The organism is Aeromonas sp. SG16, from assembly GCF_024436135.1.
GTDB classification, from domain to species: Bacteria; Pseudomonadota; Gammaproteobacteria; order Enterobacterales; family Aeromonadaceae; genus Aeromonas; species Aeromonas jandaei.
Genome location: NZ_JANFNW010000001.1, coordinates 444556 through 502226 on the forward strand (window position 1 = coordinate 444556; position 57671 = coordinate 502226).

At 59.6% G+C, this 57671-nt stretch carries 51 protein-coding genes (1 of these 51 running past the window's edge); 26 read left to right on the forward strand and 25 right to left on the reverse strand.

The annotated features are described in order from the left end of the window. Positions 1-159: 159 nt before the first annotated feature. Both NOM67_RS02065 and NOM67_RS02070 read right to left on the reverse strand, forming a co-directional pair. Positions 160-594 (reverse strand): YcgN family cysteine cluster protein, encoded by a 435-nt coding sequence (locus tag NOM67_RS02065; RefSeq protein WP_042032055.1) that lies wholly within the window; start codon positions 592-594, stop codon positions 160-162. A 255-nt stretch (positions 595-849) separates the two neighbouring features. After that, positions 850-1335, reverse strand: coding sequence for a cell division inhibitor (locus NOM67_RS02070; protein ID WP_255933513.1), 486 nt, complete (start codon positions 1333-1335; stop codon positions 850-852). A 230-nt stretch (positions 1336-1565) separates the two neighbouring features. Between NOM67_RS02070 and NOM67_RS02075 the strand changes: the two genes are divergently transcribed. Next, entirely contained in the window at positions 1566-1763 is a 198-nt protein-coding gene (locus NOM67_RS02075; protein ID WP_236764842.1) for a DUF4250 domain-containing protein, read from the forward strand. A gap of 377 nt (positions 1764-2140) precedes the next feature. Further along, positions 2141-4615 (forward strand): glycogen/starch/alpha-glucan phosphorylase, encoded by a 2475-nt coding sequence (locus NOM67_RS02080; protein ID WP_255933517.1) that lies wholly within the window; start codon positions 2141-2143, stop codon positions 4613-4615. Positions 4616-4679: 64 nt separating this feature from the next. On the opposite strand, the gene NOM67_RS02085 is transcribed toward NOM67_RS02080, so the two are convergent. Next, the gene (locus NOM67_RS02085; RefSeq protein WP_139394327.1) at positions 4680-6062 is read right to left on the reverse strand and encodes a DASS family sodium-coupled anion symporter; all 1383 of its coding nucleotides are present in this window, start codon (positions 6060-6062) and stop codon (positions 4680-4682) included. 150 nt (positions 6063-6212) lie between these two features. Further along, positions 6213-6647 (reverse strand): thioredoxin TrxC, encoded by a 435-nt coding sequence (trxC, locus tag NOM67_RS02090; RefSeq protein ID WP_201910495.1) that lies wholly within the window; start codon positions 6645-6647, stop codon positions 6213-6215. A gap of 153 nt (positions 6648-6800) precedes the next feature. Between trxC and NOM67_RS02095 the strand changes: the two genes are divergently transcribed. From NOM67_RS02095 to NOM67_RS02110, 4 genes are all read left to right on the forward strand, one after another. After that, positions 6801-9605, forward strand: coding sequence for a response regulator (locus NOM67_RS02095; protein WP_255933522.1), 2805 nt, complete (start codon positions 6801-6803; stop codon positions 9603-9605). Positions 9606-9768: 163 nt separating this feature from the next. Beyond that, entirely contained in the window at positions 9769-11505 is a 1737-nt protein-coding gene (locus NOM67_RS02100) for an ABC transporter transmembrane domain-containing protein (protein WP_255933524.1), read from the forward strand. Further along, complete coding sequence (locus NOM67_RS02105; RefSeq protein ID WP_255933525.1) at positions 11502-13253, forward strand: ABC transporter transmembrane domain-containing protein; 1752 nt, start codon at positions 11502-11504, stop codon at positions 13251-13253. The genes NOM67_RS02100 and NOM67_RS02105 overlap by 4 nt, the downstream gene beginning before the upstream one ends. A 146-nt stretch (positions 13254-13399) precedes the next feature. Further along, positions 13400-13873, forward strand: coding sequence for a DUF4442 domain-containing protein (locus tag NOM67_RS02110; protein ID WP_041210317.1), 474 nt, complete (start codon positions 13400-13402; stop codon positions 13871-13873). 84 nt (positions 13874-13957) lie between these two features. Here NOM67_RS02110 and ybcJ read toward each other — a convergent pair whose 3' ends face one another. Then, positions 13958-14191, reverse strand: coding sequence for a ribosome-associated protein YbcJ (gene ybcJ, locus NOM67_RS02115; RefSeq protein ID WP_033116144.1), 234 nt, complete (start codon positions 14189-14191; stop codon positions 13958-13960). Positions 14192-14447: 256 nt separating this feature from the next. On the opposite strand from ybcJ, the gene NOM67_RS02120 reads away from it, so the two are divergent. The 3 genes from NOM67_RS02120 (at position 14448) to pdxY (ending at position 16871) form a co-directional block, all read left to right on the forward strand. Further along, on the forward strand, positions 14448-15011 hold the full coding sequence (locus NOM67_RS02120) for a VC2662 family protein (RefSeq protein ID WP_156852950.1): 564 nt from the start codon (positions 14448-14450) through the stop codon (positions 15009-15011). A 76-nt stretch (positions 15012-15087) separates the two neighbouring features. Next, positions 15088-15843: a DUF429 domain-containing protein gene (locus NOM67_RS02125; RefSeq protein ID WP_156852949.1), complete on the forward strand. Its 756-nt coding sequence runs from the start codon at positions 15088-15090 to the stop codon at positions 15841-15843. 164 nt (positions 15844-16007) lie between these two features. Continuing rightward, complete coding sequence (pdxY, locus tag NOM67_RS02130; protein ID WP_156852948.1) at positions 16008-16871, forward strand: pyridoxal kinase PdxY; 864 nt, start codon at positions 16008-16010, stop codon at positions 16869-16871. Positions 16872-16979: 108 nt separating this feature from the next. Here pdxY and NOM67_RS02135 read toward each other — a convergent pair whose 3' ends face one another. The 4 genes from NOM67_RS02135 to NOM67_RS02150 all read right to left on the reverse strand — a co-directional run bounded on the left by NOM67_RS02135 (position 16980) and on the right by NOM67_RS02150 (position 19968). After that, positions 16980-18098, reverse strand: a complete 1119-nt coding sequence (locus NOM67_RS02135; protein ID WP_156852947.1) for a glycerol dehydrogenase — start codon at positions 18096-18098, stop codon at positions 16980-16982. 298 nt (positions 18099-18396) lie between these two features. Continuing rightward, positions 18397-18903 (reverse strand): GNAT family N-acetyltransferase, encoded by a 507-nt coding sequence (locus NOM67_RS02140; protein WP_156852946.1) that lies wholly within the window; start codon positions 18901-18903, stop codon positions 18397-18399. Positions 18904-18991: 88 nt separating this feature from the next. Then, positions 18992-19384, reverse strand: coding sequence for an NUDIX domain-containing protein (locus NOM67_RS02145; protein WP_042032071.1), 393 nt, complete (start codon positions 19382-19384; stop codon positions 18992-18994). After that, entirely contained in the window at positions 19381-19968 is a 588-nt protein-coding gene (locus NOM67_RS02150; protein WP_156852945.1) for a class IV adenylate cyclase, read from the reverse strand. Before NOM67_RS02150 ends, NOM67_RS02145 begins: the two co-directional genes overlap by 4 nt. Positions 19969-20482: 514 nt before the next feature. Here NOM67_RS02150 and NOM67_RS02155 point away from each other — a divergent pair. Together NOM67_RS02155 and NOM67_RS02160 are read left to right on the forward strand one after the other, a co-directional pair. Further along, complete coding sequence (locus tag NOM67_RS02155) at positions 20483-21328, forward strand: DUF5718 family protein (RefSeq protein WP_255933531.1); 846 nt, start codon at positions 20483-20485, stop codon at positions 21326-21328. A gap of 59 nt (positions 21329-21387) precedes the next feature. Further along, the gene (locus NOM67_RS02160; protein ID WP_043852114.1) at positions 21388-21828 is read left to right on the forward strand and encodes an acetyltransferase; all 441 of its coding nucleotides are present in this window, start codon (positions 21388-21390) and stop codon (positions 21826-21828) included. 62 nt (positions 21829-21890) lie between these two features. On the opposite strand, the gene NOM67_RS02165 is transcribed toward NOM67_RS02160, so the two are convergent. From NOM67_RS02165 to NOM67_RS02175, 3 genes are all read right to left on the reverse strand, one after another. After that, positions 21891-22208 (reverse strand): DUF4377 domain-containing protein, encoded by a 318-nt coding sequence (locus NOM67_RS02165; protein WP_182925581.1) that lies wholly within the window; start codon positions 22206-22208, stop codon positions 21891-21893. Positions 22209-22301: 93 nt separating this feature from the next. Further along, entirely contained in the window at positions 22302-23588 is a 1287-nt protein-coding gene (locus NOM67_RS02170) for a citrate synthase (protein WP_033116137.1), read from the reverse strand. A 180-nt stretch (positions 23589-23768) separates the two neighbouring features. Next, entirely contained in the window at positions 23769-23957 is a 189-nt protein-coding gene (locus NOM67_RS02175; RefSeq protein WP_124242845.1) for a hypothetical protein, read from the reverse strand. 64 nt (positions 23958-24021) lie between these two features. Here NOM67_RS02175 and sdhC point away from each other — a divergent pair, with 64 nt between their 5' ends. The 10 genes from sdhC to NOM67_RS02225 all read left to right on the forward strand — a co-directional run bounded on the left by sdhC (position 24022) and on the right by NOM67_RS02225 (position 35112). Then, positions 24022-24399, forward strand: coding sequence for a succinate dehydrogenase cytochrome b556 subunit (gene sdhC, locus NOM67_RS02180; RefSeq protein WP_041210307.1), 378 nt, complete (start codon positions 24022-24024; stop codon positions 24397-24399). Next, positions 24393-24737, forward strand: a complete 345-nt coding sequence (gene sdhD / locus NOM67_RS02185) for a succinate dehydrogenase, hydrophobic membrane anchor protein (protein ID WP_041210306.1) — start codon at positions 24393-24395, stop codon at positions 24735-24737. Before sdhC ends, sdhD begins: the two co-directional genes overlap by 7 nt. A 1-nt stretch (position 24738) precedes the next feature. Beyond that, the gene (gene sdhA / locus NOM67_RS02190; RefSeq protein ID WP_124242847.1) at positions 24739-26505 is read left to right on the forward strand and encodes a succinate dehydrogenase flavoprotein subunit; all 1767 of its coding nucleotides are present in this window, start codon (positions 24739-24741) and stop codon (positions 26503-26505) included. Positions 26506-26521: 16 nt separating this feature from the next. Next, positions 26522-27238 carry a succinate dehydrogenase iron-sulfur subunit gene (locus NOM67_RS02195; RefSeq protein ID WP_041210304.1) on the forward strand — a complete coding sequence of 239 codons (717 nt, stop codon included), beginning with the start codon at positions 26522-26524 and terminating at the stop codon, positions 27236-27238. Between the two features lie 114 nt (positions 27239-27352). Then, positions 27353-30163: a 2-oxoglutarate dehydrogenase E1 component gene (sucA, locus tag NOM67_RS02200; protein ID WP_033116132.1), complete on the forward strand. Its 2811-nt coding sequence runs from the start codon at positions 27353-27355 to the stop codon at positions 30161-30163. Between the two features lie 33 nt (positions 30164-30196). Then, on the forward strand, positions 30197-31384 hold the full coding sequence (gene odhB, locus NOM67_RS02205) for a 2-oxoglutarate dehydrogenase complex dihydrolipoyllysine-residue succinyltransferase (RefSeq protein ID WP_255933536.1): 1188 nt from the start codon (positions 30197-30199) through the stop codon (positions 31382-31384). A gap of 104 nt (positions 31385-31488) precedes the next feature. Beyond that, on the forward strand, positions 31489-32655 hold the full coding sequence (gene sucC, locus NOM67_RS02210; RefSeq protein WP_005346090.1) for an ADP-forming succinate--CoA ligase subunit beta: 1167 nt from the start codon (positions 31489-31491) through the stop codon (positions 32653-32655). Next, a complete protein-coding gene (gene sucD, locus NOM67_RS02215; RefSeq protein ID WP_005346088.1) occupies positions 32655-33527 on the forward strand; it encodes a succinate--CoA ligase subunit alpha in 873 nt (290 codons plus the stop codon). Before sucC ends, sucD begins: the two co-directional genes overlap by 1 nt. Positions 33528-33694: 167 nt before the next feature. Beyond that, positions 33695-34759: a hypothetical protein gene (locus tag NOM67_RS02220; protein ID WP_255933545.1), complete on the forward strand. Its 1065-nt coding sequence runs from the start codon at positions 33695-33697 to the stop codon at positions 34757-34759. 53 nt (positions 34760-34812) lie between these two features. Next, positions 34813-35112, forward strand: coding sequence for a hypothetical protein (locus NOM67_RS02225; RefSeq protein ID WP_156852941.1), 300 nt, complete (start codon positions 34813-34815; stop codon positions 35110-35112). Between the two features lie 634 nt (positions 35113-35746). Here NOM67_RS02225 and NOM67_RS02230 read toward each other — a convergent pair. Beyond that, positions 35747-37687, reverse strand: coding sequence for an amidohydrolase (locus NOM67_RS02230; RefSeq protein WP_255933546.1), 1941 nt, complete (start codon positions 37685-37687; stop codon positions 35747-35749). A 226-nt stretch (positions 37688-37913) separates the two neighbouring features. Between NOM67_RS02230 and NOM67_RS02235 the strand changes: the two genes are divergently transcribed. Next, positions 37914-38633, forward strand: a complete 720-nt coding sequence (locus tag NOM67_RS02235) for a TetR/AcrR family transcriptional regulator (RefSeq protein ID WP_255933547.1) — start codon at positions 37914-37916, stop codon at positions 38631-38633. Between the two features lie 341 nt (positions 38634-38974). On the opposite strand, the gene NOM67_RS02240 is transcribed toward NOM67_RS02235, so the two are convergent. The 5 genes from NOM67_RS02240 to phnR all read right to left on the reverse strand — a co-directional run bounded on the left by NOM67_RS02240 (position 38975) and on the right by phnR (position 45359). Beyond that, the gene (locus NOM67_RS02240) at positions 38975-40381 is read right to left on the reverse strand and encodes an FAD-dependent oxidoreductase (RefSeq protein ID WP_255933548.1); all 1407 of its coding nucleotides are present in this window, start codon (positions 40379-40381) and stop codon (positions 38975-38977) included. Between the two features lie 18 nt (positions 40382-40399). Next, positions 40400-42136, reverse strand: coding sequence for a putative 2-aminoethylphosphonate ABC transporter permease subunit (locus NOM67_RS02245; protein ID WP_255933551.1), 1737 nt, complete (start codon positions 42134-42136; stop codon positions 40400-40402). Beyond that, positions 42133-43227 (reverse strand): putative 2-aminoethylphosphonate ABC transporter ATP-binding protein, encoded by a 1095-nt coding sequence (locus tag NOM67_RS02250; protein WP_255933552.1) that lies wholly within the window; start codon positions 43225-43227, stop codon positions 42133-42135. The genes NOM67_RS02245 and NOM67_RS02250 overlap by 4 nt, the downstream gene beginning before the upstream one ends. Before the next feature lie 284 nt (positions 43228-43511). After that, the gene (locus tag NOM67_RS02255) at positions 43512-44531 is read right to left on the reverse strand and encodes a putative 2-aminoethylphosphonate ABC transporter substrate-binding protein (RefSeq protein ID WP_127006551.1); all 1020 of its coding nucleotides are present in this window, start codon (positions 44529-44531) and stop codon (positions 43512-43514) included. Between the two features lie 120 nt (positions 44532-44651). Beyond that, complete coding sequence (phnR, locus tag NOM67_RS02260; protein ID WP_255933554.1) at positions 44652-45359, reverse strand: phosphonate utilization transcriptional regulator PhnR; 708 nt, start codon at positions 45357-45359, stop codon at positions 44652-44654. 266 nt (positions 45360-45625) lie between these two features. On the opposite strand from phnR, the gene phnW reads away from it, so the two are divergent. Genes phnW through phnX form a run of 3 tightly spaced genes read left to right on the forward strand, consistent with a single transcriptional unit; the run spans position 45626 to position 49036 of the window. Next, on the forward strand, positions 45626-46768 hold the full coding sequence (phnW, locus tag NOM67_RS02265) for a 2-aminoethylphosphonate--pyruvate transaminase (RefSeq protein WP_255933555.1): 1143 nt from the start codon (positions 45626-45628) through the stop codon (positions 46766-46768). Further along, on the forward strand, positions 46765-48204 hold the full coding sequence (locus NOM67_RS02270) for an aspartate aminotransferase family protein (RefSeq protein WP_255933556.1): 1440 nt from the start codon (positions 46765-46767) through the stop codon (positions 48202-48204). Before phnW ends, NOM67_RS02270 begins: the two co-directional genes overlap by 4 nt. After that, positions 48197-49036, forward strand: coding sequence for a phosphonoacetaldehyde hydrolase (phnX, locus tag NOM67_RS02275; RefSeq protein WP_255933557.1), 840 nt, complete (start codon positions 48197-48199; stop codon positions 49034-49036). Before NOM67_RS02270 ends, phnX begins: the two co-directional genes overlap by 8 nt. Before the next feature lie 141 nt (positions 49037-49177). Here the strand turns inward: phnX and nrfF are convergent, their stop codons facing one another. From nrfF to nrfA, 7 genes are all read right to left on the reverse strand, one after another. Beyond that, on the reverse strand, positions 49178-50362 hold the full coding sequence (nrfF, locus tag NOM67_RS02280) for a heme lyase NrfEFG subunit NrfF (protein WP_255933559.1): 1185 nt from the start codon (positions 50360-50362) through the stop codon (positions 49178-49180). Next, a complete protein-coding gene (locus NOM67_RS02285) occupies positions 50359-50934 on the reverse strand; it encodes a DsbE family thiol:disulfide interchange protein (RefSeq protein ID WP_255933561.1) in 576 nt (191 codons plus the stop codon). The genes nrfF and NOM67_RS02285 overlap by 4 nt, the downstream gene beginning before the upstream one ends. Continuing rightward, positions 50931-52898, reverse strand: a complete 1968-nt coding sequence (nrfE, locus tag NOM67_RS02290; protein WP_255933563.1) for a heme lyase NrfEFG subunit NrfE — start codon at positions 52896-52898, stop codon at positions 50931-50933. The genes NOM67_RS02285 and nrfE overlap by 4 nt, the downstream gene beginning before the upstream one ends. A gap of 173 nt (positions 52899-53071) precedes the next feature. Continuing rightward, positions 53072-54028: a cytochrome c nitrite reductase subunit NrfD gene (gene nrfD / locus NOM67_RS02295; RefSeq protein ID WP_255933564.1), complete on the reverse strand. Its 957-nt coding sequence runs from the start codon at positions 54026-54028 to the stop codon at positions 53072-53074. Further along, the gene (nrfC, locus tag NOM67_RS02300) at positions 54025-54717 is read right to left on the reverse strand and encodes a cytochrome c nitrite reductase Fe-S protein (protein WP_255933565.1); all 693 of its coding nucleotides are present in this window, start codon (positions 54715-54717) and stop codon (positions 54025-54027) included. Before nrfC ends, nrfD begins: the two co-directional genes overlap by 4 nt. Next, entirely contained in the window at positions 54714-55313 is a 600-nt protein-coding gene (gene nrfB / locus NOM67_RS02305; protein WP_255933566.1) for a cytochrome c nitrite reductase pentaheme subunit, read from the reverse strand. Before nrfB ends, nrfC begins: the two co-directional genes overlap by 4 nt. 51 nt (positions 55314-55364) lie before the next feature. Continuing rightward, a complete protein-coding gene (gene nrfA, locus NOM67_RS02310; RefSeq protein WP_255933567.1) occupies positions 55365-56810 on the reverse strand; it encodes an ammonia-forming nitrite reductase cytochrome c552 subunit in 1446 nt (481 codons plus the stop codon). A gap of 749 nt (positions 56811-57559) precedes the next feature. Here nrfA and NOM67_RS02315 point away from each other — a divergent pair. Further along, positions 57560-57671, forward strand: the beginning of a protein-coding gene (locus NOM67_RS02315; protein ID WP_255933568.1) for a retention module-containing protein. The gene runs 10643 nt beyond the window's last position; only the first 112 of its 10755 coding nucleotides appear in the window; the start codon lies at positions 57560-57562; the stop codon falls past the right edge of the window.

Consider the following 57671-nt stretch of genomic DNA (forward strand, 5'->3'; position numbering starts at 1 on the left):
TCTGCTTGGCATGAGTCTGATTGTGAGGGGCGGGCATGTGCATCATGCCCGTCAAATCAACGTGAATACTCTACCCGGATGGGCAGCATGTCTGGCAGAAACAACAAGGGCCGCACCATGTGCAGCCCTTGTTGTGTCAGATATTGCAGATTGAGCGCGTTAGCTGGCCCAGGTGATGATGTGGTCAATCCATTCACCCGCCTCATCTTCGTGGATCACCTTGCCACGTACGGATTGTCCCGCTTGATGCATGGCTGAACGGCTACCGGTCAGCAGGGGATGCCACTCTGGCAAGGGGTGCCCTTCGGCAAGCAGGCGGTAAGCGCAAGTGGAGGGGAGCCAGTCATACTCGGCAATCTTGTCGTGGGTGATCTGCAGGCAATCCGGTTCTTTCTTGAAGCGGTTCATATAGTCGGAGCACTGGCAGGTTTTGGTGTTGAGCAGGTTGCAGGCTACGTTGGTGAACACCAGCTCTTCGGTATCTTCATCGATCAGCTTGTTGAGGCAGCATTTGCCGCAACCATCGCAGAGGGATTCCCATTCGGATTCAGTCATCTGCTGCAGACTCTTGGTCTGCCAAAAGGGGGCTTGCATCATACCGCTCACTTAATACACCTGATAAAACGCGTGGTTATACCCCTTGTCCCCCGGCATTTCAAGATGAGCGTACCAATGGCGAGAAAATATGAGTGAACTCGATATATTGCCTGGAGCCATAAGATACCTGCGTCTGAGACTGGTTCATTGTACCGTCTGTTTTAACCATCTCTTTCCAGACTCTTTGAGTGCCCATCATCTTCACTCAAGTGGGGGTGAAGAAGGTGCTATCAAGAGGAGCTCGACCCTGGCTCAGTGATTGAGATAGATATCCTGTTCGCCATAACTCAATCGTTTACCGTTCACAGCAATACGTTTGGCGCCAAAGAAGCAGGCCAATATGCCTGACTGCTGGCCAAGACGCTGCAATTTTGCGTGATCCAGCTCGATCTGTTCGGGCAGCCAGGTAAAGACCGCTGCACAATGCCCCTGACAAAGGCTGCGCTCCAGTGTCTGTTGCCAGTTCTTGATCTTCGGGCTGTGTACGATCAGCACCCGTTTCGGGTCTATACCACGCTCTTGCAAGCGGTTGGCTGCAGGGCGGCCGGGTGGGGCGATCAACAGGATCCATCCGGTATGGTTGTTACCGATGCGGGTCAATTCATCCAGAAACTGTTCGTCAGAGTGAATACGCACGTTGGCTGTGGCCGATCCCGCTTTACAAAGGATCCTTGTTGGCCATGGACGGCTGATGGTGCAGCTCATTGCGACAGAGGGAGAGTGCAGAGTCTGGTTCATATCCTTTATCCTGTATGAAAATACAAGCTGTATGTGCATACAGTAGTTCTGTTCTGAGTACCTGACAAGCTGTTTTTAAAGAAATATGTGATCTCTACGATATAATGCCACTGTAAGTGATTGATTTTAAATGTATTGATGATCCATTGAATGGTGGTGTTTTTTTGTTCTATGGACAAACGCTGGTGTACCACCCATGGTTATACAGGTCGTCAAGAGGAGGAGCAGAGATGGATATCAGCACTTTGCAGCGTCTGGATGCCAACATTTTGCTGGGCATCATCAATGAGAAATTGCGGCTTGAATGTGATGGGCTGGGGGAGTTGCTGGCCTATTACGACATGAGTGAGGAGCAGCTGGCGGTGCGGTTGGGCCAGATTGGATATCACTATGATCCTTTGAGCAATCAGTTCAAGGCACACACCTGATGGTGCAATGCAGGTTTCATATTTGCCTTGTAGCATATATCGGTGCATTGAAATCGCTTTCAATGCGCCGTTTCAGTGCCTATTTTCAAGGATTTTCAACGCCTGGCAATCGTTGAAAACCTATTCACGTTATTTTATTTTAACTTTAATCATAACCTATTGATAAAGTTGGTTATTTTTTATGAATGGCAACGAGTCAAAGGAAAGGGTTTTCACGCTTTTGGGGCGGTTTTCATCGGTTAAAGTGTGACTTGCGTTAACTTTTAATTGCGCGGCTTTCGTTAGTATTCTCACGCCGGTACATATTTTGAGATAACAACAGCGCCGGTCCCGATCCTCGGGATAACAATTTTATTTGTAACGAAGGAATATGGTTTATGGCTACCAAGAAGAAGACAGACCAGGATCTCCAACTGGATAAAGATCAGCTCAAGGCGAGTATCGTGCGTCACCTGCGTTCTACCTTGGGAACAAGCGAACAGAAAGCCTCTCACGATGCATGGTGGAAAGCCACCGCAGCGGCGGTCAACGAACAGGTTTACGAGCGCCTGACCCGCACTCAGCAGACTCACTTCAAGAAAGATACTCGTGCTATTCACTATCTCTCTGCTGAATTCCTGATGGGGCGTCTGACCTCCAACAACCTGCACAACCTCTCTCTTTACAAGATCTGTGAAGAGGCGCTGAGCGAACTCGGTCTGGATCTGACCGACCTGTGTGAACAAGAGCCCGATATGGCGCTCGGCAATGGTGGCCTGGGTCGTCTGGCTGCCTGCTTCATCGACTCGCTGGCAACCCTGAACTACCCGGCTGTGGGCTACGGTATCCACTACGAACACGGTCTGTTCCGTCAGGAGATCCAGGATGGCCGCCAGATTGAGCGTCCAGACTCTTGGCGTGAATACGGCAACCCTTGGGAGATCTGCCGTCCGGAGTCGGTACAAGAAGTCCCCCTCTATGGCTATGTCGAGACCGTCTTCGGTGATAACGGCGGTTTGAAGAAGGTGTGGCACGCGGGTCGCAAGATCAAAGGGGTGCCTTGGGATATCCCGGTAGTCGGTTTTGGCGGCAGTACCGTCAACATCCTGCGTCTGTGGGAATCCCGAGCCTCCGAGTTTTTTGACTGGGACGTGTTCAATGCCGGTGGTTACATTGACTCGCAAGCAGAGAAAGCACAGGCCGAAACCATCTCCAAGGTGCTCTATCCGAACGATGAGACCGATGCCGGTAAAGAGCTGCGCCTGATCCAGCAGTACTTTTTCTGCGCCTGCTCCATCAAGGACATCATGCGCCGCTACAAGCGGGTGCATGAGAGCGACTTCAGCAATTTCGCGGCCCAGATCGCTATCCAGCTCAACGATACTCACCCCACTATCGCCATTCCCGAACTGATGCGGGTGCTGGTGGATGAAGAGGGGCTGGACTGGGCGGCCGCCTGGGAGATCAGCTATCAGGTCTTCTCCTACACCAACCATACCCTGCTGCCGGAAGCGCTGGAGAAGTGGTCTGTCAGCCTGTTCGAGAAGGTGTTGCCGCGCCATCTCGAGATCATTTATGAGATTAACGCCCGTTTCCTGAACGAGCTGGTCGAACCCAAGTGGCCCGGTAACGATGCCATCAAAGCCAAACTCTCCATCATCGAAGAGGGGAGTGTACGCAAGGTGCGCATGGGCAACCTCTGCGTCATCGGCTCTTCCAAAGTGAACGGCGTTGCGGAGATCCACTCCAAGCTGGTCAAGGAAGATCTCTTCCCCGAGTATGCCGAGCTGTGGCCGGAAAAAATGTGCAACGTGACCAACGGCGTGACGCCGCGTCGCTGGCTGCTGGCGTGCAACCCGGAACTGGCTGCACTCTATAACGAGGTGGTGGGCAAGGAGTGGCCGCTGCAGCTGGATAAGCTGCGTGGCGTGGTGAAGTTTGCCGACGACAAAGCGTTCCAGAAACAGTTTATGACCATCAAGCGGCACAACAAAGAGAAGCTGGTCAAGGTCATCAAGGCGGAAACCGGCATTGATGTCAGCGCCGAGGCGATCTTCGATGTCCAGATCAAGCGTCTGCACGAGTACAAGCGTCAGCAGCTGAACCTTATCCACATCATGGGGCTCTACCGTCGTTTGCTGGCCAACCCGGACTATGACATGCATCCGCGCGTGTTCATCTTTGGCTCCAAAGCGGCGCCCGGTTACAAGCTGGCCAAAGACATCATCTATGCCATCAACAAGTTGGCGGATCGGGTCAACAATGACACCCGTATTCAGGGCAAGTTGAAAGTGGTGTTCATGCCGAACTACCGCGTGAGCCTGGCCGAGAAGCTGATCCCGGCTGCTGATGTCTCCGAGCAGATCTCTACTGCTGGCTATGAAGCGTCCGGTACCGGCAACATGAAGATGGCCCTCAACGGTGCCATCACCATCGGTACGCTGGACGGCGCCAACATCGAGATCGCGGAAGAGGCCGGTGCTGAAAACTGCGCCATCTTCGGTCTGAACGTGGACGAGGTGAAGGCCCTGAAAGGCCGCGGTTACAACCCGTATGACTTCTACTATGCGAACTCAGAGCTGAAAGCTGTGCTGGACTGGTTTGACACCGACTACTTCACTCCGGGTCGTCCGGGTGAGCTGGCTTCCATCAAACGTTCCTTGCTGGAAGGGGGTGATCCTTACCTGACACTGGCGGACTTCCAGTCCTACTCCGATGCGCACAAGCTGATCGATACCTGGTATCGCGATCCGGCGCTGTGGGCTAAAAAGGCCATCATCAACTCGGCTACCATGGGCAAGTTCAACTCCGACCGCTCCATTCAGGACTATGTAGAGCGGATCTGGAACCTGAAACGCTGCTCCGTCAACTAACGGTTCACGGCAATAAAAAACCCCCGCAATGCGGGGGTTTTGTTTATCCGGGGGTTAGTGGATATCAGAGGATATCGCCGACAAAGAAGGCCAGCATCGCCAGCAGCACAGTGAAGACCAGATTCAATGACATACCGGCTTTCATCATCTCTTGCTGGCGGATATGGCCGCTGGCAAAGACGATGGCATTGGGCGGCGTTGCGACTGGCAGCATAAAGGCGCAAGAGGCACCGATAGCGATGAGAACCGCCATGACGACGGGAGAGACGCCCAGCGCTTCAGCCACACCGGCAAAGAGCGGGATCAGCAGCGCTGCGGTCGCGGTATTGGAGACCAGCTCGGTCAGGAAGACCACGAAAGCGGCGAGCAGCAGCAGGATCACGAAAATGTTGGCATGAGAGAGGACGGCCGACAAATGTTCCGCCAGAAAGGCGCTGGTGCCGGTGGCTTTGAGGATGGCGCTCAGGGTCAGGCCGCCGCCAAACAGCATCAACACGCCCCAGTCAGTGTTCTTGTTCACGTCATCCCAGCTGGCGACGCGGCTGACCACGATGGCAACGATGGCTCCCATGGCGATCAGGGTATCGAGTTGAGGTATCCCGCCAAAGGCGTTGGAGATAGGTTGCGAACCGATCCACAGCACCACAGTGGTCAGGAAGATTGTCAGGGTAACTTTGCGCTCGCGGGTCCAGTTGATGGTGACATCCTGCAGTTCAACCTTGTGGTTGAGCTGCGGGCGAGTGACCAGATAGAGCAGGGCAATGCCACAGGGCATCAGGATAATGACGACCGGAATGCCGAACTTCATCCAGTCGGTGAAGCCGATCCCCATCTGGGCTGCTGCAATCGCGTTGGGTGGGCTGCCCACCAGGGTGCCGATACCGCCGATGCTGGCGCTATAGGCGATACCAAGCAGGACGAACACGAAGGTGGCACGATTCTTTTTGCTATCAAGGCGGGTCAGCATGCCGATCGCCAGTGGCAGCATCATGGCGGTGGTGGCGGTGTTGCTGATCCACATGGACATGGCGGCGGTAATGGTGAAGAGCAAAATGACGCCCCAGCCAAGGTGCCCGTTGGCCAGATGCATCACCTTGCCAGCCATCAGGGTGTCCAGCCCCTGTTTGGAGAGGGCAGCAGCCAGTGCGAAGCCACCGAAAAAGAGGAAGAGGATCGGGTTGGCGAAGTCGGTGAGTGACTTGCTCATGTCAAAGACCCCGAGCACGGTCGCGAGCAAGGGCACCAGCAGTGCGGTGATGGTGACATGGAGAGCTTCAGTCAGCCAGAGGATGGCGATGAAGACCAGAATACCCAGCCCCTTGTTGACCATGGGGTCAAACGGTAGCCAGGCGAGCATGGCACAGAGCAGCAGGACATCCAGGATAACTATCCCTGATTTGACATCCAGCCAGCGAGATGAGGCTGAGGGTACAGCAGATGTGTGCATAATGTTCTCTCGGTTAATTTATGGTTGTTTTTGTGTTGCCGAGACTACATTTCTTCACCTGGATGAAACAGACCTGTGTGCCGAAAATCAGTCACTACTCACAGAGTGATTGATTAATCGGCGCAAAATTAAACATGTGCGTAACATCCATCAAACGTTGACGAATTGCTCCAGCCACTGTTTGAACATGCTCTTGGGCAGTGAACCGTTGACTTGCGCCACCATCTTGCCCTGTTTGAAAACCATCAGCGTGGGGATACTGCGAATGGCGTAGCGTGCAGCGATGCTGGCTTGCTGCTCGGTATCTACTTTGACAAAGCGCATTTGTGGTTCCATTTCGTGAGCAACTTCGTGAAACACGGGGGCAAATTGTTGGCAAGGGCCGCACCAGCTGGCCCAGAAATCGACGACAACCGGAATGTCGGAGCTGATGAGAGTATCGAACTGGTTGTCACGACCGAGAGTCGGGGTCTGGCCAAAAAGCGCGGCTTTGCAGTGGCCACACTTGGCTGAATGGTCGATATGGTCCTCAGGCAGGCGGTTTCTGGTAAAGCAGTGGCTACAATAAGTAGTGACAAATGACATAATTGGCTCCTGTAGATGTATTCTGATGGGGAGATTTGCTGCCCAATCAGCGCCGCGCCACGGTAACACAATGGCCGGCAGGAGTGGATCATGCTCCCGGGGTTCATTACCCTGCAGGATAATTCAGCGACCACAGTTGAGAGTCGAGACGGGATGAACAAAGGATCACGGAAAAACCGTGTGCTGCTTGGGCTGGTTGTGGCCTTGCTGCTCGCGTTTTCGGGATACTGCTGGCAGTTGCTCAGTCAGCAGCAGCAAGCTGAGGATATGAGTACCGCGGCAGAGGTTGTGCTGAACCGGATTAATTCGGACACCGTCTATTTGCTTGGACGGGAGCAGGCCAATGACACCAACGTCCAGCAGCGCCTCAGCCAGTTATCTGCAAATCTGGATAGCTTTGTGCGTATGGTTCGCAGTGATCCACTGCTCATCTCTTTTCCCCTTTCCCAGACTCTGTTGCAGGATATGGACTCCTATCTGATGGAGCTGGCCCAACTTCATGCCATGGAGATGGCGATAGAGTACATTCAGCAGCCATTCCAGCTGCAACTGCACAAGGTACTGGCACTGCCACAGACAGACGACACCTTGCAGAGCAATCTCAAGGAGCTGGCACAGCTGGGGTCATTCCTGCAAAAAAGCTGGAGTAAAGAGGAGCAGGAGCAGCTGACCCTGCTGCAGCAACAATTGACAACCCGCTATCGCGATCAGCCAGATGTTATTGCTCTGGTTCAGTTGAGTGCAGATCTGAGTCGCCAGGTGGTTGCGTATCACACATTGCGTAACAGGCTGATCGACATGCATGTGGTTGATACTCTGGTGCGCTGGAAGCTCGATCGGCTTGAGTGTGCCGCCAAACTGATGAACCGCTTCTATCTGATGGTGCTCGGGGGGGCTTTGATTTGCTTTGGTCTGGTGGCCTATACCCTGTGGCGGCGAAATCAGAAGCTGAGTGAGCTCTCTCACCAGACCGGCCTGCTGGCGCAGGCCAAAAGCGATTTTCTGGCCAACATGAGCCACGAGATCCGCACGCCCATGAATGCCATCATCGGTTTCAGTTCGCTGGCCCTGCAAACCGAGCTGGATCAACAGCAAAGGGACTACCTTGGCAAGATCAAATCCTCTTCCGATACCTTGTTGCTGCTGATCAACGACATCCTCGATTTGACCAAGGTGGAATCAGGCAAACTGACGCTGGAAGAGATCGATTTCGATCTCAGCGAGCAGCTGGATTCGCTGGCGGGCATGTTTGCCGATCTGGCTGAACGCAAACATGTCGAGGTGATCATCTGCAAATCTTCCGATGTGCCGGTTTTCCTGCGTGGTGATCCCCTGCGTCTGGGGCAGGTGCTGGTCAACTTGGTCAATAACGCTATCAAGTTTACCGAGCGTGGTGAGGTGGAAGTGTCGATTAGTTTGGCCAGCGCGCATCCCATGCGGATCCGCTTCAGTATCCGCGATACCGGTATCGGGATTGCGGAGGATAAGCAGGCTCATTTGTTTCAGGCGTTTACCCAGATTGATGCCAGTAATACCAGAAAATATGGCGGTTCCGGCCTTGGCCTTAACATCTCCCAGCGCCTGGTGGAACTGATGGGCGGGCGGATCTCGGTGCAGAGTAAACCCGGGGTTGGTTCGCTGTTCCAGTTTGATATTCCCATGACTCAGGCTGTTTATGGCGTGGCCGGCCGTAAAGTGTTCTTCGAACATCAACCGCTGGTGCTGGTGATGGATGACAACGAGCTGGTGCTGGATCTGGCCAAAGATATCCTTACCCGCGCCGGCGTCAGAGTGCTTGCAGTCAATTCGCTTTCCCGTGCTCGTCAGGTGTTGCGGGAAGAGGGGCAGAACCTGAAGCTGGCAATTCTCGACTGGCGGATGGGGCAGGAGGATGGGCTGGATCTGGCCCTCGAGATGTATCAGCACAGCCAGTGGCGCCGTATTCCTATTCTGATGATCAGTGCCTGGTCCAGAGATGGTCTGCACGGCAAGATGGAAAGCATCGGTCTGACCCATTTCCTGCCCAAGCCGATGACCGAAAACTCCCTGCTGGCCAAGGTGGATGAGCTGCTCAATGGCAGCTCTTATGAACACCATTTACGGCAAGCGGAAGCGCAAGGCGATCAGCAGCATTTCAAATCTCTGCTGCAGGGAACCCGGGTGTTGCTTGCCGAAGACAACCGGGTTAACCAGCAACTCATTATCGAATACCTGCGCCGGGTGGATGCTGTCGTGACCGTGGTCAACAATGGCCGCGAAGCTGTAGAGCGCGTTGCCGAGCAGCCGTTTGATGTCATCCTGATGGATCTGCAGATGCCGGTGCTCGATGGCCTCGATGCTACCCGCCAGATCCGCAAGATGGTCGACAAGCACGATGTGCCCATCATAGCGCTGACCGCCAGTGCCATGCCGGGGGACAAGGAGCGTTGTCTGGGGGTCGGGATGAATGGCTATGTTACCAAACCGGTCAGCAAGCTCGATCTTTACAACAACCTGCTGCAGTGGGTAAAACCACAAGAGCTGGAGCAGAGCGGTATGCTGGAGGTGAAACCGCCCGACATGATGGGGGTGCTCGACTTGCAGGATGCGCTCAAGCGGCTGGAACAGGACAAGGAGGCGCTGCAGATCCTCTTCAAGCTCTTCATGTCGGAGCACAAGGATGATCTATGGGAGATCCGCTCGGCCTTGCGCCGTCAGCAGCCGGATGTTGCCTGTAAATTGCTGCACACCCTCAAAGGGGTGTCGGCCAATATCTCCGCAGCCCGTTTGCAGGTGGTCGCCGGGGAGCTGGAGTGGCGGCTGCGGCAAAACGAGGTGCTGAGCGAAGCAGATCTTGAGCAACTGCAACAGGTATTCAGCCAGACCAGAGAGGAGGTATCCCACTTTCTTCTGACTGGTGAGCAGCATGAAAATACGTATAACCCCTATGCAACAGGTGATGATCGCCCCTCTCAGTGAATTAAATAGTAATTATTCTCATACCCCCTGGTTCGGGATATGATGACCCTTCGATTCAAATCGCCTCCAGCCGGAGGCGATTGTTTTCTATTCTGATGTCGACCCGTGAGAATGCTGTCTGCATCTGTGCGTTATGGCAGTTAAAAGGGCAAAGGTTGGTGGTGTGAGCGTATTTATACGATTGAGCTGGTTTTTCAGGGAGCAGTGGCGGCGGTATCTTATTGCCATATCTCTGCTGATGGTAGTGGCCTTGTTGACCGTCATTCCGCCCAAAGTGGTTGGCTGGGTGGTGGACGGTATTACCAGGGGATCCCTCGATAGCGCAACGCTGACGGGCTATCTGGCCGGCCTGTTTAGCCTCGGTTTACTCATCTACATGCTGCGTTATGCCTGGCGAGTCATGCTGTTTGGCGCCTCGTACCGGCTAGCCTTTGTGCTGCGCAACCGTCTGTTCAGCCACTTCACCCGGATGAGCCCCGATTTCTACCAGCGCCACCGTACCGGCGATCTGATGGCCCATGCCACCAACGATATTCAGGCGGTGGAGATGACAGCCGGGGAAGGGGTCTTGACCCTGGTGGACTCCATCATGGTCGGGGTGCTGGTGCTCTCCATCATGTGCAGCCAGTACTCCTGGCAACTGACTCTGCTCTCCCTGTTGCCACTGCCGGTGATGGCTTTTTTCATGAACCGCTTTGGCAAGCAGATCTACAAGCAGTTCAAATCAGCGCAGGGGGCCTTTTCCAAACTCAACAACAAAACCCAGGAGGCGCTCTCCGGTGTGCGAGTGCTCAAGTCCTACGCCGTTGAATCCCTAGAAGATCAAGGTTTTGCCGAACTGACCCGGCAGGCCGGGGAACGCAACATGGCGGTGGCTCGCATCGATGCCAAGTTCGATCCCGTCATCTATCTCTGCATCGGTTGCTCCTATTTTCTGGCGGTGGCGGGTGGCAGCGCGCTGGTACTCCGTGACGAGCTGACTCTTGGGGAGCTCACCAGTTTCACCATGTACCTCGGCCAGCTGATCTGGCCCATGTTCGCCATCGCCTGGCTGTTCAACATCATAGAGCGCGGCAGCGCCGCCTATTCGCGAATTGAAAGTCTGCTCGGCGAGCGCAGCGATATCGAAGAGCCGGCCCACCCGCTTGCGCTGGTCTCGCCCTTCCCGTTGCAAGCCCGCGATGTGGGGTACCAGCGTGAGCAACGTACCCTGTTGCAGAGTGTGGATTTCACCCTGCAAGCTGGCGGTATGCTGGGGATTGTCGGGCGTACCGGTGCTGGTAAAAGTTCTCTGCTCAAACTGCTGATGCGGCTGGCCAATCCCACTGCGGGAGAGATCCGCATGGGGGATATTCCCATCTCGCAACTTGCGCTGGGTGAGCTGCGCAGCCAGTTTGCCTATGTGCCGCAGGAGCCATTCCTGTTTTCCACCACCATTGCTGCCAACATCGCCCTTGGTCGGCCTGATGCCAGCCGCGAGGAGGTGGAGCGGGTGGCGCGGATCGCCTGTGTCCATGACGACATCAGCCGTTTCCCCAAAGGCTACGAGACCGAAGTGGGCGAGAAGGGGGTGACCCTCTCCGGCGGCCAGAAGCAGCGGCTCGCCATCGCCCGTGCTCTGCTGCTGGAGGCGCCCATTCTGGTGCTCGATGATGCGCTCTCAGCGGTGGATGCCCACACCGAGCAGCAGATCCTGCACGCTCTCAAGGCGCACAAGCGCACCCTTATTCTGGTCAGCCACCGGATGACGGCGGTGGAGCAGGCCGATGAAATTCTGGTACTGGAGCAGGGGGCCGTCAGTGAGCGTGGCCGCCACGGCGCCCTGATGGCTCACAACGGCTGGTATGCAGATATGGTGCGTTACCAGCGTCTCGAAGAAGCAGTGGAGGAGAGCCTGTGAACCCGACCATCAAACGGCTGCTCGCCTACTGTGCCCGTTATCCGCGCTGGCTGATCCAGGCAGGCCTCTGCTTGCTGTTGGCAACCGGTGCCGAAGTGGCGGGCCCCCTGCTCATCAAACTGTTCATCGATGACTATCTGACACCGCGCCAGCTGGTGTGGCCCGCCATTGCGGCCATTGCTGCCGGCTATCTCGGTTTGCAGGTGCTCTCTGCCGCGGGTTTCTACCTGCAATCCCTGCGCTTTAACCGCATCGCCCAGGCGGTGGTGCAAACCTTGCGCGAGCAGGTATTTGCCACCGCGATCCGCTTGCCGGCCCGCTACTTTGATCAGCATCGCTCCGGCTCGCTGATTTCCCGCATCACCAACGACACCGAGGCGATCATGAACCTCTACGTGCAGGTGATTGGGCTGCTGGTGCAGAAGGTGGTGCTCTTGTGCGGCATTCTCATCTCTATGGCGCTGCTGGATCTGCGGCTGATGCTGGTGTGTGCCTGCCTGCTGCCTGCGGTGGGCGGAGTGATGTGGCTCTATCAGCGCTTGAGCGTGCCTGTGGTGCGGGCGACCCGCAGCCTGCTTTCCGACATCAACAGCCGCCTCAACGAGTCGCTGCAGGGGATGCCGGTCATTCAGGCCATGGTGCAGGAGCGCCATTTCGCCAACGCCTTTGCCGAGGTGAACCAGCAGCACTGGGCGGCGCGCCTCAAGAGCCTCAAGATCAACGGCATCCTGCTGCGCCCGCTTATCGATCTCTTTTACATGATGGTGTTGATCGGTCTGCTGGCGCTGTTTGCCCACGAGGGGCTGAGTAGCGCGGGTGCCATTCAGGTGGGGGTGCTCTACGCCTTTATCAGCTATCTGGGGCGGATGATTGAGCCGCTTATCGAGATGACCAACCAGCTCAACCAGCTGCAGCAGGCGATGGTGGCGGGGGAGCGGGTCTTTGCCCTGCTCGATGAAACCCGCGAGAGTACCGACGGCGAGCAGCTCCCGCTGGAAGGGCGGGTGAGCTTCGAGCGGGTGGGATTCTCCTACGATGGCGAGCAGCAGGTGCTGCGCGACATAAGCTTTACCGCCAAACCGGGCCAGATGCTGGCGCTGGTGGGGCATACCGGTAGTGGCAAGTCCACCATCATCAGCCTGCTGATGGGCTTCTACCCGCTGGATCAGGGCACCATCCGCTTCGATGATCACCCGATGGCGAGCCTGTCGCTCTCGGCGGTGCGCCGCAGTATCGGGTTGGTACAGCAAGATCCCTTTATCTTCGTCGGTACCCTGGCCGAGAACCTGCGCCTTGGCCGGGCTGGCATCGACGAGGCGCAGCTGTGGCAGGCGCTGACCGAGGTACAGCTGGCCGAGTTTGTGCGCAGCCTGCCGGATGGCTTGAACACCCTGATGGAGGAGGGGGGCAAGAATCTCTCCGCTGGGCAGCGCCAGCTGCTCTCCTTTGCCCGCGCGCTGGTGGGGGATCCGCGTATCCTCATTCTGGACGAGGCGACCGCCAGCGTGGACTCCCAGACCGAGTTGGCCCTCTCTTCGGCGCTGGCGGCGGCGCGTCGTGGTCGTACCACCATCGCCATCGCCCACCGCCTCTCGACCATCGTCGATGCGGACGAAATCCTGCTGCTCTCTCGCGGGCAGGTGAACGAGCGGGGCAGCCATGGCGAGCTGATGGCACTCGGCGGCCATTATGCCCAGCTGTTCGAGATGCAGAGTCAGGGGGCCTGGCTCGAAGAGAAGCGGGCCTGATCGACCGGCAAATGCACAAGAGGGAACCGTTGCGGTTCCCTCTTTTTTGGGCAATGAAATAGCGGCAAGCGTGATCCGCGTCCTTGTCCAATCATGGTCATGCTGGCAACATGCTGTTTACATCAACTCATCGGATCAGTTCGCATATGGATTTGCAACGTTTGAAGGCCAACCTGGCGCTGCGGCTCTTTGCCTGGCGCTACATTCCCGTCATCGGTTTTTGTGCCCCGATCATCGAAGAGATGAACGCCAAGGCGCTGCGCATTCGCATTCCCCTTGGCTGGCGTACCCGCAACCATCTGGGCAGCATGTATTTTGGCGCGCTGGCCACCGGCGCCGATCTGGTGGGCGGTCTGCTGGTGATGGAGAAGGGGCGACAGCGACGCAAGAAGGTGCACTTCGCCTTCAAGGATGTACAGGGGGAGTTTTTGAAGCGGCCCGAGGGGGATGTACAGTTTGACTGCGCAGCGGGGGAGGAGATCGACGCCATGATCGATGAATCGCTCGCCACTGGCCAGCGCATCAACCGCCCCATCCAGGTGGTGGCCACCTGTCCCTCTCTGAACGGAGATGAGGCGATGGCGCGCTTCGTATTGACCCTCTCGATCAAGGCCAGCTGACGCGCTCAAGAGATACGCCCGTGCGGGCTGCTCAAACGCTCCGCCGGCAGATCTGGCGGAGCGGTGGCAATCAGCCGTGACCGATCACTCGATCTCCGGGCTCATCCCCTCTTTGACCACGACCTTCATGCCGTTGAAGTTGACCACCTGCTCGGCCACGATCTTGCAGCGCTTGCGGGTCTCTACCTGACCGTCCACTTCGACCAGCCCTTCGGCGACGAGCGCCTTGGCCGCGCCGCCACAATCGGCCCAACCCTGATGCTTGATAAGGTCACACAAGGCAACGAAGGGGTGACCTTCGAGCAGAAACGTTTCCATGGGAAATCCTCTAACTGGATGAATGCCGGACGTGGCAGGGCGGCTATTTTAGGCAGTTCACCCCGGCAAGGAAAGGGAAGGGGGCTGATGGCCGTGAAAAATGGCCGGGCACAGGCGGCCTTTTTGCGTGCCACCCCGCATTTGGCGACTGGCTGGGACGCCTGATGACGCAGCGCGTCCCTCGCACTGTCCCCCCGGTACCTCCCGGCTGTTAGCATGCTCCTTTTCCTGCTGATGCAACTGCAAGGAGCATCCCATGACACTCTCCCGACTGCTGCTGGCCTGCGGCGCCCTCACGCTGTTCGGCGTAGCGCAAGCCAGTACGCCGGTACAGTTTTCCCTGCCCGGGGTCAATCTGCCCGCCTCCCATCAGGTGGAAGGGGCGCGCGCCTCTCTGCTTTACGGTCGTACCGGTCAGGTGAAGGGGATCGATCTGCCGGTGTTTGCCCTCTCCGATGTGGATCGGTTCAGTGGCCTGCAGCTCGGGATCTTTCTCGGTGCCGGCCGGGTGCGCCACCAGTTTGGCGGGGTGGCCATCAATGCCGTCAACTGGCATGAGGGGCAGGATACCGGCGTCAATCTCGGGCTGGTCAACCTGACCAATAACGTACAGGGGATCAACTGGGGGGCGGTCAATATCGCCAAAGGCAATGCGCTGGCCAACGTCGGGCTGGTCAACTATGCCGAGCGCACCACCTTCCAGATCGGTTTTATCAATGCCACCAAACACCTCGACGGCTTGCAGATCGGGTTGGCCAACTACGCCGCCAACGGCGTTTTCCCCATTTTGCCGCTGGTGAACTTCCAGAAATCGTTCTGAGTGGGCGGTTCGCTTTGCGTTAAGCCCGCAGGCTGATTACCCTGTGCCCCTTCTATCCGTGACACAGAGGTAACAGATGACGGCAGGGCAGATGAGTGCAATCGGAATTGGCTGGGATGTGCGGGGCTGGCAAGGCAGCGCCCAGGCGGTGGCCGTGGTGGGCTGGCAGGCCGACTCCAGCAGCCTGCACTGGCTCGGGGTCTCGCCGTTGTTTCGCCTGAGCTCACGGGTCGCGCCGGATCTGGCGGCCTTGCTGCGTCCGGCCCTGCAAGACGAAGCCTTGCTTGCGCAGGTTGAGGCCTGCCCGCAACTGGCGCTAGGTATCGATGCGCCGCTCGCCTTTCCCCGCACCTTGCGCGACCTGCTTAACGGCCAGCCGCTCTCCTGCGCCGTGCCCGAGCGGGAGATCGACAACCCCTACGCCTATCGCGACTGCGAGCGCTGGTTGTATCAGCAATATGGCAAGAAGCCGCTGTCGGCCACCTTCGATCGGCTCGGCAACAACGCCACCCTGGCGCTCTCCATGCTGCCCAATCTGCCTGATCTGCAACTGGTACCGACCGTTGCCCCGCAGGCCAGTCGCGCCGTGCTGGAGGTCTATCCGGCGCTGGCCAAGGTCGCGGGCAAGGCATCACCTGCCAGACCCGAGCTGGCGGCGCTGCTGCCTGCAGATGTGGTGCCGGATACGGATCGCTACGATGCGGCGCTGTGCGCTCTGATGGCGCTGCAATATGCCGCTGGCGGTCGGGTTGCCCGGCTGCCCGCCCTGTTGACTCCGCCAGCCGGGATGGCACTGGATGAGGGGTGGGTCTACCACTTCGCCCGTCCATAGCGAGCAGAAAAAACGAACGCAAAGCAGTGCCGAATGGCATGGCTTCAGGCCAAAAGCCTGCGTTTAATCAGGAAAATGCCGGTTCGTGCCGTGACAGGGTGGCAATCCAATATCTTCATCCGATATATTGCCCCCCTTGCTGATCCTTTGTTGTGGTGATCCCGATGAAATCCGTTATCTCTATTCAGTCCCACGTGGTGTTCGGCTGTGCCGGCAACAGCGCCGCCGTCTTCCCCATGCGCCGTCTGGGGGTCGACGTGTGGCCTGTCAATACGGTGCAGTTTTCCAACCATACCCAGTACGCACAGGGCTGGCAGGGGATGGCGATGCCGGCGGGACACATCAGCGCGCTGGCCGAAGGGCTGGGCAATATCGGGGTGCTGGGCCAGTGCGATGCGGTACTGAGCGGCTACCTCGGTTCGGCCGAGCAGGGGGACGAGATCCTCAATGTGGTCAACGCCGTCAAGGCGGCCAATCCCGATGCCATCTACTTCTGCGATCCGGTGATGGGGCATCCCGAGAAGGGGTGCATCGTCGCCCCCGGTGTCACCCGTTTTCTGACCGAGCAGGCACTGCCGGTGGCTGACATGATGGCCCCCAACCTGCTGGAGCTGGAGACCCTCTGCGATACCCATCTGGCGGATCTGGCGCAGACCCGCGCCGCCGCCCATCAGCTGCTGGCCCGTGGCGTCAAGCTGGTACTGGTCAAGCATCTGGGGCGCGCGGCGCAAGATCCGAGCCGCTTCGAGATGCTGCTGGCCACCCCGGATGGGGATTACCTGATTGCCCGTCCGCTCTACGACTTTGCCCGTCAGCCGGTCGGGGTTGGCGATCTTATCAGCGCCCTGATGCTGGCCAATCTGCTGACCGGCCACGATGCGGTGAGCGCCTTTGAGCGTACCAATGCGGCGGTGGACGCCGTGCTGCAAGAGACCTGGCGCCAGGAGGCTTACGAGCTGCAACTCATCGCCGCGCAAGAGGCCTTTGCCCTGCCAGAGGTTGAAGTGCGGGCGGTTAAACTGCCCTGAGTCAGCGCAGACGTTCGTCTATCCCGACAAGAGATGGATGGCAGATGAAAAAGGCTTGCCAATGGGCAAGCCTTTTTGCTGTTTGCCGCATTGGGTGCGGCAAATCAATCAGGCGCGGGGATGGCGGAGGCGATAACGCTCTGCCATGGCATTGGCCGCTACCATGGCGGCGTAGACACCCTGTTCACTGACTGTCATCGGCATGTTGCCCATGGTATCGAGGGGATCGCAGGCCAGCTGTGCCACCTTGCGCCACTCGCTTTCATGGAAGTGAGTGAGCCCAAGCTCTTGCAGCGTCATCGGCAGGCCTGCACAGTCGATGATGCGCAACACCTCATCAAGTTCATGTTGCGGGGCGCTCTCAAGCACCAGCTGGGTCAGCAGGCCGAAGACTACCTTCTCGCCATGCTGGGCATGATGGAGCTCCGTGATCAGTGACATGCCATTGTTGACGGCATGGGCAGCGGCCAGCCCACCGGCTTCTGCACCGACCCCGCTGAGGTAGATGGTGGCTTCGATGACCTGCTCCAGCGCCGGAGTGGAGACATGGTGGCGTATCGCATCCATCGCCAGCTCGATGTTTTCCCCCAGCAGCTCATAACAGAGCTTTGCCAGACCCAGCCCGGTACGTGAAGGGCGCTTGCCAACCAGATTGAGCCCGTCGGCCCGATAGCAGGCGCGCGCTTCGAAATAGGTGGCCAGGGCATCGCCGACACCTGCGGAAAAGAAGCGGGGAGGGGCGGCAGCAATGAGGGCGGTGTCAGCCAGCACCACGTCCGGATTTTGCGGCAGGAACAGATAGCGCTCAAATTCGCCCGCCTGGTTGTAGATCACCGCGAGTGCCGTACAGGGGGCATCCGTGGAGGCAATCGTCGGGAACAACACAACCGGACGACGCAGATAGAAGGCCACGGCCTTGGCGACATCCAGCGTCTTGCCGCCGCCGATCCCGACAATCACGTTCGCGCCATATTGCTCGGCAAGGTGGGTCAGACGCTGGATCTCCTGTTCGGTGCATTCGTAGCGAAACTTGTCGACCACTCCACTGAGGCCTGCCTGCAGGATCCCCGCCAGGGCCTCCTCTTGCACCCGCTCAAGAATGAACTCGTCGCTGATGAGCAGCGCATTGTCACCAAAATCTTTAACGTGCTCATGGAGTTGCGGGAGAAGGTGTTGGCCGATGATGAACTTTTTGGGGGAGGTGACAGTACGGGGCAAAGTAGGCATCCATTATTCCTCAAGGCAGTGAACAACATAGATTTGATTATCAAATGGGTCTCACACGATACGCCTGCTGAAGCAAGAGATGAACAAGAAATGGGGCTCGTATTATCCCTTAATTAATCATTTTGTTGGTTTTGTTGTATTTTGGCGCGAGTGATGGCGGGGGTTGAGGGGGGCTGGGTCAATGGCTGTTTCGTTGCTGTCTGTCGCAAGCCTATTGCTGCAACAAAAAGTCACGCTGCCACAAGCAGGGCCGGTCAGTTCGGCCCTGCTGTTTTGATAAGAGAAGCGGGGGGAGTGTTCAGAGCATCTTGTAGAAGATAACTGTCGCAGCCAGCTTGCCGTCGGCACCGAGGGCAAAATGGGGGATCTGGCCAGCCTCCTGATAGCCGAGTTGACGATAGAGGTGCGAGGCCACGTCACCGGCGCGAGTATCCAGCACCAGCAGCGAACGGCCCGCGGCATGGGCGCCTTGCTCCATCGCCTGCATCAGCGCACGGCCAATACCTTTGCCTCTCGCCGCTTGCAGTACCATCAGTTTTTCCACCTCGGCCCGGTGGCGGCCATTGGCCTTGCCGCAGAGTGAGAGCTGCACGGCGCCCACTACGGCTTGCTGTTCAATGGCAAGCCACAGTTTTCGGCCCCCTGATGCCAGCTCTGCTGCCACCCCTTGCCAGTATTTAGCCCCATCTTCAACACGGAGGGGCGGTAAAAAACCGACCGAGGCACCGCTGTTGACACAATCCTGTAGCAGGGCGATGAGGGCGGGCAGCTGATCCTCGATTGCGGGTACGTCAATAATGTTCATCCGACATCCTTTTCGTTGTGTGAACGGCATCCTGCCTGCGGTTCAGCCACAGTGTGCTCTGGCCGTGATGCAAGGAGGCTGCGGCCAGTTAGCGGATCAGCCCCTGCTCCTTGAGCCAGCCAAAGAGCAGGCGGGAGACGGGGGAGAGCTCGTCGAGATGGCTGCTGTCGAGCCAGCGCAGCTCGGCAATCTCGGCCGAGGCGACCGGGGTGCCGCTGGCTTGGCCGGTGTAGCAGCGCAGCCGCACCTCGACTCCGGCCGGTTTGCCATCGGCCTGGGCGCTGAACTCGCAGGCAAAGCGCAGGGTATCGGGTTGCAGGGTGACGGCCAGCTCCTCGTCAATCTCGCGGATCAGGGCCGCTTCGTCGCTCTCGCCCGGCTCGCGCTTGCCGCCGGGGATGTAGTAGATGGCCTTGCCGTGGGAGCGGGCGCAGAGCAGTTGCTGATCTTTAAAGGTGAGCCAGGCGAGTTTGTCGATCATCGGGTTGCATCCTCTGGGTGTGCGGTGGGTGTTGCCTGCATGTGCTGGCTGCACAGGGTGCGGTAGGAGCGCGGCTCCTCCATCTCGGGAGCGAGCCCCAGCCGCGCTGCCAGCGCGAGCAGTTGCTGGCGAAATTCAGGCAGGCGTGCCTCGTCATCGGTCATGATGGCCAGCTCGGCAAAGTCGCCAATCCCGGTCAGGTGATCCAGGGTGACGTGAAACGGGCCAAGGAAGTAGATGCTGCGCTGTTTGGTGATCTCGAGGATCTGCCGGTAGTCCATGGTCAAAAGCATGCTGGCAGCCTTGTCGGCATCGCTGATATTGACCGCTTCGCAGCGATCCGCCTCGGGCCCCTTGACGATCCAGAGCTGGATGCCGGAGGGCTCCATGGTGCGGATCGCCAGACTCTTGCCTGCGCGGGCAAGGGCATCGTCCGGCGTGTCGAAGTAGCGATCCCGCTCCAGATTATCTTCCAGCATCACCTCTGGATTGAGGGCGAGCAGCGCCTTGAGGAAGGCAGGGCGATCCGCCAGCCGATATTTGAACTCGACTTCGAAGCGGCCCTGAAAGTGCGCCTGTGACATCAAGAAGATCCCTCTGTGAGTCTGTGTGGCAGGCAGCCTAGCAAAGTTGGTGCGCAGGCCAAAGAGGAGAAAGGGCTAAAGAGAGAAAGAGATCGGAAGATGGCCGCTGGGGGCTTGGCGGGCAGCCTGCGGTGCAGAGAGGGGCCAAACTGGTCACTATAAGTTGAATTTATGCCTTTTGGCTGAATGCCCTCGTTTTTGTTTATATCGACTGGTGAGCCCGGCTTTCCGCTGTTGCACTCTGTTTTTCGCTTCTCCGGGGCGTTGGCCGCTTGCTACAAGGCAGATCTGTTGCTGCTGGCTACAAGATGACCGGCCCGGGTGGCGGACGAGGTGGATGAGGTGACAGAAATGGCGCAAGGCGTCGCCAGTCGGGGCCAAAAAAGCGGGCTGGCGCACACCGCCGCAGGGCCGGACTGGGCGAAGGCGGGGGCCTTGTGGTTTAATCTTGCCACTTTAGCGGTAGTGGGCGACAAGCCTGCTACCTTGCGTTGGCAAGATGCAGGTGAGCAAGATGCAAGTGACAGCAGAGAGCAAGTTTATTGGACTCGGGGTAGCGGGCAATTTCGCCGGTCATCTGGAGCAGGCGGGTGAAGCGTCGGATTTCGTGGCGGTGGTGGTGCGTGATACCACCGCGCCCAAGGCACTGTTCCCCTTCTTCGTACCGGGCCATCCGGGTCAGCTCGGGGTGTTCCCGCTGAGCAATAACGCCATCTTCCTGCCGGAAGCGGCGGTCAGCGGTGACGAGAAGGTGCAGATTGAGCCGGAAGTGGCGCTCTGGTGCGAGCTGGAGTATGCCGACAAGCAGGTGGTGGCGATCCATCCCCGTGCCTTTGGCGCCTATAACGACTGCTCCATCCGTCGTCCCAACGCCAAGAAGATCAGCGAGAAGAAGAACTGGGGCGAAGAGAGCAAGGGGTTGGCGGCCAAGCTGCTGCCGCTTTCCGGTTTTGCCGCCGGCTGCGAGATCGATGACTATCGCATCGCCTGCTATCTGGAGCGCGATGGCGAGCTGCACGCCTACGGGGTAGACAGCGCCGCCATCGACTACAGCTACTTCCACGGCAAGCTGCTCGACTGGGCCATCGACAAGTTCAACCATCAACAGGATGAAGGTCCGGCGGAGCACATTCAGGGGTTGCTGGCGCAGGCGGGGCATCCCCCCCATGCGCTCATCAGCATCGGCGCCACCCGTTATACCCCGTTTGGCGAGACCCACTTCCTCAAGCCCGGCGACACCTCCTGCGTGGTGGTCTATCCGGGCAGCCGCTACAGCGAAGCGGAGATCCGCGAGGCGATCCGTACCCGCAGTTTTGGTGCCGATGTGTCGGTGCTGCTGCAGGCGGTGCAGGCGCGCTAATTCAGATTGGCCCGCGGGGAGGCCATAACCATCCTGCGGGCTGCAACAAAGAGTCATTGATGAAGATTGATACTGTAACGCGGGCCGATTATCCGGCTCTGATCGCGCTGTGGGAGGCCTCGGTGCGGGCGACCCACCACTTCCTGCCCGAGGCCGAGATCCTCGCGCTCAAACCGCTTATTCTGGAGCACTACTTCGATGCGGTAACACTGCACTGTGCCCGGACGGAGGAGGGGCGCATTGCCGGTTTTTGCGGGCTATGCGATGGCAAGATAGAGATGCTGTTTGTGGCGCCGGCGGTGCGCGGCAGTGGCGTGGGTCGCCGGCTGGTGGAACATGCCATCAGCCAGTGCGGCGCGACGCTGGTTGACGTCAACGAGCAGAATGAGCAGGCGGTGGGCTTCTACCAAAAGATGGGGTTCGCCGTGACGGGCCGCTCGCCGCTGGATGGCCAGGGTAAACCCTATCCCTTGCTCCATATGGCGTTGCCGCCGCGATAGTCACTCATGTGAGATAACAAACGGGGGATGGCCTGCGCCATCCCCCGTTTTTGATCCTGCCGTTACTTGCTGGCGACCTTGCTGACCACCTTGATCAGCTGGTAGCGCAAGGAAGGGGCATCCGCTGGCACGTTGGTGAGCTGCTCCTTGCTCACGGTGAGCTGATACCGGTAGCCCGGCTCGAACTGAAAGCCTTCAATGTTTTGGTAGAACAGCGTCCAGGGTTGCTGCTCGTCGCTGCGCACCTGCATGCACTGCATCGGCCCGACCCCGACACAATCGACCAGCTGGCTGTTGATGTAGAGGGTCTCACCCTGTGGGGCCGTGGTGCCCTGACAGGCGGTGAGCAGCAGGGCGGCGCTGACAAGCAGAGGTTTCATGGTGGACTCCTTCGAATTGAAAGGGGCATTAGAGCGACAAATAAAAAGGCGGTCAATGACCGCCTTTGTAACAAACCATGTCGACTCAAGCGCTTAGCGCTCGTCGATCGGGACGAACTTGCGCAGCGGCTCACCGATGTAGAGCTGGCGCGGACGACCGATCTTGCCATCCGGATCGGAGTGGAACTCGTTCCAGTGGGCGATCCAGCCGATGGTGCGGGAGATGGCGAAGATCACGGTGAACATGTTCATCGGGATGCCGATCGCCTTCATGATGATGCCGGAGTAGAAGTCCACGTTCGGGTAGAGCTTCTTGTCGACGAAGTAGGGGTCGGAGAGCGCAATGCGCTCCAGCTCCATGGCGACGTCGAGCAGCGGATCCTTGATCTGCAGCTCCTTGAGCACCTCGTGGCAGGTCTCGCGCATCACCTGGGCACGGGGGTCGTAGTTCTTGTAGACCCGGTGACCGAAGCCCATCAGACGGAACGAGTCGTTCTTGTCCTTGGCGCGGGCGATGTATTCGGGGATGCGATCCACCGAGCCGATCTCCTCCAGCATGCGCAGGCAGGCCTCGTTGGCACCACCGTGAGCCGGGCCCCACAGGGAGGCGATACCGGCCGCGATACAGGCAAACGGGTTGGCACCGGAGGAGCCAGCCAGACGAACGGTCGAGGTAGAGGCGTTCTGCTCGTGATCAGCGTGCAGGGTGAAGATGCGATCCATGGCGCGCTCAACCACCGGGTTGACCTTGTACTCTTCGGTCGGCACCGCAAACATCATGTGCAGGAAGTTGCCGGCGTAGGAGAGGGCGTTGCGCGGTTGCATGAACGGCTGGCCGATGGAGTACTTGAAGCACATGGCGGCCAGGGTCGGCATCTTGGAGAGCAGGCGGAAGGCGCAGATCTCGCGATGCTGTTCGTTATTGATATCGAGGGCGTCGTGATAGAAAGCGGAGAGGGCACCCACCACGCCACACATGATGGCCATGGGGTGGGAGTCACGACGGAAGCCGCGGAAGAAGAAGGCGATCTGCTCGTGCACCATGGTGTGACGGGTTACGGTGCGCTGGAATTCGGCGAACTGGGCCTTGGTCGGCGCCTCGCCGTAGAGCAGGATGTAGCAGACTTCGAGGTAGTTGGACTCTTTGGCCAACTGGGCGATGGGGTAACCACGGTGCAGCAAGACACCCTGATCCCCGTCGATATAGGTAATGGCGGACTTGCAAGAACCGGTCGCCATGAAGCCCGGGTCAAAGGTGAAATACCCTTGTGCACCCAGTTTTCTGACATCAATGACATCCGGTCCGACTGTTCCGGAGAGGATCGGCAATTCGACCGGATCTTTCCCGGGCAGGTGTAGGGTGGCTATCTTATCAGCCATAGCACGTCTCCTTTGCTCTTTATAATTTGGTTCCAGTCCTACTCTATTACGACTTTTATGACGCTGGCAAAGGTTGTTACCCATACCGAGGTGGCTGGAGCGCCTTATTTGAAACAGAGTTCCCTATCAATGTCAATTTTGCTGGATGGCCATTAATTAAATGTTAAATAAAATATGCGATCAGGTTTGCGGTTTTGTGTTTTCTTTGTAGCTATTTGATTGTCTTCGGTTAAGCCCGCCGATATACTGCGCCACGTGGGTCATGGCTGCGGGTGTTTGAAACGCTTTGGCAAAGCCTGATGTGAAACCGAAAACCGGATTTTTGGCTTTTTCAGAGTGTTTTGGTAACAAATAACCAACAATCACCATCCCGTGCCCTCAGAAACGAGTTAAAACAATAACTAACGTGCTCAATGGAGCTGAGTGGGCAAGCGTGAAAAAGAAACAGAGACCGGTCAACCTCGACCTACAGACGATCAGCTTTCCTGTCACTGCCATTGCATCCATCCTGCACCGTGTATCAGGGGTAATCACCTTTGTTGCACTGGGCATCTTGCTGTGGATGCTTGGTACTTCACTCGCCTCTCCCGAAGGGTTTGAAACCGTGGTTGCCATCATGGACAACTTCCTGGTCAAACTCGTGCTGTGGGGGATCCTGACTGCGCTGGCATACCACATTGTGGGCGGCTTGCGTCATCTGGTCATGGATATGGGCTATTGGGAAGAGCTGGAATCCGGCAATCAGAGCGCCCGTGTGGCCTTCGTGATCACCGCGGTTCTGGCAGTATTGGCGGGAGTGCTTGTATGGTAACCAATTCTGCAACCTTCGGGCGCAGCGGCGTACACGATTACATCCTGATCCGCGCCACCGCCCTCATCATGAGCTGTTATGTCCTCTATCTGGTCGGTTTTGTCGCGTTCAACGACATCACCTACGAGGTGTGGACCGGCTTTTTCGCCAACACCTTCACCAAGGTCTTCACCCTGTTGGCTCTGCTGTGCGTACTGATCCATGCCTGGATCGGTCTGTGGCAGGTGCTGACCGACTATATCAAGCCAGTGGGATTGCGCGGTGCGCTGCAGTTCGCGCTGGTCGTGGTGCTGTTTGTCTATCTGATGACGGGTTTCGTCGTGCTGTGGGGTGTGTAAGGTGACTATTCCAACTCGTGAATTTGATGCGGTCGTGATTGGTGCCGGTGGTGCCGGCATGCGCGCCGCGCTGCAGATTGCCCAGTCCGGCAAGAGCTGCGCTCTGTTGTCCAAGGTCTTCCCGACCCGTTCTCACACTGTCTCCGCCCAGGGCGGCATCACGGTTGCGCTGGGCAATGCCCACGACGACAACTGGCAGTGGCACATGTATGACACCGTAAAAGGCTCCGATTACATCGGTGATCAGGAAGCCATCGAGTACATGTGCAAGACCGGCCCCGAAGCCATCTATGAGCTGGAGAACATGGGCTTGCCCTTCTCCCGTTTCGACAACGGCACTGTCTACCAGCGTCCGTTTGGCGGTCAGTCCAAGAATTTCGGTGGCGAGCAGGCTGCCCGTACCGCGGCTGCGGCCGACCGTACCGGCCACGCCCTGCTGCACACCCTCTATCAGCAGAACGTCAAGAACAAGACCACCGTCTTCTCCGAGTGGTATGCGCTGGATCTGGTGAAGAACCAGGATGGCCACGTGGTGGGTTGTACCGCCATCGACATGGAGAGCGGCGAAGTCGTCTACTTCAAGGCCAAGGCCACCGTGCTGGCCACCGGCGGTGCCGGTCGCATCTACCAGTCCACCACCAACGCCCACATCAACACCGGTGACGGTGTCGGCATGGCGCTGCGCGCCGGGGTCGGCGTGCAGGACATGGAGATGTGGCAGTTCCACCCGACCGGCATCGCCGGGGCAGGGGTGCTGGTGACTGAAGGTTGCCGCGGTGAAGGCGGTTATCTGCTCAATAAAGATGGCGAGCGCTTCATGGAGCGTTATGCCCCGAACGCCAAGGATCTGGCCGGTCGCGATGTGGTGGCTCGCTCCATCATGATCGAGATCCGCGAAGGGCGTGGCTGCGACGGTCCCTGGGGCCCGCACATCAAGCTCAAGCTGGATCACCTCGGTAAAGAGGTGCTGGAATCCCGTCTGCCGGGCATCTGCGAGCTCTCTCGCACCTTCGCCCACGTGGACCCGGTCAAAGAGCCGATCCCGATTATCCCGACCTGCCACTACATGATGGGCGGCGTGCCGACCAACGTGAATGGCCAGTGCCTGACCCAGGACAAGAACGGCAACGACGTGCCGGTGGTCGGTCTGTTTGCGGTGGGCGAAATTGCCTGCGTCTCCGTACATGGTGCCAACCGTCTGGGCGGCAACTCCCTGCTGGATCTGGTGGTGTTCGGCCGCGCTGCCGGCATGCATCTGGTCAACACCCTGGGCGAGATGGATCACGGCCGCGATGCCTCCGAGTCGGATCTGGATGCTGCACTGGCCCGCTTCAACCGCTGGGAAAATACCCGCAGCGGCGAAGACCCGGTGCAGATCCGCAAAGACCTGCAGCGCTGCATGCAGAACAACTTCTCCGTATTTCGCGAAGGTGCGGCGATGGCAGAAGGGCTGGCCGAGCTCAAGGTTATCCGCGAGCGCCTCAAGTCAGCCCGTCTGGATGACACCTCCAAAGAGTTCAACACCCAGCGCATCGAGTGTCTGGAGCTGGACAACCTGATGGAGACGGCGTTTGCCACGGCGGTTGCCGCCAACTTCCGTACCGAGAGTCGCGGTGCTCACTGCCGCTTCGACTTCCCGGATCGCGACGATGAGAACTGGCTGTGCCACAGCCTCTATCATCCGGACACCGAGTCCATGACCCGTCGCGCTGTCAACATGTCACCCAAGACCCGTGAGGCGTTCCCGCCCAAGGTCCGGACTTACTGATTGCGGAGCCAGCCCTATGAACGTCACTTTCTCTGTCTACAGATACAATCCGGATGTTGATAACGTCCCCCATATGAAGGAATATCGTCTTGATATTCCTGAAGGTTCCGACATGATGGTGCTCGATGCACTGATCCAGTTGAAAGAGCTGGATCCCACACTCGCCTTCCGCCGCTCCTGCCGCGAAGGGGTCTGTGGATCTGACGGCATCAACATGAATGGCAAGAACGGTCTTGCCTGCATCACCCCGCTTTCCGATCTGCTGAAGAAGGGCAATAACGTGGTTATCCGCCCCTTGCCCGGCCTGCCGGTGATCCGGGATCTGGTGATCGACATGACCCAGTTCTACACCCAGTGGGAGAAGGTCAAACCCTTCCTCATCAATGAAGACAAATTGCCGCCCGTGCGTGAGCACCTGCAATCCCCCGAAGAGCGCGCCAAGCTGGATGGCCTGTACGAGTGCATTCTCTGTGCCTGCTGCTCCACTTCGTGCCCCTCCTTCTGGTGGAACCCCGACAAGTTCATCGGTCCGGCCGGGCTGCTTGCCGCCTACCGCTGGCTGGCTGACAGCCGCGATACCGCGACCACCGAGCGACTGGGTAATCTGGATGACGCCTTCAGCGTGTTCCGTTGCCACGGCATCATGAACTGCGTGAACGTCTGTCCGAAAGGCTTGAACCCGACCAAGGCGATTGGCCAGATCAAGTCGATGTTGCTCAATCGGGCTGTTTAGTATTCGGGCCGGCCAAGGTCGGCCCTGCTTCCGGACAGCCATCCCACCCGTGGCAGGATGGCTGTTTGAACCCTACAAGCTGCGTAGCAGTAACAAGAAGTACAAGGGATAGAAATGCATAACGGCGTGATGAAGGCCTGGTTGGAGTCATCTCACCTGGCTGGTGCGAATGCAAGCTACATTGAGGATTTGTACGAATCCTTCCTGGAAAATCCTGACTCCGTATCCGATGAGTGGCGCAGCCTGTTTAGCGAGCTGCCCCAGGTCAATGGCCATGCGGTTGAACAACCCCACTCCCAGGTCCGCGATTATTTCCGTCGTCTGGCCAAGGATCCCTCCCGTTACAGCGCGCCTGTCTCCGATCCGCAAGTGGATGCCAAGCAGGTGCGGGTGCTGCAACTGATCAACGCGTTCCGTTTCCGTGGTCACCAGAATGCCAATCTGGACCCGCTCGGTCTGTGGCAGCGCGATACCGTCGCCGAACTGGATCCTGCATTCCACAACCTGCAGGGTGCAGACATGGAGGCTACCTTCAATGTGGGCTCCTACGCCATCGGTCGCGAGACCATGGTGCTCTCCGATCTCTACGCCTCGCTGAAGAAGACCTATTGCGGCTCCATCGGCGCCGACTACATGCACCTCACCTCGACCGAGGAGAAGCGCTGGCTGCAACAGCGTCTCGAATCCATTGAAGGTAAGGGGAGCTACACCCTCGAAGAGAAGACCCGCTTCCTCGACAACCTGACCGCCGCCGAAGGGCTGGAAAAATATCTGGGCGCCAAGTTCCCGGGGGCCAAGCGCTTCTCGCTGGAAGGTGGCGACGCCATGATCCCCATGCTGAAAGAGCTGATCCGTCGCGCCGGTGAGCAGGGCTGCAAAGAGGCCGTTATCGGCATGGCCCACCGCGGTCGTCTCAACGTACTGATCAACGTGCTGGGCAAACGTGCTCAGGACCTGTTCGACGAGTTTGCCGGCAAGCACGGCGAATCCTGGGGCACGGGCGACGTGAAGTACCACATGGGCTTCTCCTCCGACTTCGCCACCCCGGGCGGCAACGTCCATCTGGCGCTCGCCTTCAACCCGTCTCACCTCGAGATAGTCAACCCTGTGGTCATCGGCTCGGTCCGTGCCCGGATGGATCGTCGCGGTGACAAGGATGGCTCCAGCGTGCTGCCCATCACCATCCACGGTGACTCGGCCATGGCCGGTCAGGGCGTGGTGGCCGAAACCTTCAACATGTCTCTGACCCGAGCCTATGGCGTGGGCGGGACGGTGCGCATCGTCATCAACAACCAGGTCGGTTTCACAACCTCCTATCACCGTGACCTGCGCTCCACCGAATATTGCACCGACATCGCCAAGGCGGTGCAGGCGCCGGTGCTGCACGTCAACGGTGACGATCCGGAAGCTGTGGTGCTGGTGACCCAGATTGCGCTGGATTATCGCAACACCTTCAAGCGCGACGTGGTGATCGAGCTGGTTTGCTACCGTCGTCATGGCCACAACGAGGCCGATGAGCCGAACGCGACCCAGCCCTTGATGTACCAGAAGATCAAGCAGCACCCGACCCCGCGCAAGATCTACGCCGATCAGCTGGTGGCCGAGGGGAGCATTGCCCAGGAGCAGGCGACGACGCTGGTCAACGAGTATCGCGAAGCGCTGGATCGCGGCGAGCGGGTGAGCAAGGAGTGGCGGCCGATGGAGCTGCACTCCGTCGACTGGACACCCTATCTTGGCCACGACTGGAACATGGCCTATGACAGCACAGTGCCGATGGATCACCTCAAAGCCCTCGGCGAGCGGGTGAGCCAGTATCCGGCTACCCATGTGCTGCAGCGTCAGGTCGAGAAGATTTACGAAGACCGCCGTCTGATGGCTGCGGGCGAGAAGCTGGTGGATTGGGGCTTTGCCGAGACCCTGGCCTACGCCACTCTGGTGGACAAGGGTTCCCGCATCCGCTTTACCGGTGAAGACTCCGGCCGTGGCACCTTCTTCCACCGCCACGCCGTGCTGCACAACCAGACCGATGCCAGCACCTACACCCCGCTGTGCAACCTGCACGACGAGCAGGGTCCGTTCGAGATTTACGACTCGGTACTGACCGAGAACGCGGTACTGGCCTTTGAATATGGCTACGCCAGCGCCGAGCCGGCCGGCCTCACCATCTGGGAAGCCCAGTTCGGTGACTTCGCCAACTGCGCTCAGGTGGTGGTCGACCAGTTCCTCTCCTCCGGTGAGCAGAAGTGGGGCCGGATGTGCGGCCTGACCATGCTGCTGCCGCACGGTTACGAGGGGCAGGGGCCGGAGCACTCCTCCGCCCGTCTGGAGCGTTATCTGCAGATGTGCGCCCAGCACAACATGCAGGTGTGCGTACCCTCAACCCCGGCTCAGGTATTCCACATGCTGCGCCGTCAGGTCGTGCGCCCGATGCGCCGTCCGCTTATCGTGATGACGCCCAAATCCCTGCTGCGCCATCCGCTGGCGGTGAGCAAGCTCGAAGATCTGGCGGAAGGTACCTTCCAGAACGCCATTGGCGAGATCGACGCGCTGGATCCGAAAGCGGTCAAACGAGTGGTTTTCTGTTCCGGCAAGGTCTATTACGACCTGCTCGAAGCCCGTCGCAAGGCGGAGCAGAAGGATGTGGCGATCGTGCGGATCGAACAGCTCTACCCCTTCCCGGAAGAGGAAGTGCGCGCCATTCTGGCCGATTACAGCCACGTCACCGATTTTGTCTGGTGTCAGGAAGAGCCGCAAAACCAGGGCGCCTGGTACTGCACCCGTCACAACTACGATGACGTGCTGCCGACCGGAGCCACCCTGCGTTATGCCGGTCGTCCGGCGTCCGCCTCACCGGCGGTTGGTTACATGTCCGTCCACGCCAAGCAGCAGAAAGCCTTGGTGGAAGATGCCCTTACTCTGGCCTAAGCCCTGAACAAGAAGTAACAAGGAACTGATTAGATGACTATCGAGATCAAGGTACCGGACCTGCCGGAATCAGTGGCGGATGCCACCATTGCCACCTGGCACAAGAAGCCGGGTGATCTGGTTGCCCGTGATGAAGTGCTGGTCGACATCGAAACCGACAAAGTGGTGCTGGAAGTGCCGGCACCGCAAGCTGGCGTGCTGGGCGACATCCTGCAGACAGAGGGGGCGACCGTCCTCTCCCGCCAGCTGATCGCCACCATCAAGGCGGCTGCCGTGGCCGGTGAAGAGACCAAAGAGAAGCCGGCCGAAGCGGTTGCCGATGATGGCGCCGATGGCCTGAGCCCCTCCGTGCGTCGTCTGATTGGCGAGCACGACATCGACGTGGCCAAGCTGACCGGCACCGGCAAGGGCGGTCGCATCACCAAGGATGATGTGGAAGCCTACATCAAGGCGCTGAGCAAGCCTGCCGCAGCCGCTCCGGTGGCTGCGGCCCCGGTCGCGCCGGTTGCCGCGCTGGCCGGTCGCAGCGAGAAGCGGGTGCCGATGACCCGTCTGCGCAAGCGCATTGCCGAGCGTCTGCTGGAAGCGAAAAACACCACCGCCATGCTGACCACCTTCAACGAGGTCAACATGAAGCCCATCATGGATCTGCGCAAGCAGTACGGCGAGATCTTCGAGAAGAAGCACGGCATCAAGCTCGGCTTCATGTCCTTCTACGTGAAGGCGGTGGTGGAGTCCCTCAAGCGCTATCCGGAAGTGAACGCCGGGCTGGATGGTGACGACATCGTCTACCACAACTACTTCGACGTCAGCATCGCCGTCTCCACCCCTCGTGGTCTGGTGACGCCTGTGCTGCGCGACTGCGACAACATGAGCCTGGCCGACATCGAGAAGGCCATCAAGGATCTGGCCGGCAAGGGCCGCGACGGTAAACTGACCGTGGATGAGCTGACTGGCGGCAACTTCACCATCACCAACGGTGGTGTGTTCGGCTCCCTGATGTCCACCCCGATCATCAACCCGCCCCAGAGCGCCATTCTGGGCATGCACAAGATCCAGGATCGCCCGATGGCCGTTGACGGCAAGGTCGAGATCCTGCCGATGATGTACCTGGCCCTCTCCTACGATCACCGTCTCATCGACGGGCGCGAATCGGTAGGCTTCCTGGTCTCCGTCAAGGAGCTGCTGGAAGATCCGACCCGCCTGCTGCTGGACGTCTGAGCAACCAACTGAAAGATAACGAGGGGCCCCCGAGGCCCCCACTCACAGGGGATTGAGAAACACGAGCCCCGGACGGAAATACCTACAACACGGATAGAGCATCTATGAATCTGCATGAATATCAGGCAAAACAGCTGTTTGCCGAGTATGGCCTGCCGGTCTCCGAAGGTTATGCCTGTGCTACCCCGCAGGAAGCGGCCGAAGCGGCCGACAAGATTGGCGGCAATACCTGGGTCGTCAAATGCCAGGTACACGCCGGTGGCCGCGGTAAAGCGGGCGGCGTGAAAGTGGCCAAGAGCAAGGATGAGATCCGTGCCTTCGCCCAGAACTGGCTGGGCAAGAATCTGGTGACCTACCAGACTGACGCCAACGGCCAGCCGGTCACCAAGATCCTGGTTGAATCCTGCACCGACATCGCCAAAGAGCTCTACCTGGGCGCCGTGGTTGACCGTGGCTCCCGTCGCGTGGTCTTCATGGCCTCGACCGAAGGTGGCGTGGACATCGAGAAGATCGCCCACGAAACCCCCCATCTGATCCACAAGGCCACCCTGGATCCGCTGGTTGGCCCGCAGCCCTATCAGGCGCGCGAGCTGGCCTTCAAACTGGGTCTGGTCGGCGATCAGATCAAACAGTTCACCAAGATCTTCATGGGTCTGGGCCAGATGTTCCTCGACTGCGACTTCGCGCTGCTGGAGATCAACCCGCTGGTGATCACCGCGCAGGGCAACCTGCACTGCCTGGATGGCAAGATCAACATCGACGCCAACGCGCTGTACCGTCAGCCCAAGCTGCGCGAAATGCACGACCCGTCACAGGATGACCCCCGCGAAGCGCACGCCGCCCAGTGGGAGCTCAACTATGTGGCCCTCGATGGCAACATCGGCTGCATGGTCAACGGCGCGGGTCTGGCCATGGGCACCATGGATATCGTCAACCTGCACGGCGGCAAGCCGGCCAACTTCCTTGACGTCGGCGGCGGCGCCACCAAAGAGCGGGTGACCGAGGCGTTCAAGATCATCCTCTCCGACAGCAACGTCAAAGCGGTGCTGGTCAACATCTTTGGCGGCATCGTGCGCTGCGACATGATCGCGGAAGGCATTATCGGTGCGGTCAAGGAAGTGGGGGTCAAGGTGCCCGTCGTGGTCCGTCTGGAAGGCAACAACGCCGAGCTGGGTGGTATCAAGCTGGCCGAGAGCGGCCTCAACATCATTGCGGCCAAGAGTCTGACCGATGCCGCGCAGCAAGTCGTCAAAGCAGCGGAGGCCAACTGATGAGCGTACTGATCAACAAGGACACCCGAGTCATCTGCCAGGGCTTTACCGGCGGTCAGGGTACTTTCCACTCCGAGCAGGCGCTCTCCTACGGCACCCAGCTGGTTGGCGGCGTCTCCCCGGGTAAGGGCGGCACCACCCATCTGGGCCTGCCGGTGTTCAACACCGTCCGTGACGCAGTCGAAGCGACCGGCGCCACCGCCACCGTCATCTATGTGCCGGCACCGTTCTGCAAGGACGCGATCCTGGAAGCGATCGACGCGGGCATTAAGCTCATCGTCACCATCACCGAAGGCATCCCGACGCTGGATATGCTGGACGTCAAAGTGAAGCTGCAAGAGACCGGCGTGCGGATGATCGGCCCCAACTGCCCGGGTGTGATCACCCCGGGTGAGTGCAAGATTGGCATCATGCCGGGCCACATTCACAAACCGGGCAAGGTGGGCATCGTCTCCCGCTCCGGCACCCTGACCTACGAAGCGGTCAAGCAGACCACTGACGAGGGCTTTGGCCAGTCCACCTGCGTCGGTATCGGTGGCGACCCCATCCCGGGCTCCAACTTTATCGACATTCTGGAGATGTTCCAGAACGACCCGCAGACCGAAGCGATCGTGATGATCGGCGAGATCGGCGGCAACGCCGAGGAAGACGCAGCCGCCTATATCAAGGCCCACGTCACCAAGCCGGTGGTCTCCTATATCGCCGGTGTTACCGCCCCTCCCGGCAAGCGGATGGGCCATGCTGGCGCCATCATCTCCGGTGGCAAGGGTACCGCCGCCGAGAAGTTTGCCGCGCTGGAAGATGCTGGCGTGAAAACCGTCCGCTCCCTGGCCGATATCGGCAAGGCCCTGCGCGAAGTAACCGGCTGGTAATTCTGCTTAGCCCGTTATCTCTAATAAAAAGCCGCCCGATGGGCGGCTTTTTTATAGGGGAATTAAAGTGGCTTTTATAATACAACTATATCTTCCGAGACACTCTACGTAGGATACTGATATATAGAATAACGTATGTTAGTGTTTAACAAGTTGTGAGAATTATGATGAAATTATTCGATACAAATCAGAGCAAAACTGTACTTGCAAAATTCAGGCAGAAAATAGATGGTATGATTCCCTCTGATGATTTCGAAAACCAACGTAATAGTTTTATTCGTCTGGTTATTAATGGTATGGAAAAAAGACCTGACGAATGGAATACATTTTGCCAAATGAATATAGATTGGATAGGGGATCAATTTATTAGTAGATTGGCTGATGATGGTGAACTAAACAAAGAAAAATTAGATGATATTTGTTCAATGTGTTTTAGGTTTCTGTTTGAGCTATATCTTTCAACTAAAAGTAGCCTGTCTTTTGATTTCGAAAGAGCAAAGCGCTTTATTTTTGATAATATTGAACTATTTGAGCATGCAGCAAAAGAGCAGATTGAATTTACTATTCGTGAAATGCCTATAAGCATTTTTAAAGCTATTGCAAATAGTGACGAAATAGAAACCCTTAAAAATCTTGATGCTGTTTCAGAAAAAGCTATAAAACTTAAAGAGAAATGGGATAAAGATCTAAGTGAAAGAGAAACAAGATTAAAAGCAATTGAAGTTTCTCTATCTAAATATGAAAATGCTTTTAATTTTGTAGGGTTATATCAAGGCTTTGATGATTTATCAAAAGAGAAAATAGCTGAACGAGATGGGATATTATTTTGGCTTAGATTGCTATCGGTAGTTATTGTTTTGCCGATAGCAGCTGAGCTTATATTTTTGTATGTAAATATAGATAACGTATCAACTATCAAAAATGTACTATTACTATCTATTTTCCCGACAATATCATTGGTTGCAATATCTATTTATTACTTTAGGGTTCTTCTCTTTAATTATAAATCGGTTAAGTCACAATTATTGCAAATCGATCTTAGGAAGACATTGTGCCGATTTATTCAAAGTTATTCTGTGTATGCTAGTGAGATAAAAAGCAAAGATGCTAATGTTCTGGAGCGATTTGAAAGAGTTATCTTCTCAGGGATAGTAACGGAGGATGGTAATTTACCATCTACATTTGATGGGATCGAACAAATAAGCAAACTTATAAATTCTGTTAAAGCATAGGGTAAGCGGTCGTAGATGTTTTTTATATTGTAAGATATACTTAGGAGGTGGAAATGCATATCGATAAAGACAACCTTAGAAGTATTGTTTTTAAAAATTATTATACTCCAGCTATTCAGTCTATTGAGATGCATGGAAGATATTGGTTCTCTGAAACTAGGCAAGCAGCGTATATGTTGTCAAGTCTTTTGGAACAGGCTGGCATGAATGTCGTTTTACTTAATTATCCACCTAGTTGGGAGTTTGTAATATGTATTGTTGGGAGTCATGATCGAGATTTACTTTTAGAAATAGCATACCAACGTCATGAATTGCTCGAACAAGGAGTAGATGTGGCTGAGCTGCCTATCTAAAGAGTTCTTTATCCAGATTAAAACCTATTTCGTATGTTGGACTAAAAAGGTAGGTTGGTGCTTCACAAAGTGAAGCCCAATGTTTACCGTGAAATGTGTCTGTAAATATGCTCATGGCACAGTCACATCTTTGTTTATCCCGCTCTGGTTGGCTCAATTATGTTCGCCTGTTGGGCTTCGCTACGCTCTGCGCCAACCTACGAATCACGCATCGCCCTGCGTGGCAACCCGTGGGGCCGAATAGCGAGGCCTGTTCGGACAATCGGGGGGGTTAGTATGCCACAGCCTTCGCCTGCGGCCAGAATCGAGTAACTCCAGATTGTTACGCTGTTGCAACCAAGTTGACTGAGGCTGTTTCGCTGGTGAATCAATCTTGCCTCCGCTTGGGGCAGCCCGCTGACCATGCTGGTTGCCAATGCTCCTCCGATTTGAGGTAAAGTGCCAAGCCCAACGCGGATTAGCTCCCGCTTATTGACCCTTGCGAGCGTTCCTTGTCATCAGGGCTTGCTATCACTCCCCGAACTAAAAATGCCGACCAAAAGGTCGGCATTTTGCTGTTAAGAGACGTTGGTCTGGCTGCATATGCTCAGATCGTCGCTGACCAGATGCTCACCCTCGCCATTGCGCCTGAACCCTATTGGCTAAAGACCGTCTGCCCGCGAAAGACGGTGCGGGTGACCTTGGTATCGGCGAGCTGCTCCGGTTTGCCGGCGGCGACCAGCTGGTAGAGATCCCGATCCAGCACGATAAAGTCGGCCGATTTGCCTGCTTCGATGGAGCCGCTGACGGCCTGCTGGCGTACTGCACGAGCGCCGTTGATGGTGTAGGCATCCAGCATCTGGTCGAGGGTGATGCGCTGGCTCGCCCGAAAGTCATCGCCGCTCTGGGGTGCGTGGTTGACCCCGGCGGCCATATTGGCGAAGGGGCGCGGATCGCGGCTATCGACTGGCGCATCGCTGCCAGCCACCAGAATGGCCCCCGCCTTGCGCGAGCTGGCCACCGGATAGAGCGCCTGCTTGAGATACCCCTTGGGATCGTACATCGCCTCGTGCAGGGATTGCCCCTTGCGGGTCGGCTGAATAAAGGGGGTGACCAGCATGTCGTATTCGGGCTGGGGGTTGGTCCAGGCGTAGGTGAAGGTGAGATAGAGGCCAAGCTGGCCGAGCCGCAGCTGATCGTCCGGATGCACCACTTGCAGATGGGCGAGGGTGTGGGGAGTGCCGTGATCGCCGTTGCTGGCGCGGGCCGCCTCCAGCGCATCAAGGGCCATGCGGGTAGTGCGATCGCCGATGCTATGCATGTGGATGCTAAAGCCCGCCTTGTCGAGCGTCCCCACGTAGCGGTTCAGATCGGCGGCGCGGTAGTTGACCAGCCCCTTGCTGCCGGCATCCTCGCTGTTGGCGGTGATGGTGACCTGCTCGCCACCCTGATCCGCGGCGAGGTGGGGGGTCTGGTAGTTGGTCAGCATGCCGGCGTTGGGCAGGAAGGGGGGCGTGCTGAAAGGATCCCCCTCCAGTACCCCGTCGAGGAAGATCTTGACCGCATCGGCCTTGATCAGCGGATCGCCGGCAAACTGGTCGCGCACCCGGTTAGCCTTGGCCAGATGGCCGCCGATATCGAGCTTGCCGCTGTAGTCATCCTCGTGAAAACAGGTGGCGGCAGTGACCCGCATATTGAGCAGCCCCTTCTCTTCCATCTCCCGCAGGCGATCGCGGATAAAGTCGGTGGCGCAGGCATCCTGAATGCTGGTGATGCCGCGCGAGGCCATCAGGGTCGAGACGGCGGGCAGGATCTGGCGATACTGGTTCGCCGCCTGCTCGTCGTGGGCGCTCAGCAGGCCACTGTCGGGGGAGGGGATGGCGCTGCGGGCACCTTCGCGAATGACGCCGCTATCGAGATCCACATAGGGTTTGAAGGGGGCAAAGAGGCCGCCCGGCGCCAGGGTGGCGGCGGTGAAGCCCACCTGTTTGCCGCTTTTATCGGTCGCCAGCGCCAGTGCCCGCGAGTTGTAGGCGCTGGCGTGGCCATCGACCCCGGCCAGCACCACCGGATTGTCGGGAGCGGCAGCATCGAGGGCAGCCAGCACGGTTTTGTAAGCGACGGTGGGGGCGTTGCCCTCGTAGGGAGACCACTGGTTGATCACCAGCCAGTCGCCAGCCTTGGGGGCGTAGCGGGGCAGACAACTCTTCACCTTGGCCGCCAGCTCGCCGAGATCGACCGGCTTGCCGTCGAGATCGCACATATCGAGCGCCACCGTGCCCAGCAGGTGGATATGGTTGTCGTGCAGCCCCGGCAGCACCATCTTGCCCTGCAAGTCGACCACCTGGGTGTCGGGGGTACTGAGCGCCTCGGCCCCCTGCCGGTTGCCCACATAGAGGAACTGGCCGCCGCTCACCACCATGGCCTCTGCCACCTGGCGCTGACCATCCTGAGTGTGGATCTTGCCGTTGAGATAAAGGGTGCGTGCGGCGGTGGGCGGCTGTCCCTGCTGGCAACCCGCCAGCGTGGCGGCCAGCAGCGGGGCGAGCAGCAAAAAAGTGCGGGAACGGGCGGGGTGTGGTGCCTTGCAATCCATGCAGTGATCTCCTTGAGGGTCGGGTTTTGTGCAGTGTTTACTGCACATTTCGCAATCTCTTTATGGCTGCTTGGTCAAAAAACGCCAGCAATTGCTGCAAATATTTAACGTTTTGTTTACCATGTCACATCAATCGGTGGCGAGCGGGGCGCAGTGCCCGCTTTGCTGAGGTACCAAGATCTACCGCCAGAGCGCCTTGCCGATGGGCCAACAACAGGGAGGAGTGATGTCAGAGGAGTCAGTGATCGAGGGGCCGTTACCCCAAGTGTTTGCCATGCGCCGGCAACCCAAGCAGCAGCGCAGTCAGGCGGTGGCCAGCCGCATCGAGGAGGCGACCCTGAGTCTGTTGCAGGAGCAGGGCTTTGCGGCCCTTAACACCAATGCCATCGCCGATCGGGCGGGGGTGGGGATCAAGTCGCTCTACCACCTCTATCCCAACAAGGAGGCGATCATCGGCCGCCTCGCCATGGGGTGGCTGGCGGCGGTCTGCGAGGCGCAGGAGCAGATCCGCATTCAGGCGACCAGCTGGCCGCAGGCGCTGGTGCTGCTCGACGAGGCACTGGAGGCGCTGGAGCGCCGCTTTGTCGGCTATGGCGCCCTCTGGCATGCGATGGATCTCATCCCCGAGCTGCATGCGCTGGAGCAGCAGCACGAGCGGGGCCAGATTGACTTCTGGTCATCCCTGCTGCGTGACTTTGGCTGCCGCTGGCCGGAGCCCGAGCTCACGACGCTGGTGCGCTACTTCTATCGCACCGCGGATGTCACCAAGCAGTGCACCCGGAGCGATGGGGATCTCGGTCAGCAGATGTGGCTGCTGCACCGCCACTGGAGCGAGCAGCTGATCGCCGCCGCCATTGCCGAGCCCGACCCCGAGCAGGTGTGGCAGGCAAGGCCTGCGCTGCTGCTGGGTACGGAATTACCGGTGGCCGACAAGTGGCGGCGATAAAGCGCGTGCAAGCATCGTGGGCTGGTGCTCTTTGTCCTGATCGGCATGGCTCTTCGGCGTGGTTCTCTCTGGCGCGATATCCCTGCAAGGCTGCGCCGTGCCTGCCTGATTGTTGCGAAAGTGAAATGATGTCACTCGATTTCGTTTCGCTGGTGAGACAGTGCTATTGGCGGCTGGTTGGGCACCGTGTGTGCCGCGCCTTGTCTATGTATTCCGATCCGGGTGATGCAGCGCGGAGCTGATCGCCGACGGCGCCAATGGCAAAGCGCCGACCCTTGGGTCGGCGCTTTGCTCGTTGTAGTCAGATGGGGCAGAAGCGTGCGGAATTGGTATTACCGCGCTTACTTGTCTGCCTTGCCAGCGGCATCGGCAAGTTTGGCCAGCTGTTTGTCATACCAGGCCACCGGACGGTTCTCATCTTCCGCCCGCTCCTTGCGCCGGATGGCGTTGCGCACCGCCATGGCCCCGAGCCAGCGAAACGGCTCGGGCGGAAAATAGCCGCGCGGGCCGCTGACCAGCGCGCAGTCGCGCCACGGCTTGTCCGCTTCCCGCACTTCATCGTGCACCAACGCCGCCAGGATCTGGCCGCCCATCCAGCTCTGCGCCACCCCGTTGCCAGAATAGCCGAGGCCATAGACGATATTGGGCTGCCCTCGCCAGTGGCCGAAGAAGGGGAGGCCATCCACCGAGCGGTCGGAGGCGCCGCACCAGCTGGCAGCGATGGGCACCTCCTTGAGCGCCGGAAAGAAGCGGCGCAGGGTGCGGGTGAGGGGGGCAAGATAACGGCTCGGCGCATCGAACTCGGCCAGATGGCGGTTGGCAAAGGCGAAGGTGTTGCCCCCCTTGCCCAGCATCAGCCGCCCTTGCGGGGTCGAGCGGTAGTAATGCACAAAGGTGCGGCCATCCACCACGGAGCGGCCGTGCTCAAGCTGCTGGGCGGCCAGTGCATCCGGCGCGGGGTCGGTTATCACCATATCGGAGGAGACCAGCACGATACTGCGGCGAAACTCGCGAAAGTGCTGCACCATGGCGCTGTTGAGGGCCAGCACCACCTTGCGGGCACGCACCTCACCTTGCGGCGTTTGCACCCGCGCAGGCTGGCCCGCCTCAAGGCGCTGCATGGGGGAGCCTTCATAAACCTCGACCCCCAGCTCCCGCGCTACCCGCAGCAGGCCGCGCACCAGCAGTGCCGGTTGCACCGAACCGGCGTGGGGGCTGTAGAGCCCCTCCAGATGAACGTGGGAGCCGCTCTGGCTTGCCAGTTCACCCTCTTCAATCGCCTGCCACTGGTTAAGGTCGGCTTGCTTGAGTTCCCGCAATACCGGCTCCATCAGGCCGCGCTGCGCCTCGCTGGTGGCGGTGTAGCAGGTGCCCTCGACCCTCAGCTGCGCCTCTATGTTGTGTGTTTCGCAGAAGCGGGCGATCTCGTGCACCGCCTGCTCGGATCTTTGTACCAGCCAGGCGGCCTGCTGCTCGCCAAAGAGGCGCTTTAACGTCAGGTATTTGGCCGACCAGGTGAGCAAACAGCCGCCGTTGCGCCCGGAGGCGCCGCTGCCGCAGCGATCTTTCTCCAGCACCATGATGCGCAAGTGTGGCTCGGCCTGTTTAAGGGCGATGGCGCTCCACAGCCCGGTAAAGCCGCCGCCGACGATGCAGATATCGGCCTCGTGGTTGCCGACCAGGGGGATGGGGGGCGCGGACTGTTCGGCGGCGAGCGCTTCGGCCAGCCAGAAGGGGAGAGTGGACATGATGACTCCTCGATAAGGTTATTGGTGGCGCCAGCGCTGGGTGCGATCCAGCAGGGCGCGGCTCAAAAAGAGCTGGAGCAGCTTGATGGTGGCGGCGGCCAGCAGGATCAGGGTGGCCATGGCGGCGGCCGCGGCGGTATCGCCGGAATCCTCCATATTGAGCACGGCGATGGAGGCGAGCACGCTGTCGCTCGAATAGAGGAAGATCACCGCCGAGGTGGTGGTCATGGCGTTGACGAACAGGTAAATGAAGATCTCCAGCAGTGCGGGCAGGGAGGCGGGCAGGGTGACTCGCCAGAACGCCTTCCAGAGCGGAATGCGCAATGAGATGGCCACCAGCTCCAGCTCCTTGGGCAACTGCTTGAGGCTGGTCAGCGCCGTCATATGGCCCACCGTGTAGTAGTGGATGACGCAGGAGAGCACCATCAGCGGCAGGGTGCCGTATAGGCCGCCAAAGAGCGGATTGCCGTTGAAAAAGAAGATGTAACCGAGCCCCAGCACCATGCCGGGCACCGCTAGCGACAGCATGGCAAGCAGATGCAACAGCTGGCGAAGCGGCGCAAAGTGGCGCCCCTTCTCCTGCGCCCAGGCCAGCACCATCACCAGCACTGTGCCGATAAGCGCGGTATAGAGGCCCAGCTGCAAGGTGTTGGTAAAGGGCTGCCAGCCGTAGACGCTGTTGCTGTCAAAGGCGTAGTGATCCAGCGTCAGAGCGAGGTTGTAGGGCCAGAACTGTACCAAGGATCCGTAAACGGCCATCCCCACCAGCGCCAGAAACAGCAGGGCCCACAGCGAACACCAACCGAGCGCCAGCAGATCCCGCAGCCGATGGGGTTTGGGCTGATAGGGCACCGCCTTGGTGCTGCTCTGCTCCTGCATCTTGCTGCGCACCCTGTGCTCCAGCGCAAAGCTCAACAGTGCCGGCAGCAGCAGGGTGACGCTGGCAACGGCGCCCAGCGAGAAGTTCTGCATCCCGATCACCTGTCGGTAGATATCGGTGGCCAGCACGCTGTACTGGCCGCCAATCACCTTGGCCACCCCGAAGTCGCAGATGGTGAGGGTGAAGACCGCGATGGCTGCGCTGAGCAGGCCATAACGGGCGGTAGGCAGGGTGACGGTGACAAAGGTGCGCCAGCCGCTGCTGCCGAGCACCCGGGAGGCTTCATAGAGGCGGGCATCGCTCTGACCGAGCGCCGTGATAAGGATCATCAGGGCGTGGGGGAAGCACCAGAAGCCAAGACCGATGACGATACCAATGGGGCCGTAGATGCTCTCGCCGCCGAGCAGCCCCTTGGCGATCCCCTGATTGCCAAACCAGTAGACCAGACTGATGGCGGGCAGCAGGGAGGGCATCAACAGCGGAATAAGGCCGATGAGACGAAACAGGGGCTTGCCCGGCATGCAGGTGCGGGTGAGGGCATAGGCGTAGCCAAAGGCGATGGTCACCACCAGCGCGGTGATCAGCACCCCGAGCCAGAGGGTGTTGCCGATGGTGCGCCCCAGATGAGGGGAGTCGAAGTAGGTGCTGAAGTTGGCAAGGCCCACCCAGAGGCCGTTCTCATCCTGCAGGCTCTTTTGCAGCATGGTGAGCAGCGGCAGCAAGAGACCCCCCACCAGCAGAGCGATACCGAGCAAAAGCAGGAACAGTTGCAGCAGCTGATCCCGGCTCCAGCCGCGACAGAGCCGCTGCCAGCGGGATTCTGGCCGGGCTGTCGCTGGCGGCAACAGGGAGGAGGTTGCGAAGGGGGCTGTCATGGGCGCTCTCCCTCAAACAGTTGCATGGCCGCGGCGGGCCAGTGCAGCGAGCAGCGCATGCCGCTGCGCCAGCCACCCTGTTCGTGGCGGGACAGCTCGTGGGTCGGGCGCTCCACCAGAATTTGCTGCGGGCCCAGATAGGTGTCGGCGGTGCAGATAAGGCGCTGGGCTGCGCCGAGAAACTCCACCTGATCGATGGTTGCTTCAATGCCATGTTGCCCAAGATACGGCTCGCTCGGCGCACTCAGGGTGATCGCCTCGGGGCGGATCGCCACCTGCAATTTGCTGCCGGCCGCGGCCCGATTGGCGAGTGTCAGCGGTTGTTCGTTGAGGCGCACCTGAGTGGGGCTGAGCACCAGGGTGTCGAGGAAGTTCATGGTGCCGACGAAGCTTGCCACGAAACGGCTGGCAGGCTGGTGGTAGATCTCCTGCGGGGAGCCTACCTGCACGATGCGGCCACCCTCCATCACCACAATGCGATCGGCCATGGTCAGCGCCTCTTCCTGATCGTGGGTCACCATGATGGTGGTAATGCCAAGGCGCTGCTGCAGGGCGCGGATCTCGCTGCGAAGATGGGTGCGTACCAGTGCATCCAGCGCGCTGAGCGGTTCGTCCAGCAGCAGCAGGCCGGGGGAGAGGGCCAAGGCCCGGGCCAGCGCGACCCGCTGCTGTTGGCCGCCGGAGATCTGGCTCGGGTATTTGTGGGACTGGGCAGTGAGATCCACCAGCCCCAGCCAGTGATCGACCCGCTCCTTGATGAGATCCCGTGCCAGCCCCTGATTCTCAAGGCCGAAGGCGATGTTCTGTGCCACCGTCAGGTTGGGGAAGAGGGCATAGGATTGAAACACGATGCCAAAATCGCGCTGCTGGGGCGGCAGCCGGGAGATGTTGCGCCCCCCTTGCCAGATCTCGCCGCTGTCCGGCAGATCCAGCCCGGCGATGGCTCTGAGCAGGGTGGTTTTGCCGCAGCCGGAGGGGCCGAGAAAGCAGATAAACTCCCCCTGCTCAATGGTCAGAGAGATCCCCTTGAGGGCCTGAAAAGCACCGAACTGCTTGTTGAGATGTTGAATGTCCAGATAGGGCTGGGTCATGGTTCGACTCGCTACTGATTTGGTATATACCAGTTTGCAGGCGAAGTGTGACGGTCAGGTGATCGGGGGATGACAGCTTGATGACAGTCAGATGACGACGGGTCGCCAGCAGGTGGCTTGGCTCCGTGTGGATAGGCGAGGCGTCGTCAATTGGGGGGGAAACAAAAAGTGAAATGAAAACAGGGAGCGCAACCCAAAAAGCGAAGGCCAACAGCTGTTGGCCTTCGACTGGCAGTTTATTGGTGGCTGTGTGTGGGGTGTGAACAAACCGCAGCCCTTCACGCTTACTGCTTGGCTTCGGTCTTGCCGTCGAAACTGGCGCTCCACTGGGCCAGGATGGTGTTGCGCTCGCGGGCAGCCCAGCCAAAGTCGTTGTCGATCATCTGGCCCTTGATGTTGGCGGGATAGCCGGCTCTGGGCTTGGCTACATCCGGGATGGCGACCACTGCGAACGACTTGTTGTAGAGGGCGTTGGCCTGTTCGGTGGCGGCAAAGTCGAGCAGCTGTTTGGCGGCTTCCAGCTTGGGGGTGCCCTTGATGATGGCGGCAGCTTCCATATCCCAGCCCGACCCCTCTTTCGGGAACACCACCTCGATGGGGGCTCCCTTGGCCTTGAGGCTGGTGGCCGGGAAGTCGAAGGAGATACCGATCACCGTCTCGCCGCTGGCGGCCAGCTTGCAGGGGGCGGAGCCCGAGTGGGTGTAACGGTCGATGTTCTGGTGCAGGCCGTTCATGAATTGCCAGCCCTGCTGCTCACCCATGGTCTGCAGCCAGCCCGCAACGCTCAGGTAACCGGTGCCGGAGGAGCTGGGGTTGGGCATGATCACCTTGCCCTTGTAGATGGGCTTGGTGAGGTCGGCCCAGCTGGTGGGGGCCGGGATCCCCTGTTTTTCCGCCTCTACCTTGTTGAAGCAGATGGCGCTGAAGAAGGCGTCCAGACCGATCCAGTGCGGCTCGGCCTTGCTGTCGCGAAAGCGGCTGTCGAGCTTGTCCAGCCCTTTCGGTGCATAGGCATTGAGCATCTGCTGCTGATCGAGTTGCATCAGGCTGGTAGCGGCCAGTCCCCACACCACATCCGCCTTGGGCTGGGCTTTTTCTGCCAGCAAGCGGGCGGTGACCACGCCGGTGGAGTCACGCACCCACTTGATGTTGATGTCCGGATGCTGGCGCTCGAACGCGGTTTTCAGCTCGTTGAGCTGCTCCGGTTCGAAGGCGGTGTAGACGGTGAGATCGGTCGCGGCCAGTGCCGGGGCGGTCATGGCAGCCAGCACGGCGGCGGCCAGCAGATGGGTTCCCTGTTTCATCCTCTTCTCCATATAAGTTGGCTTGGTATAAACCAGATTGGTCGAGAGAGAGGCTAGGGTTTTTTTATGACGTGACAGTGACAGCCCCGTGACGTTTTCCTGTTCCTGATTTGTTCGTGACTAATCCTGGGTATCCACCTCGATCTCCAGACTGTCGTGGCGCCAGTACTCCAGATCGAAGTCGAGCACCCGGCCGTGCTGATCGAAGTTGAGTCGCTCTAGGCGCAGGGCGGGCAGACCGGCGGTGGCCCCCAGCGCCTTGGCCACCTCGTCCGGCAGGGCGGTGGGGAAGAAGCGCACCTGCATGCGGGCGTAGTGGAGATCGTAATGGGCTTGATAGATCTCGGTCAGGCTGCCGTTGAGATCCAGCTCCAGCAGGCCGGGCACCCGCTCTGGCAGGCAGTGGTTCTCGCAGTAACAGATGGCGCGCCCGTTGGCATAGCGCAGCCGTTTGAGCAGAAACAGGCTGTCGAACGCCTTGAGCTGCAACTGCGCCATCAACTCGGGCGGCACTGCCTGGCGGCTTTTCTCCAGCAGCTCGGTGCGCGGCTCGCCCCCTTGCTCACGTACTATCTGGTGAAAGTTGGAGGTGCGTCTGGGGTTCAAGCGAAAGCGCGGCGGGGTGACAAACCAGCCGCGGCGATCCTCCCGATAGATAAGGCCGTTTGCCTCCAGCTGCACCAGTGCCTCGCGAATGGTGACCCTTGTGGTGCCATAGAGTTCCCCCAGCAGCCGCTCGGAGGGGAGCTTGTCGTTGGGGGCCAGACCCCCCGCCAGGATCTGGTTGGCGAGGGCATCCTTGATCTGCAGGTATTGCGGTTTGCTCATGAAAATCCCTGGTTTTGCAATAAGTTGTGCAATGAGTTGGGCAATGGGCTGGGCACAGGGCAGGTCATCTGCCCGGTCGTTACACGGCAACATCAACATGCATTGGTAGATACCAGCATCGCCCCTGCTGTTCAGGTTTCCTAGATTATCGCGATCCCGGCGCTGAAAATGAATTTTTTGTTGCACGTAGCGCCACCCCTTTGACCTTGGCGGGGCAGTTACCCACAATGCGCTCATTCTGGTATATACCAAAAAGGAGCGAAATCATGACCCATATTCCTGCTGCCCCCGCCGCCGTCGATTACCTTCTGCTGACCCCGGGCCCCCTCTCGACCACCGCGACGGTGCGCGCCGCCATGCTGCAAGACAGCTGTACCTGGGATGCGGACTACAACCAGGGGGTGGTGGAGCCCATCCGCCGCGAGCTGGTGCGCCTCGCCACTGGCCCGGAATATGAAAGTGACTACAGCGCCGTCTTGCTGCAGGGGAGTGGCAGTTATGTGGTGGAGAGCGTACTGGGCTCGGCGATAGGTAGCGATGAGTGTCTGCTTATCATCAACAACGGCGCCTACGGTGCCCGCATGGGGGAGATGGCCCGCTGCCTTGGCCTGCGTCACCATGAGCTCGACTGCGGCGAGACCACCCGCCCCGAACCCGCCGCCATTGAGGCGATGCTGGCGCGCCACCCCGAGATCACCCATCTGGCAATGGTGCACTGTGAGACCACCACCGGCATGCTCAACCCGCTTGAGGAGGTGGCTGCGCTCTGCCAGCGCCGCGGCATTCGCCTGATCGTCGATGCCATGAGCAGCTTTGGCGGTATCCCCATCGACATGGGGCGCCTTGGCATCGAGTTTCTCATCAGCTCGGCCAACAAGTGCATTCAGGGGGTGCCGGGCTTTGGCTTCGTCATCGCCCGCCGCGTGGCGCTCACGGCCTGCGCCGGTCGCGCCCGCTCGGTCTCCCTCGACCTGCATGCCCAGTGGCAGACCATGGAGCAGCAGGGGGGCAAGTGGCGCTTTACCTCGCCCACCCATACCGTACTCGCCTTTGCCCAGGCGCTGCGCGAGCTGGATGAAGAGGGGGGCATTGCCGCCCGCCATCGGCGCTACAGCGAGAACCAGCGCACCCTGGGGGCGGGGATGGCTGAGCTGGGCTTTGCGCCGCTGCTGCCAGAAAAATGGCAATCCCCCATCATCACCGCCTTCTACTCTCCGACCCACCCTGACTACCGCTTCGCCGACTTCTACCAGCGGCTCAAGGCGCAGGGCTTTGTCATCTACCCGGGCAAGGTCTCGCAGGCCGATTGCTTCCGTATCGGCAATATCGGCGATGTGACCCCTGAGCGGGTGCGGGATCTGCTCGCCGCCATGGCCAGCGCCTGCTACTGGCAAGGGGATGCGCGATGACCAGCATGCTGGCTCAGGGTCGTGATCTGCGTGGCCGCGATTTGCATGACCATAAGCTGCACGGCCGCGGCCGCGCCGACAGCGAAGGGGATATCAACCTTGGTGAGGGGCGGGCGCGCTGGTTGGCAGGTCAGAGCGAGGCGGTGCAGGCGGGATTGGCGGAGGATAGCCGCTACTTTCTCCATCAGGCCCTCTCCACCCCCTGTCTCGATCTGCTTGAGCGCGCGCAGGGGAGCTGGTTGACCAGCGTATCGGGCAAGTGTTACCTCGATTTTCACGGCAACAGCGTCCATCAGCTGGGCCACGGCCACCCTAGGGTAGTAGCCGCGGTGCAGCAGCAACTCGCCGATCTGCCGTTCGCGCCCCGCCGCTACACCCATCAGGTTGCTATCGATTGTGCCCGCACTCTGGCCGAACTGGCTCCCGGCGATCTCAACCGGGTGCTGTTCGCCCCCGGCGGCAGCGAGGTAGTGGGGATTGCCCTGAAGCTTGCCCGCTTTATTACCGGCAACAGCAAGGTGGTGTCCCTCTGGGATGCCTTTCACGGCGCCTCCCTCGATGCTATTTCGGTCGGCGGTGAAGCCTGTTTTCGCGCCGGTATGGGCCCGCTGATGGCCGGCGTGGAGCGCATCCCGCCGCCCACCCGCTATCGCGGCGTCTGGTATCGCGGGGAGGGGGATGACCTGCACTACGCCAATTATCTGGAGTACGTCATCGAGAAGGAGGGAGGGATCGGCGCCTTTATCGCCGAGCCCATCCGCAACACCGACGTACAGGTGCCCTCGAAGGCCTACTGGCAGCGGGTGCGGGAGATCTGCGATCGCCACAAGGTGCTGCTGATCGTCGACGAGATCCCCAATGCCCTTGGCCGCACCGGCCACTGGTTCAGCTTCGAGGAGTTCGGCATCGAACCCGACATCATCTGTTTGGGCAAGGGGTTGGGGGGCGGGGTGGTACCGTTTGCCGCGCTCATCACCCGCGACAGCTTCAATCAGGCCGCAGCCATTTCGCTCGGTCACTACACCCACGAGAAGAGCCCTATCGGCTGCGCGGCGGCGCTCGCCACCATCAGTACCATCCGTGAAGAGGGGTTGCTTGCAAAAGCGCAGGAGGATGGCCGCTTTATGGCGGCAGAGCTTGCAGCGCTTGCCGAGCGTCACCCGCTGATCGGGCAGGTACGTGGTATCGGTTTGCTCTGGGCGCTCGATCTGGTGGTCGATCATCAGAGTCGCACCCGCAATAACCAGGCCGCCGAGCGCCTGCTCTACCGCTGTCTGGAACTGGGGCTCAGCTTCAAGGTCTCCCAGGGCAATGTCATCCAGCTCTCGCCACCGCTCAATATCACCCGCGCCGATCTGGTGCGCGCCATCACCATTCTCGATCGCGCCCTCGGCGAGATCGCACTTTCACCGAAACAGGAACACCACCATGACTGACTTGCAGATTGCTGTAGACCCGACCACCGACGTAGAGGCGCTGATCCTCGACTGGGCCGGTACCGTCGTCGATTTCGGCTCCTTCGCCCCCACCTCCATCTTCGTCGAGGCCTTCGCCCGCGCCTATGACTTTCCCGTGACCCTGGACGAAGCACGTCAGCCCATGGGCCTTGGCAAGTGGGATCATATCGCCGCGCTGGGCCGTCTGCCTTCGGTGGATGCTCGCTGGCAGGCTCGCTTTGGCCACCCCATGGGCCACGCCGAGGTGGATCACCTCTATCACACCTTTATGCCGCTGCAGATTGCCGCCGTGACCCGTTTTGCTGCCCCCATCCCAAGAGTGCTGTCGGTGCTGGACGCTCTGCGGGTGAAGGGGATGAAAATCGGCTCCTGCTCCGGTTACCCCCGTCCGGTGATGGAGGCACTGGTACCAGCCGCGGCCGATCACGGCTATCGGCCGGATCACTGGGTCGCCACTGACGATCTCAAGGCAGGTGGTCGCCCCGGCCCCTGGATGGCGCTGGCCAACGTAATTGAGCTGGGAGTGAGCGCCGTGCATCGCTGCATCAAGGTGGATGACGCCATGCCGGGTATCAGCGAAGGGTTGAACGCGGGCATGTGGACAGTGGGATTGTCGGTCTCCGGCAACGAGTTCGGTGCCACCTGGGACGAGTTTGCCGCCATGAGCGAGGCGGAGATCGCCGCCCGGCGCGCACCGGCCGAGGCCAAACTGCGGGCGGCGGGGGCGCACTATGTGATTGATACCCTGGCCGACATCGCCCCGGTTATCGCCGATATCAACCGCCGTCTGGCCGCTGGCGAGAGACCTTAAGCGGGTGTCGAGATAAACCTGCCAAGGTGAGCCAATAACAAAACACCCCCGCATGGGGGTGTTTTGCATTGATTGACATTGCGCAGGGCTTGGCAGGAAGAAGGCGCTAACGTCCTGAAAAGAAGAAACGGATCTGTCGGGCTAGCCCCCCATCATCCGCGCGGTCTGAATTGCCTCGATCAGTGCGGCCCGGTTGATGCGGGGTCGCTCTTCATCGAGCAGTTGCTGCCATAGCGCAATGGCCTGACGGTAGCGACCATGCAGAAAGTGATCGGAGGCGAGCAGCATCAGGGCGCTCACTTCCCCCCCATCCTGCGTGAGGGCGCTCTCCAGTAGGCGGGTTGCCTCGGGAGTCAGCTGCTGGCCCGCCTGATAGTAGAGCACGGTAGCCTGCGCGGCTTGAGTCGCAGCGCTGGCGCCCCCTTCTTGCAGGGCGAGACGCTGGTAGGCGAGCAGGGCGTTGTCGTACTCGTCCCGATAGAGATAGAGCTGACCGAGCGCCGCCCAGCCGTCGAGATCGGCAGGGTTGGCTTGCAGGCGCTGGTGTAGGGCGTCCAGCTCCTTGTCTTGCAGATCCCGCGGGCTCAATCCCGCCAGCGGATCGGGGCGCGACTGATAAGCCTGCCACGCCTGATAGCGGCCGGTGCCGGCATAAATACCGGCCATCAGCGCCAGCAGCAGGGCCCCAAGCAGTATCCAGGCGCGCTGCCTAAGCTGAGGACGGGCGGTGCGATTTCTTACCAGTCGGTCGCGCAGAGCCTGCTCGGCGGTTGGGGTGGCGTTGGCGAGGCGAGCCAGCTCCCGGTAGAGGCGGCTGTGGGGGGCAAGCCCCGCCTGCTGCTCGGCCATGATCAGCCGGTTCAGCTCGGCCCTGGGGTCGTGGGCGAGCATCCCTTCTGCTCTGTCGCCGACAAGCGGTACCCGCGCTGGTTGCCGGCGATGCAGACTCCTGCGCAGGCGATTGAGCGCCAGCAACAGCAAGAGGGCGGGGCCGCCCCACAGCAGCGCTGTGCTGGCCTTGAAGGGGGGATCGTAGCGGACAAAATCGCCGAAGCGCTCCGTCATGCGGGCGATCACCTGCTCATCAGACTGCCCCTCGTCCACCCAGCGGTAGACCTCGAGCCGCAGATCCCGGGCGATGGGGGAGTTGGACTCCACCAGATTCTGGTTCTGGCACTGGGGGCAGCGCAGGGCGCGGGCCAGCTCTTGTGCCCGGTTTTGCAGCTCGGGATGGCGAAACTCATAGGTGTCGACCCCGCTGGCAATGGCCCCGAGGCTCAATGCCAGCAAGAGCGGCGCGATCAGGGCGTGGCCGAGACAGCTCATGGCTTGCTCTCCTGCTCTTGTCTCTCCAGTTCGGGCTGGCCGGCGATGTTGCTGCGGGCCTTTGCAAGCTGGGGGGCAAACTGGCGCAGCCAGATCCCTTTGGTAAGCTCGCCGGTATGGCGGGCGAGCAGGGCACCATCGGCATCAAAGAGATAGGTCTCTGGCGTGCCGTAGACGCCGAGCTCAAGGGCCAGTTTGCCGTCAGGGTCGGCCAGTACGGCGCGATAAGGGTTGCCTGCTTGGATAAGCCAAGCACGGGCCGCATCCCCCTTGTCCCGGTAGTTGAGACCGTAGAGGGGCACGGTGCCCGCGAGCTCGCTGAGCAACGGATGCTCGGCGCGGCAGTTGGGGCACCAGCTGGCCCAGACGTTGAGCACGAAGGGCTCCCCCTTGAGCGCCGCGGTGTGGATGGGGGCACCACCAAACAGATCGTCACTCTGCCACGCGGGCAGGGTACGCCCTGCGACGGCTTCATCCTGGCTGTAGGGGTTGTTGCCAAGGCCGAGCCAGAGCAGGGCGCCGAGGCCCAGGGTCAGCAGCAGTGGAAGAAAGAGGCGCAGGCGGGATCTCATAACGCCTCCTGTTCGAGCCGGGGACGGGAGGTGCCAACCGCAACGGAACGGGAGGCGAGCAAGGGGCGTCGGGCGAGCAGGCGCAGGGTGCCGCCTGCCATCATCAACAGGCCACCGAGCCAGATCCAGCGCACCAGCGGCTTATGGTGCAGCCGCATGGCATAGGCGCCGGGCCCCATTTTCTCACCCAGTACCACGTAGAGATCGCCGAGCATTCCCCATTTGATCCCGGGCTCGTTCATGTTCATGGTGCGCACGCTGTAGTGGCGCCGCTCTGGCGTCAGCCGTGCCACCTCTTTACCGTTCTCATGCACGCTGAGAGTGATGCGCTCGGCGGTGTAGTTGGGGCCGATGATCGGCTCGCTCCCCACATAGCGAAACTCAAAGGCGCCGAGCCGATAGGGCTGGCCTGCGGCGAGTACCGTGCCCCCCTCCTGACTGTGGTGACTCACCTGCGCAATGCCGAGGGCGCATACCGCCACCCCGAGGTGGGCCAGCAGGCTGCCGAGCCGATTGAGGGTGAGTTCACGCAGCGACGTCGGTTGCAAGAGCGGGAGCAGCAGGCTGGCCATCAGCCAGAGGCTCACCATATTGGCGAGGATGCCGCTCCAGCTACCGGAAAACGATCCCTGCTCCAGATAGGCAAGGCTAAGCAGCCCGCCGCCAAGCAGGCCAAACAGGGGGGGCAACACGCTTTTGATGCGGGAATAAGGAGCAAGCTGCTGCCAGCGCAGGCGTGGCAGTTGGGTCATCAGCCCCATCAGGCAGAGGGCCAGCGGCACGAAGATGGTATTGAAATAGGGGGCGCCCACCGAGAGCGAGCCCAGATGAAGTGACTGGAACACCATGGGGTAGAAGGTGCCGAGCAGCACGCTGGCGCAGGCCACGCAGAGTAGCAGGATGGCGGCGCCGAGCAGCCCCTCCTTTGACCAGAAGCCAAAGCGGGCATAGGGTGCGCGAATGTCCGCCCGCAGGGCAAACAGGGTGAGGGCGCAGGTCAATAGCAAGCCGAGCAGCAACAAGAGGGTGAGGCCGCGGCTGGGGTCCACCGCAAAGGCGTGCACCGAGGTGAGTATCCCGGAGCGCACCACGAAGGTGCCGAGCAGGCTCAAGGCGAAGGTGAAGATGGAGAGCAACAGCACGGCGTGGCCGTAGGCGCCGCGCTTCTCGCAGACAATCAGGGCGTGCAGCAGGGCGGTGCCGAGCAGCCAGGGCAAGAGGGAGGCATTTTCCACCGGATCCCAGAACCACCAGCCGCCCCAGCCGAGCTCGTAATAGGCCCACCAGGAGCCCAGCACGATGCCGGCGGTGAGAAACACCCAGGAGCCGAGCGCCCAGGGTCGGCTCCAGTGGGCCACGGCGCCATCGAGCCTGCCCGAGTGCAGCGCCGCCATGGCGAAGGCGAAGTTGACCGCAAAGCCGACGTAACCGAGATAGAGCAGGGGGGGGTGGATGATGAGGCCGATATCCTGCAGCATGGGGTTGAGATCACGCCCCTCCAGTGGCCCCGGGAACTGGCGGTCAAACGGGCTGGAGAAGATCAGGGTATAGAGGCCGAACAGCCCGACGATCAGCCCCATGATGGCCAATACCCGGGCTGTGATCAGCGGATCTACCCGTTTTGAACAAATCGCCACCAGAGCGCCCCACAGCCCCAACGCAAAGACGAAAAAGAGCATGGAGCCCTCATGGCCGCCCCACACCGCCGCCAGTTTGAAGCCAAGGGGCAGGGCGCTGTTGGCGTGCTGGGCCACATAGACCAGGGTGAAGTCATCGAGGCCAAAACAGCTGGCGAGCAGCAGCAGGGCGGCCCCGAGCAGGAGCGCGACTAGCAGGGCTAGGGGGCGGGCACAGCCGAGCAGCGGGCGTGAGGCGAGCCGCAATCCCAGCCAGGGCAACAGCCCTTGCAGCAGGGCGAGCCCGGTCGCCAGCAACAGTGAGAGATAGCCGAGCTCTGCCAGCACACAACCTCCGTTTCAATCTTTGATGTCATTCATGTCATGCCACACACGCCGCGTCGTCTCTCTTTGGCGGAGAACATTGCCAAGCAACGGGTGTGGCATCACCAGAAATTTATTGGGCCAGCAACAAACCAGCGCCAGTCACCCGAAGGTGGCTGGCGCTGGTGATCATACCTTTAAACTACCGTCATCTGGCCGGCATAAAGCACGAAGTAGCGCAGCAGCAGGATCCCCACCAGGGTCAGGCTGCAGACCAGTACCAGATAGCCGTTTTTGGCCCGCAGCGGTGCGGGAGCCAGCAGGGCCAGCAACTGGGGCAGCAGCATGCCGATGCCCACCACCCCGAGCCAGAACACCTGAGCCCAGAAGCCGCTGCCGATGGCGGCCCACATGGCTGCCTCCTTCTGGCCGCCACCGAAGTAGAGGCCGGTAAAGAAGCAGACCAGCAGCAATACCTCCACCGCCAACACCGGCCGCTCAAAGCGGTGGACAAAGCTCACCCCCTGGCTGTGATGGTTCTCCTTGAAGAGCGTGACCGCCAGCAAGATGGTGGAGGCGATGCCGGAGCTGACGCCGGAGATGAGGAACAGCACCGGCAGCACCGGGTTGTTCAACATCGGATAGGTCTTGAGCGCCGAGAGCAGAAAGCCGGTGTAGGCCCCCAACAGCACGGCAAGCAGCAGCAAGAGCGGCGCCAGCAGCCGTTCGATGTGGGCAAACCAAGCGATGAGATCATCCACAAAGGCGAACTTCTCTTGCAGCAGGTGATGGCGCAAGGTCTCGATCTCGGAGCGAAACACCACCGCCAGCCAGGCGAACAGCACCGCCATGTAGACCTGGAACAGCATGACCCCCATCGACATCACGGAGTCGAACTGGTAGTGGAACATCAGCTTCCAGAAGGTCCAGGGGCGGGCCAGATGGAAGATGAGGATCAGTAACCCCAGCACCACGCTCACCGGCGCCAGAATGGCGGTCGCCTTGATGATGCCGCTCTCGCTGCCTGCCCCCTTGCGGCGCAACAGCACCGAGATAGTGGTGGCGCCGGCGGAGATGCCGAGCAGAAAGAGATAGATGGCGATGGGCCAGTCCCAGACGAGGGAGGGGAAGTGAAATGCCTCTTGCATGGTCATGACTTTATCTCCCCTTTGGGCACGCGGTACATCTTGGGGGAGGTTCCGAGTGCCTGCTTGTAGCGATAGGTGGTCTCCTTCACCAGCCGTTGGGCGATGGGGCTGTCCGGGTCATCCAGATTGCCGAACACCAGCGCCTTGGTGGGGCAAGACTCGACACAGGCGGGCTCCTTGCCCGCCGCCAGGTTGGTCTTGCGGCAAAAGTCGCACTTGTCCGCCACCCGGGTGACCGGGTTGATAAAGCGCACCTGATAGGGGCAGGCGGCCAGACAATACATGCAGCCGACGCAGAGATCCGCGTCGACATCGACGATGCCATCCTCCTTGCGGATATGGGAGGCGCCGGTGGGGCAGACATGCACGCAGGGGGCGTTGTCGCAGTGCTGGCAGGACTTGCGAAAGAAGCGGTACTCGGCGTCGGGAAATTCACCGATGGGACCTGAACGGATGATCTCGAGGCGCGAGACCCCTTCCGGCACTTTGTTGACCTCCCGGCAGGCATCCATGCAGGCGGTGCAGCCGATGCAGGCCGTCTCATCGTGGATCATGCCATAGCGGATCCCGTCGATGGTCTGGCTGTGGGCGAGGGTGGTGGCAAGGGAGCGGGTGTTGGCACGAGCAGCCCCCGTCATCATGATAAGGGCCCCCGCGCCCATGCCCGCCATAAAGTCACGGCGAGAGCAGCTCATGATGCCTCCTTGCCGGTAGCCGGTTTGGACTGCTCCTGCCGGGCCTTGCTGGCCTCATGTTGCTTGCTGTGGCAGTCTACGCAGAGCTTGATGCGGGACTTTTCCGGGATCTCCACCATGGGCTCCTTCGCCGGGTGCAGTTGGTGGCAGCTGGTGCAGGTGAGCTTGGTGGCGTGCACGTCGTGGGCCCAGAGCGCCTCGCGAATCTCTTTGGGCTCGTGGCAGCTCATGCAGACTCCATTCTGCTCGCTGATGGGATAAAGCTTGATGCTCTCTTTATCTTTCAGGCTGTGGCTGAAGCGCATCACATCCTTGACCCCTTCCCTGTGCTGGGGGGAGGGCTGGCCGTGGCAGTTGGTGCAGGTCACCGGTTTGAGGTTGTTGGGATTGGTCGCCTGACCATGCTTGCCGTGCATCCCCTCACTCTGCTCCTTGTGACAGTCGGTGCAGGCTTTGTCGGGATTGCGTAAAAATTCCACCTCATGTGTAGCTGGAACAGGGGCTGCTGTCGGCTCGGCCGCCTGACCCTGCAGGCTGGTGAGCAGCATGGCTGCCATCAGCATCAGTCGTAAGAAATCCATCGTTAAATCACCCATAGGAAGCCTCCATCCATTGCGGGCCCGGTCTGGCCGGGCCCGCAGGCGCCATTACTGTGCCAGCCGTCCGGCCGCTTTGGCCTCGGCGTCCCAGGCGGGGACTGTGGTCTTGAGGAACTGTGCCTTATCGCTGTTGAACTGCTTCATATCCATGCCAAGGGCGGCTTGCGCTTTCTCCTTGGTGGAGATATCGGGAATGGCGATCTCGTGGGTTATTCCCTTGGCAGCCAGCAGACGAGCCAGCTTGGTTCGGGCGTCAGCGGCTTTATCCAGCGCGCTGCCAAGTACCTTGAGGGCCACTTCGGGGGCGTGCATCTGCACCCCGTGGGAGGCGATGGCGTAGTCCCAGCGCCACTGGGCGTGACGGATGTCCTGCAGAATATCCTTCATCTCTGCCTCGGTGGCGCCGGCATCCCAGGCCGCCTTGGCTTCAAAGTGGGCGTGTACCAGCTGCTTCTCGACTTTCAGCTTGGTTTCGATCACCGCCTCTTTGCGCTGCTTGACAATCCCTTGCAGCATCTCCTTGCTCTGGGTGTGGCAGTTGCGGCAGGTCTGCTCGAAGCGATCGAAGGGGTTACCCACCTTGTGATCGGTGTAGACCTTGCCCTGCTCGTTCTGCACCTTGGGCATGTGGCAGTCGACACAGGCGACGTTGTTCTGGCCGTGAATGCCGGCGCGCCAGGTTTCGTACTCGGGGTGCTGGGCTTTGAGCATGGGGGTTTTGGAGAGGGCATGGGTCCAGTCGGCAAAGCCGATTTCATCGTAATAGGCCTCCATCTGCTCAACCGTGGTGCCCTTGTCCCAGGGGAATTTGACCGCCTTGGTGGGGCCGCTGAAGTAATACTCCACGTGGCACTGGCCGCACACCTGGGACTGCTGATCAAAGCGCCCCTGCTCCTTAAACGGCTTGCCGATGGCGGTCATGGCCCGATCGGCATAGGGACGGGAGAGGTGCAGGGCCGGTTTGCCCTCCTTGAACTCCTGCGAGGCGGTGTCGTGGCAGTCGGCGCAGCCGATGGTGTTGACTACTTCCGGCCCGCCTTTTGCCCACATCCCCTTGAAGTAGCCATCCTCACCCTTCTCGTCGATGACGCGGGCCACATCCGGGCCTTTGCAGCTCCAGCAGGCCATGGGCAGCGGACCATCTTCGGCGGTCTTGGGGGCGCCGGTGCGCAGTGTTTCCCGCACGTCGGTCAGCGCATAAAAGTGGCCGCGCGGCTTGTTGTAATCCTTGGAGAAGGGGTAGCCGGCCCAGAGCACCACCATCTGCGGATCTTCCGCCAGGGCGTCGGTACGCTCGCGGCTCTCGCTGGTGCCTTTCCAGCTGGTGAACTGATCGGCGTGATCTTTGGCGAACAGCTCGCTGCGCGCCTCGATCTTGCCCTTGGGTTGTGCCTCGTCGGCCGCCTGTGCCCAGCCGCTGGTGCCAAGGCAGGTTGTAAGCAGCAGGGCGGTAAGCCCCAGTCTGCTCTGTCTGTTGTGTGAACTCACCATCATCACTCCCAATCATTGTCCTTGTTTGGCCTGATCGGCTCCCTTTTGTGATGCGGAGATCGACACCCCGAGCGGGGTGGCAGGCCTGTTGTTATTACCGGTGAATAAACCGGATTTATGCATTTTCAGAGAGCGAGGTTATCAAACTGGTAAACAAAATGATGAATTATCGAGAGAGGAGTTGCGCCAGATCAATTGGCGGCACGAGCAAAGCACGGAAATGAGATCTGGGTTGAATTTTACGAAAAGTCAGGTGGTCGTGACGGTCTTGCCAAGAAAAATCAGCGGATTTTACTAAGTCGGGTAAAGAGCGTTGTGGAGGTCAGCTCACTCCTTGGCGCTATGGACATATCTTCTTCATCGTTCGGCAAGAAGAATGGCTATGCGCAAACTTAAATTTCTATTCACTTTATTATCGATAAGCGCTGCTGTTTGGCTGCACTCATTTGCACTGCCCGTTTGCCACTGGGGCTCGCTTGAAATCCGGATTCACCAGGGATTACGAAGCGAGTCCGCCAAAAGGACTATTTTTTCTTGAATAGGCGCATCAGCAAAGGGCTGCAGCAATGTTGCGTCACAGGTTGTCGCACCAAGGACGATGCCTGCATGACATTTATTGTACGAAATACCCTGTTTGCGGTCTCTTTTGTCGAAAATTGAGAAAAGACCCTTCAACTTGTTTGCGGTAAGATGGCTAATCCAGTCAGGTGTGCTGTTGATAATGTCGTTAATCAGGTTGTGCCGGAGGTTGTATGGCTGAGTTGCAAATTGAAAAGTCCACGGTGGTGACCCGCATAGAGGGCTCCGTGTTTGTCATCAGTGCAGATGGAGCTGTCGTACGAGCAACCGTGGGGATGGTGCTCC

Excerpts from the sequence above, each read along its gene's own strand:
- NOM67_RS02065 (WP_042032055.1), bottom strand. The coding sequence starts at position 594 with ATGCAAGCCCCCTTTTGGCAGACCAAGAGTCTGCAGCAGATGACTGAA.
- NOM67_RS02070 (WP_255933513.1), bottom strand. The coding sequence starts at position 1,335 with ATGAACCAGACTCTGCACTCTCCCTCTGTCGCAATGAGCTGCACCATC.
- NOM67_RS02075 (WP_236764842.1), top strand. The coding sequence starts at position 1,566 with ATGGATATCAGCACTTTGCAGCGTCTGGATGCCAACATTTTGCTGGGC.
- NOM67_RS02080 (WP_255933517.1), top strand. The coding sequence starts at position 2,141 with ATGGCTACCAAGAAGAAGACAGACCAGGATCTCCAACTGGATAAAGAT.
- NOM67_RS02085 (WP_139394327.1), bottom strand. The coding sequence starts at position 6,062 with ATGCACACATCTGCTGTACCCTCAGCCTCATCTCGCTGGCTGGATGTC.
- trxC (WP_201910495.1), bottom strand. The coding sequence starts at position 6,647 with ATGTCATTTGTCACTACTTATTGTAGCCACTGCTTTACCAGAAACCGC.
- NOM67_RS02095 (WP_255933522.1), top strand. The coding sequence starts at position 6,801 with ATGAACAAAGGATCACGGAAAAACCGTGTGCTGCTTGGGCTGGTTGTG.
- NOM67_RS02110 (WP_041210317.1), top strand. The coding sequence starts at position 13,400 with ATGGATTTGCAACGTTTGAAGGCCAACCTGGCGCTGCGGCTCTTTGCC.
- ybcJ (WP_033116144.1), bottom strand. The coding sequence starts at position 14,191 with ATGGAAACGTTTCTGCTCGAAGGTCACCCCTTCGTTGCCTTGTGTGAC.
- NOM67_RS02120 (WP_156852950.1), top strand. The coding sequence starts at position 14,448 with ATGACACTCTCCCGACTGCTGCTGGCCTGCGGCGCCCTCACGCTGTTC.
- NOM67_RS02125 (WP_156852949.1), top strand. The coding sequence starts at position 15,088 with ATGACGGCAGGGCAGATGAGTGCAATCGGAATTGGCTGGGATGTGCGG.
- pdxY (WP_156852948.1), top strand. The coding sequence starts at position 16,008 with ATGAAATCCGTTATCTCTATTCAGTCCCACGTGGTGTTCGGCTGTGCC.
- NOM67_RS02135 (WP_156852947.1), bottom strand. The coding sequence starts at position 18,098 with ATGCCTACTTTGCCCCGTACTGTCACCTCCCCCAAAAAGTTCATCATC.
- NOM67_RS02140 (WP_156852946.1), bottom strand. The coding sequence starts at position 18,903 with ATGAACATTATTGACGTACCCGCAATCGAGGATCAGCTGCCCGCCCTC.
- NOM67_RS02145 (WP_042032071.1), bottom strand. The coding sequence starts at position 19,384 with ATGATCGACAAACTCGCCTGGCTCACCTTTAAAGATCAGCAACTGCTC.
- NOM67_RS02150 (WP_156852945.1), bottom strand. The coding sequence starts at position 19,968 with ATGTCACAGGCGCACTTTCAGGGCCGCTTCGAAGTCGAGTTCAAATAT.
- NOM67_RS02155 (WP_255933531.1), top strand. The coding sequence starts at position 20,483 with ATGCAAGTGACAGCAGAGAGCAAGTTTATTGGACTCGGGGTAGCGGGC.
- NOM67_RS02160 (WP_043852114.1), top strand. The coding sequence starts at position 21,388 with ATGAAGATTGATACTGTAACGCGGGCCGATTATCCGGCTCTGATCGCG.
- NOM67_RS02165 (WP_182925581.1), bottom strand. The coding sequence starts at position 22,208 with ATGAAACCTCTGCTTGTCAGCGCCGCCCTGCTGCTCACCGCCTGTCAG.
- NOM67_RS02170 (WP_033116137.1), bottom strand. The coding sequence starts at position 23,588 with ATGGCTGATAAGATAGCCACCCTACACCTGCCCGGGAAAGATCCGGTC.
- NOM67_RS02175 (WP_124242845.1), bottom strand. The coding sequence starts at position 23,957 with ATGGTGATTGTTGGTTATTTGTTACCAAAACACTCTGAAAAAGCCAAA.
- sdhD (WP_041210306.1), top strand. The coding sequence starts at position 24,393 with ATGGTAACCAATTCTGCAACCTTCGGGCGCAGCGGCGTACACGATTAC.
- NOM67_RS02195 (WP_041210304.1), top strand. The coding sequence starts at position 26,522 with ATGAACGTCACTTTCTCTGTCTACAGATACAATCCGGATGTTGATAAC.
- sucA (WP_033116132.1), top strand. The coding sequence starts at position 27,353 with ATGCATAACGGCGTGATGAAGGCCTGGTTGGAGTCATCTCACCTGGCT.
- odhB (WP_255933536.1), top strand. The coding sequence starts at position 30,197 with ATGACTATCGAGATCAAGGTACCGGACCTGCCGGAATCAGTGGCGGAT.
- sucC (WP_005346090.1), top strand. The coding sequence starts at position 31,489 with ATGAATCTGCATGAATATCAGGCAAAACAGCTGTTTGCCGAGTATGGC.
- sucD (WP_005346088.1), top strand. The coding sequence starts at position 32,655 with ATGAGCGTACTGATCAACAAGGACACCCGAGTCATCTGCCAGGGCTTT.
- NOM67_RS02220 (WP_255933545.1), top strand. The coding sequence starts at position 33,695 with ATGAAATTATTCGATACAAATCAGAGCAAAACTGTACTTGCAAAATTC.
- NOM67_RS02225 (WP_156852941.1), top strand. The coding sequence starts at position 34,813 with ATGCATATCGATAAAGACAACCTTAGAAGTATTGTTTTTAAAAATTAT.
- NOM67_RS02230 (WP_255933546.1), bottom strand. The coding sequence starts at position 37,687 with ATGGATTGCAAGGCACCACACCCCGCCCGTTCCCGCACTTTTTTGCTG.
- NOM67_RS02235 (WP_255933547.1), top strand. The coding sequence starts at position 37,914 with ATGTCAGAGGAGTCAGTGATCGAGGGGCCGTTACCCCAAGTGTTTGCC.
- NOM67_RS02240 (WP_255933548.1), bottom strand. The coding sequence starts at position 40,381 with ATGTCCACTCTCCCCTTCTGGCTGGCCGAAGCGCTCGCCGCCGAACAG.
- NOM67_RS02245 (WP_255933551.1), bottom strand. The coding sequence starts at position 42,136 with ATGACAGCCCCCTTCGCAACCTCCTCCCTGTTGCCGCCAGCGACAGCC.
- NOM67_RS02250 (WP_255933552.1), bottom strand. The coding sequence starts at position 43,227 with ATGACCCAGCCCTATCTGGACATTCAACATCTCAACAAGCAGTTCGGT.
- NOM67_RS02255 (WP_127006551.1), bottom strand. The coding sequence starts at position 44,531 with ATGAAACAGGGAACCCATCTGCTGGCCGCCGCCGTGCTGGCTGCCATG.
- phnR (WP_255933554.1), bottom strand. The coding sequence starts at position 45,359 with ATGAGCAAACCGCAATACCTGCAGATCAAGGATGCCCTCGCCAACCAG.
- phnW (WP_255933555.1), top strand. The coding sequence starts at position 45,626 with ATGACCCATATTCCTGCTGCCCCCGCCGCCGTCGATTACCTTCTGCTG.
- NOM67_RS02270 (WP_255933556.1), top strand. The coding sequence starts at position 46,765 with ATGACCAGCATGCTGGCTCAGGGTCGTGATCTGCGTGGCCGCGATTTG.
- phnX (WP_255933557.1), top strand. The coding sequence starts at position 48,197 with ATGACTGACTTGCAGATTGCTGTAGACCCGACCACCGACGTAGAGGCG.
- nrfF (WP_255933559.1), bottom strand. The coding sequence starts at position 50,362 with ATGAGCTGTCTCGGCCACGCCCTGATCGCGCCGCTCTTGCTGGCATTG.
- NOM67_RS02285 (WP_255933561.1), bottom strand. The coding sequence starts at position 50,934 with ATGAGATCCCGCCTGCGCCTCTTTCTTCCACTGCTGCTGACCCTGGGC.
- nrfD (WP_255933564.1), bottom strand. The coding sequence starts at position 54,028 with ATGACCATGCAAGAGGCATTTCACTTCCCCTCCCTCGTCTGGGACTGG.
- nrfC (WP_255933565.1), bottom strand. The coding sequence starts at position 54,717 with ATGAGCTGCTCTCGCCGTGACTTTATGGCGGGCATGGGCGCGGGGGCC.
- nrfB (WP_255933566.1), bottom strand. The coding sequence starts at position 55,313 with ATGGGTGATTTAACGATGGATTTCTTACGACTGATGCTGATGGCAGCC.
- nrfA (WP_255933567.1), bottom strand. The coding sequence starts at position 56,810 with ATGATGGTGAGTTCACACAACAGACAGAGCAGACTGGGGCTTACCGCC.